Genomic DNA, 55,845 nt, shown 5'->3' with positions numbered 1-55,845 from the left:
AACGGCCGACGAAAGGACACACTGTGCACAACCGCCGGATCCGGATCGCCGCCGTCGGCGACCATCTGCTGGCCGGTGCGGGCGACGCCCGCGCCATCGGCTGGTGGGGCCGCGTGCTCGCCCGCACCCAGGCCCCCGACGTGGAGCTGGAGAACTACGTGCTGGCCGTGCCGCACGAGACCACCGAGGACCTCAACGAGCGCTGGTGGGGCGAGGCCTCACGGCGCTTCTCCGAGGAGACGGAGAACCGCCTCGTCGTGGCCCTGTCCGACGCGGACCTGGACCTGGAGGCCACCTCCACCGCCCGTTCGCGGCTGAACCTGGCCAACGTCCTGGACACCGCCTCGCAGCGGAACATCCCGGTGCTCGTGGTGGGCCCCACGCCCACCCTGGACGAGCAGCGCAACGCCCGGCTCGCTGAGCTCAACGCGGCCTACCTGGATGTGGCCGATCGGCGCAACCACGTGTACGTGGACACGTTCACCCCGCTGGTGAGCCACGAGCAGTGGCGCTCGGACCTCGCCTCCGGCCAGGGCCGGCCGGGCCAGGCGGGCCACGGGCTCATCGCGTGGCTCGTGCTGCACCGGGGCTGGTACCAGTGGCTCGGTCTGCCCGAGCCCACGGCCTGATGTGACAGAATGGACCACCGACCGACTCGTTGAAGGGAGACGTCATGAGCAAGCGTGCACGCAAGCGTCGCGACCGCCGCAGGAACGGCGCCAACCACGGCAAGCGTCCCAACGCCTGATCCGCTGATCGGCGTCGCGGACCGGCCGGGTGCCACCCGGCGACCGCAGACCACGAAGGGCCGTCCCCTCAGGGGACGGCCCTTCGTCATCGTCGGGGCGCCCGATCGGGTGCCCACGGGTCCGCATGTCGCGGTGTCAGCCCCAGGTGACGGTCGTCATCGGGGTCTGGGTGATGCGGGTCATGATGGTGGCCCGCAGCTGCGCGGGCGCCTTCTCCTGGCAGCACCGACGCACCGCCGAGCGGATGAGCTCCTCGAGCTCCTTCTGGTGTCGGCAGTCCGGACAGTCCGCCACGTGGGCGCGCACCTGCTCGATGTCCTCGGGCGTCAGGGCGCCGTCCAGGTACTGGTACAGCCGCTCCAGGGAGGCGTCCTGGGCGTCGCGGCACTCATGGCCGTGCTGGTCCACAGTCATCGCGTGGCCTCCTTCGTGCTCGTCTCGGTCTGCTTCGTTCCGCCGCGCCCGGTCTTCTTCTTCGGCTGGGCCTTGATGCCGCGCGCCGCCGCGTAGTCCGCGAGGCGCTCGCGCAGTTGCTTGCGGCCCCGGTGCAGCCGCGACATGACGGTGCCGATCGGCACGTCGAGGATCTCGGCGATCTCCTTGTATGCGAAGCCCTCCACGTCCGCGAAGTACACGGCGAGCCGGAACTCCTCCGGGATCGCCTGCAGGGCGTCCTTCACCTGGGAGTCGGGGAGCCGGTCGAGGGCCTCCGTCTCGGCTGAGCGCAGGCCACCGGAGGTGTGCTCGGCGGCCCGGGCCATCTGCCAGTCCTCCACCTCAGGGTTGTCCGCCTCGAGGGGCTGGCGCTGCCGCTTGCGGTAGAGGTTGATGTACGTGTTCGTGAGGATCCGGTAAAGCCAGGCCTTGAGATTGGTGCCGGGCCGGTACTGGTGGAACGAAGAGTAGGCCTTCGTGTACGCCTCCTGGACCAGGTCCTCGGCGTCCTGCGGGTTGCGCGTCATACGCAGCGCAGCGGAGTACAACTGGTCCACGAACTCGAGGGCGTCGCGCTCGAACCGGGCACGGCGCTGCTGTTCGGACTCGGCGGCGACGTCGATGTCGGCGCGGTCGTGCTCGGGGGCGTCCTCGGGCCGGGCGAATTCCGGCCGGCTGTTGTCAGTGCTCATCGCGGGCCAGTCTACGGTCCGGGAGGCATGCGTCAGCAGGGCGGCGCTCATGCGGGGCTCCTCTCCGGCTGCGGCCCTCGGCAAGCGGGACCGGTCCGCCGACACGGGTACGGGGTCGTCCAAGTGGAGCGCCAGCAGCGTTCCAGGTATTCCCCCGAGACAGGCCGACCCCGGCCGACAGACGCCGGATAGGCTGGTCCGGTGACCCGCCCCACGCGTGCCGCCACGCACTCCCCCGCCCCCCGTCCCGACGCCGCCGAGACCTGGCCCGCGCCCATGGCGCGCGGCCCGGTGCGCGGAGACGTGCGGCTGCCGGGATCGAAGTCGCTGACGAACCGGCACCTCGTGCTCGCCGCCCTCGCCGACGGCCCGTGCATCCTGCACGGCGTCCTCGAGTCGCGGGACACGGCGCTGATGCGCACGGCGCTCACCGCGCTCGGGGCCCGGTTCGAGCCCCTGTCCGACGGTGGACTGCGCGTGCATCCGATGCCGGTCGGCGAGCCGCTGGCCGGGGATGTCACCGTGGACTGCGGACTGGCGGGGACGGTCATGCGCTTCGTCCCGTTCGTCGCCGCGCTCCGGCCCGGCCGGGTCCGCTTCGACGGCGACACCGGCGCGCGCCTGCGCCCGATGGCCCCGGTCCTGGACGCGCTGCGCCAGCTCGGGGTGGCCGTCGTCGAGGAGGGTGAGCCCGGTCGCCTGCCCTTCACGACGACGACCCGCGCGGACGCGGCCACGGTGGCCCCCGACGGCGACGTGCCGGAGGTCGCGGTCGACGCCGCCGGCTCCTCCCAGTTCCTGTCCGCCGCGCTGCTGGCGGCCGCGGGGATGCCGCGCGGTCTCCGGCTACGGCACACCGGGGAGGCCGTGCCGAGTCCGGAGCACGTCGCGATGACCGTCGGGGTGCTGCGCGCGCTCGAGGTGGACGTCGCCGAGACGGGTCCCGGGGCGTGGACCGTGGCCCCGGGGCGCATCCCGGCACACGAGGCGACCGTCGAGCCGGACCTGTCCAACGCAGGCCCCTTCCTGGCCGCCGCCGTGGCCACGGGCGGCTCCGTGACGGTGCCGGACTGGCCCACCCGCACGACGCAGATCGGCGACCGCTGGCGGCGGATCCTGCCGCAGTTCGGGGCGAGCGTGGCCCTCACGGTCGACCGCACGGACCGCTCCCGCGGCCGGCTCACGGTGACGGGGGCGGTCCACGACGACGGCGCGCCCCGCATCACCGGCGCCGGTGAGATCGCGGACACGGCCGAGCTCGCCCCCACAGCGGCCGCGCTCGCCCTGCTGGCCTCCGGGCCCACCCGCCTGACGGGGATCGGCCATCTGCGGGGCCATGAGACGGACCGGCTCGCCGCGCTCACCGCCGAGGCCGCCCGCCTGGGGATCACCGTGGACGAGGACGAGACGTCGCTCGGCTTCCCGGGGACGGACGCGTCGGGGCCGCTGTCGCCGGCCGCCCTCGAGACCTACCACGACCACCGGATGGCGACCTTCGCCGCCGTCGTCGGCCTGCGCGTGCCGGGGACCGGCATCGTGGACGTGGCGACCACCGCGAAGACGATGCCGGACTTCCCCGCACTGTGGACCGCGCTCGTGGCACCCGGCGATGCGGCCGAGGAGGCCCGCTGATGGCCCGGCGCCTCGATCCCTCCGCGTGGGACGAGTCCGATGTCCGGGTGCGCCCGTCCAAACGCGGCACCCGCCCGCGCACCAAGGAGCGGCCCAAGCACGAGGATGCGCAGGTCGGCATGGTCACCACGGTGGACCGCGGCCGGTACGCCGTGGTGCTGCCGGACCGCCTGGACGAGCGGATCACGGCGATGCGCGCCCGCGAGCTGCGCCGCACGCCGATCGCCACGGGCGACCGGGTGGCCGTCGTCGGGGACCTCTCCGGGGACGAGGGCACGCTCGCGCGCATCATCCGTGTCGAGGAGCGCAGCACGGTCCTGCGCCGGTCGGCGGACGACTCGGACGAGGTCGAGCGGGTGGTGGTGGCCAACGCCGACCTGCTGGTGATCATGGTGGCCGCGGCCAATCCGGAGCCCCGGACCGGCTTCATCGACCGCGCCCTGGTCGCCTGCTACGACGCCGGCATCCACCCGGTGCTGCTCATCACGAAGACCGACCTGCGTGATCCGGCCGCGCTGGTGGCGCACTACGAGGCCCTGGACCTGGAGGTGATGACCTCCGGTGCGGCGACCTTCGAGGCCGAGACCGGGGACACCGCCCTGGACGCCTCGCTCGTGGCCCGGGTGGCCGAGCGGCTGATCGGGCACACGAGCGCGTTCGTGGGGCCCTCCGGCGTCGGCAAGTCCACGCTGCTGAACGCGCTCACCGGCGCGGAACGGGCCACCGGCCACGTCAACGCCGTCACCGGCCGGGGCCGGCACACCTCCTCGTCCGCGCTCGCACTGCCGCTGACGGGCGACGACGGCGCCCCCCTGCCGGACACCTGGGTGGTGGACACCCCCGGCATCCGGTCCTTCGGGCTGGGCTGGGTCGAGCCGGACCGCGTGGTGGAGGCGTTCGACGACCTCGCCGGCGGGCTGGCGGACTGCCCGCGCGGCTGCACCCACACCGCCGACTCCCCCGGCTGCGGCCTGGACGCATGGGTGGCCGCGGGCCACGCCGGCCCCTCGGGAGCGGCACGCCTGGCCTCGCTGCGGCGTCTGCTCGGCAACCGGCTGGCCCCCTCGGGGGCGGAGGACGCGGCGTCGTCCGAGGACTGAGGCGGCCCGCGCGGTATAGCGTGGGCGGCATGGAGCGACCTGAGAACCCTGCGACCCGCGGCCGCGACCTCACGGAGGACCTGCGGCTGGCCCACATGCTGGCGGACAACGTGGACTCGATCACGATGTCCCGGTTCAAGGCCCAGGACCTCGAGGTCAGCACCAAGCCGGATCTCACCCCTGTCACGGATGCGGACCGCGCCGCCGAGGAGTCCATCCGCTCGACCCTGTCCCGTGCCCGGGCGCGCGACGGCATCGTGGGTGAGGAGTTCGGCGGATCTCTGAGCCGCTCCGGCCGGCAGTGGGTGGTCGACCCCATCGACGGCACCAAGAACTTCGTGCGCGGCGTGCCCGTGTGGGCCACCCTCATCGCGCTGCTGATCGACGGCGAGCCCGTCGTCGGCGTCGTCTCCGCCCCCGCCCTGCACCGTCGCTGGTGGGCCGCGGCCGGCCAGGGCGCCTTCGCGGGCACCTCGCTCACGCGTGCTCAGCGGATCACCGTGTCCGGCATGGATCGGGTCGAGGACGCGTCGCTGTCCTTCTCCTCGATCGAGGGCTGGCGCGAACGCGGCTCGATCCGCGCGTTCCTGCAGCTCACCTCGGACGTGTGGCGCGTGCGCGGCTTCGGCGACTTCTGGTCCTACATGCTCGTCGCCGAGGGCGCCGTGGACATCGCGGCCGAGCCCGAGCTCGAGCTGCATGACATGGCCGCCCTGGTGCCGATCGTGCGCGAGGCCGGCGGCCGCTTCACCTCGCTGGACGGCGAGGACGGCCCGTTCGGCGGGCACGCGCTGGCCACGAACGGCCTGCTCCACGACGACGTCCTCGCCCGCCTGCGCACGGGTGACGAGACCGAGGACGGCGCCTGATGGCCGCGCGGGGGGAGCCGACGGCCGACCGGAGGGGCGGGCGCGGGAAAGATCGCCGGCCCGGCACTGCGGGTGCGGTGGCCCTCGGCGGTGCCGCGGGCGTGCTGTGCGGTGCGGGGGTGGTGAACGCGGTGACCGCGCTGGCCGGGGCGCCCAACTTCCGCGGCACGTTCGGCGCCGCGTTCGGGGCGGTCGACGTGCTCGTCCAGGCCCTGCCGCTGTTCGTGGTGAACGTGCTCGGCTCGTTCCTGCTCGGCCTGCTGTGGGCGGCCTCGCGACGCCGCGGGCCGGACTGGCGTCCCCGCCTGGTGGCGGGGCTGGGAACCGGCTTCCTCGGTGCGTTCACCACCATCTCCAGCGCCGTCGCCCTGGTGCTGTGGCCGGTGCGGCTGGGCGCCGCGGCGTCCGGGGCGGGTGGCGTCCTCACCGCGGCGGCATCGGTGCTGCTGGTGCTCGCGCTGATGGCTGCGCTCTCGACGGCGGCAGCCGTGCTCGGCCTGCGCGCCGGGGGCGCCCCGGGGTCGCGTGTGGTCGGGACGGATCGTTCGGAGGAGGACGCATGAGCGGCGCGGGATACGAGGTCTTCGCTCTCTTCCAGGTGGCCCTCCTGGCCTGCCTCGCGGCGGGCGGGGCGCTCGGCGCCCTGGCGCGCGGGCGCCTGACCGACCGGCTCGGCCCCCGGGGTCTGCTCACCGCCAACACGACGGCGGCCCTGCTCCTCGGCGCCACCGTCGGCCTGGCCGTGCCGGAGCTGGTGTACGCGTCCGAGAGCTGGAGAGACGGGCAGGGGCTCATGCTCGTCGCGGCGGTGTCCGCCGTGGTGTCCGGATTCTGCCTCGCCCTGGGGACGTGGTCCACCGTGGCCGCTGAGGCGGCTGACGCCGCGCTCGCCCGTCGATGGGGCGCGGCCGCCCGCCTGTGGACCGCGCATCTGGGTCTGGGGCTGGTGGCCGTCGTCGTCGGCTGGGGCGCCGGACTGGGCCTGCACGCGGTCCTGGCCGGCTGAGGGGCGGGCCGCCGCACACCGGGCGCGGACACGACGAAGGCCCCGGAATCGTGACGATTCCGGGGCCTTCCCGTGGTGGTGAGTGGAGCCGGCGGGAATTGAACCCGCGTCCGATGAGGTGTTGCCGGGTCTTCTCCGGGCGCAGTCTGCTGTGGGTGTTGCTCGGTCCTGGCCGTCCCGCAGACGGGCGGCCAACCCGGACCCAGCCGGATTGATGTCGGCGTCACGACCCCCGGCGAGGGTGACGCCCAGTGGCTATCTAGCTGACGCCACGATCCGAGGCGACAGCGACCTCGGGGTGACGGACTCGATCACTGATCAGGCAGCGAGAGCGAAGTCAGTGCGCTTGGATTCGGCACTTATTGGTTTGCAGAGAGCGTTTGACGAGATGACTCTGCATCCTCGGCCCGCTTCTCCCGACGCGACACACACCGTCGAAACCGATCGGCCCCAGGGGGGCGACTCCTCTATGAGGTTGTCAATCACCACTGCAGGCGGAGGGCGCGGAGCCCGCCGGTCCTGAAACCGGGCCTGCGAGAGATACAACGTAGCATGCCCCCCGAGCATTCCCAAGGGGCCCGCCGCGCTCAGGCCACGCCGGCGTGCCTGTTGCGCATTCGCATGGCCCGCTGGGCCTCGCGGTTGTCCTGCTGCTCGCGCAGCTTGTGCCGCTTGTCGTACTCGCGGTTGCCGCGCGCGACGCCGATCTCCACCTTCACGCGCCCGTTCAGGAAGTACAGGGACAGGGGCACGATGGTCAGGCCCGGGTCCTGGATCTGCCGGGAGATCTTCGTCAGCTCGGCGCGGTGCAGCAGCAGCTTGCGGCGCCGGCGGGCGGCGTGGTTGGTCCACGAGCCGTTGAGGTACTCCGGGATGTACACCTGCTCGAGCCACAGCTCGTCCCGGTAGAAGACCGCGAAGCCATCCACGAGCGAGGCCTTGCCCTCGCGCAGGGACTTCACCTCGGTGCCGGTGAGCACGATGCCGGCCTCGTACGTGTCGAGGATGGTGTAGTCGTGGCGCGCCTTCTTGTTGTTGGCGATCACCTGGCGCTCGCCGGGGGCCGGCTGCTTGGTGGCCTTGCCCTTGCTGTTCTTGCCCATGGCCTCACGTCCTTCCAGCGTCCACGGCGACGGCCGCGCCCCGATCAGGGCGCGGCCGTCCAGTCTATCCCGTGCCGGTCCGATGCCCGCCGAGGCGGTGCGCGGGGGCCGCGGGGCGGCGTCGTCGGCTCAGTCCAGCGGCGCGCCGGTGAGCGCGCGGACCTGCTCCTCGGTGACGCCGGGCGCGGTCTCCACGAGCGCCAGGCGGGGCTGTTCCGGGGTGCCGACGACGTCGATGACGGCCAGGTCCGTGATGATGCGGTCGACGACGGCGCGGCCGGTCAGGGGCAGGGTGCACTGGTCGACGATCTTGGGGGTCCCGTCCTTGGACACGTGGTCCATCATGACGATCACGCGGCCGGCGCCGTGGACGAGGTCCATCGCACCGCCCATGCCCTTGACCATCTTGCCGGGCACCATCCAGTTGGCCAGGTCGCCCGCGGCGGAGACCTCCATGCCGCCCAGGACGGCGACGTCGATCTTGCCGCCGCGGATCATGCCGAAGCTCAGCGCGGAGTCGAAGAAGGACGCCCCCGGGTTCACGGTGACGGTCTCCTTGCCCGCGTTGATCAGGTCCGGGTCCACGGCGTCCTCCGTGGGGTACGGGCCCGTGCCGAGGATGCCGTTCTCGGACTGCAGCACCACGGACCGCCCGGCGGGGATGTGGTTGGGGATCAGCGTGGGCATGCCGATGCCGAGGTTGACGTAGGCGCCGTCCGGCAGCTCCTGCGCGGCGCGGGCCGCCATCTGGTCACGACTCAGGCCCTGGGGACGCTCAGTGGTCTGCTCGCTCATGCCTGCTCCTCCCCCGATGCGCGCACGGTGCGCTTCTCGATCCGCTTCTCGATGTCCGTGCCGACCTCCACGATCCGGTGCACGAAGATGCCGGGCAGGTGCACGTCATCCGGGTCGATCTCGCCGGGCTCGACGAGCTCCTCCACCTGGGCGATGCACACCCGGCCGGCCATGGCCGCGGGCGGGCCGAACTGGCGGGTGGCCTTGCGGAACACGAGGTTGCCGTGGCGGTCGCCCTTCCAGGCATGCACGAGGGAGAAGTCGGTGACGATGGAGCGTTCGAGCACATAGGTCTCGGGCTCGTCCGGGGTCTGGCTGAGGTAGCCCTCGCCGAGCACGAACGTGTCCGTGGGCTTGGCCTGCGAGGACTTCACCACGGTGCCGTCCGCGTCGTAGCGCATGGGCAGGCCTCCTTCGGCCACCTGGGTGCCGACGCCGGAGCGGGTGTAGAACGCCGGGATGCCGGCGCCGCCGGCGCGGAGCTTCTCCGCGAGGGTGCCCTGCGGGACGAGCTCCACCTCGAGCTCGCCCTCGAGGTACTGGCGGGCGAACTCCTTGTTCTCCCCCACGTAGGAGGAGGTCATCTTCCGCAGCCGGCGCGCGCCGAGCAGGAGGCCCAGGCCCCAGCCGTCGACGCCGCAGTTGTTGGAGACGACGGACAGGTCCGTGGCGCCCTGCTCGAGCAGGGCCTCGATGAGCTGCACGGGGTTGCCGGAGAGTCCGAAGCCGCCGACGGCCAGGGACGCGCCGTCCGGCACATCCGCCACCGCCTCGGCGGGCGTGGCCACGGTCTTGTCGAGAGCCATGTCCGGGGTCCTTTCTCTCAGGGGCGGTCCGTCAGCGGAAGAGGATCAGGGCCTCGCCCTGGCCGCCGCCGCCGCAGAGCGAGACGGCCGCGCGGCCGCCGTCGCGCCGGTCGAGCTCGAGGGCGGCGTGCAGGGCCAGCCGGGCGCCGGACGCGCCGATCGGGTGGCCCAGGGCGATGGCGCCGCCGTGGATGTTGGTCTTCTCGTGCGGGTAGTCGAGGTCGCGCAGGGACTGGACGGCCACCGCGCCGAACGCCTCGTTGATCTCGATGAAGTCGAGGTCGGCCACGTCCCAGCCCTGCTTCCGCATGGCGGCGTTGATCGCGTCGGAGGGCTGCGAGTGCAGCTGCGAGCTGTCCGGGCCGGCGGTCTGGCCGGGTGCGCCCACCGTGGCGAGGATCGTCAGGCCCTTCTCCTCGGCGAAGGCACGGGAGGTCACCACGAGGGCGGCGGCGCCGTCGGACAGGGGCGAGGAGTTGCCGGCCGTGATCGTGCCGTCCTTCGCGAACGCCGGGCGCAGAGCGCCCAGCGACTCGGCGGTCGTGTCCGGGCGGACCCCTTCGTCCTGGGAGACGACCAGCGGGTCGCCCTTGCGCTGCGGGACCTCCACCGGGGCGATCTCGCCCTCGAAGACGCCCTCGGACTGGGCCCGGGCGGCCCGCTGGTGCGAGGCCGCGGCGACCTCGTCCTGCTCGGCGCGGGCGATGTTCCGCTCGCCGTTGCCGGACTCGGTCAGCTCGCCCATGGCCTCGTGGCTCAGGGAGTCGGTGAGGCCGTCCCACGCGACGGCGTCGAGCATGGTGGCCGGGCCGTACTTGAAGCCCTTGCGCGCGCCGGGCAGCAGGTGCGGGGCGTTGGTCATGGACTCCTGACCGCCGGCCACCACCACGTCCGCCTCGCCGAGGCGGATGAGACGGGCGGCGTCGATCACGGCGGTGAGGCCGGACAGGCACACCTTGTTGATCGTCATGGCCGGGATGTTCCACGGGATGCCCGCGGCGAGCGCGGACTGGCGGGCCGGGTTCTGGCCCGCGCCGGCCTGCACGACCTGGCCCATGTAGACCATGTCCACGTCCTCAGGGGCCACGCCGGCGCGCTCGAGCGCGTGCGTGATCGCGTGGGCGCCCAAGTCCACGGCGCGCAGGTCGGCCTGCTGCGAGAGCAGCCGGGTGAAGGGCGTGCGGGCACCGCCCACGATCACGGCGTCGGTGGGCTGAGGCTGGGGCAGCTCGGCGGTCATGCGGTCCTCCTGGGACGTTCAACTCGGTTCATCGCGATTCACTCAAATGCAGTCTATGACCCCGGTCACAGGCGCGCCAGGCGACGACGCATCCGTGACGACGCGCCGCAGTGCAGGGACCACGACGGCCCGCACCCGCCGGCTGCGGGCGCGGGCCGTCGTCGGGACGTCCGAGGGCCGGGCCGGAGCCTCAGAGACCCTGGCCGGTCGGCGAGACGAGGATCTTCACGGCCGTCTCGTTGTGGTGGATGAGGGTCTCGAAGCCCTGGTCGACCAGGTCGTCGAGGCCGATCTTGCCGGTGATGAACGGCGCGAGGTCCACGGCGCCGTCCTCGACCATGCGGATGGTGTCCGCGTGGTCGTTCGCGTACGCGATGGTGCCGCGCAGGTCGATCTCCTTCATCACCAGCTTGTGCAGGGCCACGGCGGGCTCGTGGCCCCAGATGGACTCGTTGACGATCACCCCGCCGGGACGCACCGCGTCCAGCAGCATGTCCAGCACCACGTCCACCGAGGTGCACTCGAAGCCCACGTCCGCGCCCTGGCCGTCGTGCAGCTCGCGGATCTTCGCGGGCACGTCCACCTCGCGGGGGTCGAACGCCTCGTCCACCACGCCGGCCTCGAGCACCTTCTGCCGGCGCAGCTCGGAGAGCTCGGAGACGTACACCGTCAGGCCCTTGCCCTTGAGCACGGCCGCGGTGAGCGCGCCGATGGGGCCGGCGCCGCCGATCACGGCCACGCCCGACGTCGGGGAGCCGGCCCGCACCCACGCGTGGTGGGCCACCGAGAGCGGCTCGATGAGCGCGGCCTGGTCGAGAGGCACGGAGTCGGCCACCGGGTGGACCCAGCGGCGCTGCACCGCGATCTGCTCGGCCAGGCCGCCGCCGTTGCCGCCCAGGCCGATGAAGTTCATGTCCGGCGCGAGGTTGTAGTCCGGTCGGTCCTGGTCCTCCTCGCGCACGATGTACGGCTCCACGACGACCTTCTGGCCGACCTCGAGGTCCGTGACGCCCTCGCCCAGGGCGGCGACGGTGCCGGACATCTCGTGGCCGAGCGTGACGGGGGCGGCGTCGCCGGAGATCGGGTGCGGGTGCCCGGCCGGCGGGATGAAGATCGGACCCTCGAGGTACTCGTGCAGGTCCGTGCCGCAGATGCCGCACCACGCGACGTCCACGAGGACCTGCCCTGGACCGGCCGTGGGCGAGTCGATCTCCTCGATGCGGATGTCCTTCTTGCCGTGCCAACGGGCGGCGCGCATGGTCATGCTGGTCGACCTCCTGAGTGGGGATGGAATCGGGTGCCGGGCCGGCGCGCGGGGGCGCCCGCCCCGGTGCTTCGAGCATTCCACCGGGCCGGTCTCCCAGGCCAGGCCCGAGGCCCCTGCGGAGCCTGAACGACGACGCCGGCCCGCGCCTCGCTGCGGAGGTGCGGGCCGGCGTCGTGGTGGCCCGGGCGGCGGGGCCGCGCCGCGGGGCTCAGTCCTCCTGGGCGGCCTTGACCTGCTCGGCGCGCCAGCGGATCCCGGCGTCCACGAAATCGTCGATGTGGCCGTCGAACACGGAGGAGGGGTTGCCCTCCTCGTGGCCCGTGCGCAGGTCCTTGACCATCTGGTACGGGTTCAACACGTAGGAGCGCATCTGGTCGCCCCAGGACGCCTTGACGTCGCCGGCCATCTCCTTCTTCTTCGCGTCCTCCTCGGCCTTGCGCAGCAGCAGCAGGCGGGACTGGAGCACGCGCAGGGCGGCGGCACGGTTCTGGATCTGCGACTTCTCGTTCTGCATGGACACGACGATGCCGGTGGGCAGGTGCGTCATGCGGACGGCGGAGTCCGTGGTGTTCACGGACTGGCCGCCGGGGCCCGAGGAGCGGAACACGTCCACCTTGATCTCGGACTCGGGGATCTCGATGGAGTCGTCCGACTCGATCAGCGGCACCACCTCGACCGCCGCGAAGGACGTCTGGCGGCGGCCCTGGTTGTCGAAGGGGCTGATGCGCACGAGGCGGTGCGTGCCGGCCTCCACGGAGAGGGTGCCGAACGCGAAGGGCGCGTTGACCTCGAAGGTGACGGACTTCAGGCCGGCCTCCTCCGCGTAGGAGGTGTCCATGACCTTGGTGGACCAGCCGCGCTGCTCGGCCCAGCGCAGGTACATGCGCATGAGGGTCTCGGCGAAGTCGGCCGCGTCCACGCCGCCGGCGCCCGCGCGGATGGTCACGACGGCGTCGCGCTGGTCGTACTCGCCGCTGAGCAGCGTGACGACCTCGAGTTCCTCCAGGGCCTTGCGGATGGAGGTCAGCTCCTGGTTCGCGTCGTCGAGGAGGGAGGGCTCGTCCTCCTCCGCGGCGAGCTCGACCATGGTCTCCAGGTCCTCGATGCGGCTCTCCAGGGAGGTGATGCGCTTGAGGTCCGTCTGACGGTGGGAGAGCTTGGAGGTGACCTTCTGGGCCTCCTCCGGGTCGTCCCAGAGGTCCGGTGCGGAGGCCTGCTGCTCCAGTTCGGCGATGTCCGCCTTGATGCGGTCGAGGTCCGAGACCTGCTCGATGGAGGCCAGGGTGTGGCGCAGGGAGTCGATCTCCGCGGAGAAGTCAGTGTCAGCCATGATTCGGCCAGCCTACCGCGTGGGGTGGACGCCGGTCGTGTGCCAGCGGCGGATCGCCGCCGCGACGGCCTCGGGCTCCGTGACGTGCGGCCAGTGGCCCGGGCCGACGTCGACGACGGTGGTGTGCTCGGTGACCGCGTCCAGGTCCCGCTGGTGGACGTCCCGGGTGCTGCGCACGTACAGGGTCGGGATCGTGATGCCCGCCCAGAGGGCAGGGGTGTCCGCGGCGAGGACGGCGGCCCAGAGCTCACGCATCGGATGGTCCGGCGTGGCGTCCAGGTCGGCCAGGATCCGCTCGTGCCACGGCTCCGGAACGAGGAGGTCGCGCGCGAGCGAGGCGCGGAGCACGCTCCGCCAGTCGGGGCGGGCGGCGAGGCGGGCCTTGTCCGCCCGGGCGGCCAGGGCGGTGTCCGTCACCGGGACGTTCGAGTCGATGACCACGAGGGCGCGGGGTCGCACCAACTCGTCGGCGACGGCGCGCAGCGCGATGACCCCGCCCGTGCTGTGGCCGATCAGCAGCCCCGGCACGGGGCCGGCCTGCGCCGCCCAGGTGCGGGCGGCGTCGAGGACGGGGTCCGCGCCGGTCGCCGGCCGTGCGGCGCGGTGGCGGTCCGGATCGCTGGCGCCCGTGCCCGGGTGGCCGGGCAGGGCGGGTGAGACCGCGAGGTCGGCCGCGGCGTCGAGCGCGTCGGCCAGGGGCTCGAAGTGGGCGGGTCGGCCACCGATGCCGTGGAGGAAGCGGATCACCGGGCCAGGCTAGTGCGACTGCTGCCCGTCGCCTCGAGGGGGACCGACAGGGGCAGTGTCCCCGCGAACGGGCCGGTCATGGCGAACAGATCGGCCCGGGCGTCGAGGGTGACGACGACGGTGCTGCCGTCCTCGGCCACGCGGGCGTTCATCCCGCCGAGCCCGGGCACGGCCTCCTGGGCACCGACGGCCGCGAGGTGTGCGCTGGCGGAGGCGGCGACGTCGTCGGAGAGCACGACGCCCGGGTCCTCCCCCAGCCGGAAGCCGAGCTCCTCTGCCCCGGCGATGGCGGCCGAGTCCGCGAGCGACTGCAGGCGACGGTGCTGCAACTGCACGGTGGTGACCGCGAGCATGACCAGCATGAGGGCCACGAGCACGGCGCACAGGCCGACGGTGAGGACGGTGGTCTGCCCGTCGTCGTGACCCAGGCGAGCGGTGAGGCGGCGGCTCATCAGAACCTCGGCACCGTCTGCCGGGCGTCGGAACCCACCGTCACGGGGGTCAGCGACCACGCTGCCGGCGTGAGAGGGACGGGCACCCCCACGTCCACCCGCACGGCGACGACCTCGCCCGGTTCGAGCGTGCCACAGCCGCCCTGGTCGCAGCCGACGGTCAGGTCGTACTGGCCGGCGCCCACGCCGTAGTCGGCGAGTGTGAGCTCGACGGTGGCGTGGGCGGCGCCTGCGCTGGGGTGATCGGCCTCGGCGACCACGGCCTTGACGGCCTGGTCCGCGGCGGCGACCGAGGCGAACGCTGCGGCCTGGACCTGGGAGACGTAGATCATCAGGTACACCACGGGGATCAGCAGGACGAGGGTGAGGCCCAGGAATTCGACCGTGGCCGCTCCCCGCTCGTCGCGGACGTCATTGACGGAAAGCATGACCGCTCACCTCCACGGGGATCGGGCCCGGCAGGAACCCCAGGCCGGGCAGCGAGCTCGAGACCGTGACGCGCAGGACCGGGACCCCGTCCTGGCTGGTGAGCTCCGCGGCGACGTCGGCCCCGGACTGGCCGGGCACGCCGGCCGAGAGCAGCTCCCGAGCCCGCTGGACGCCGTCCTCGGGGCTCCGGTCCGCGAGCGCCCCGTACCGGGCGCCGGCGGAGGCGGCGTCGATCATCACGTTGCGCGTGTGGATCACGACGCCGGCCTGGAGCAGCGCCGCGAAGAGCAGGACGACCAGGGTCATCACCATGGTGGACTCGGCCACCGCGGCGCCCCGGTCGTCCCGCCAGCGGACGCCCATGTGGACGCCACGGGGCACCGGCACGGCGTGGACAGCACCCCGGGGCATGCTCAGCCGCCCTGGGACACCTGGGAGATGGCCTGGTTGAACAGTCCCTGGAGCGCCGGCAGGGCGAGGGCCAGCAGGCCGGCCACGAGCACGGCGGACATGAGGGTGATCATCACCCAGCCGGGGACGTCGCCGCGCTCGTCGCGGACGTCGTCGTGGATGAGTGCGCGCAGGGCGGCCAGGACGGTGATGGCGTGGTGGTGGAGCATGGTCCCCTCCTCGGGTGGCCGGCCGCCCGTGCGGCCGGAGTGGATGGTGATCGTGGGTGGATGGATGGACTATTCAGTTGTGGGTCTTCAGAACCCCAGGCGCATCAGGGAGATGCCGGGGAAGACGGCGAAGATCACCGTGAGCGGGAGGATGCCGAACACGAGGGGGACCATCATCTGGATCTCCTTCCGGCCGGCGGCCTCCATGAGCTCGCGGCGACCCATCTCACGCACGTCCTGGGCCTGCGCGCGCAGGACGTCGGCGAGGGGCGTGCCGCGGTCGAGCGCGATGAGCACGCCCCCGATGAACCGTTCGACGGGGGCCAGCTGCACGCGCCGTCCCATGGCCTTGAGCGCCGCGGACAGCGACGCCCCGGCACGCATGTCGGCGAGCGTGGTGCGGAACTCGCCGGCCAGCTCCCCGCGCGCCGTCCCCGCGATGCGTTCGAGCGCTCCGGCGGCGCTCTCCCCCGCGCCCACCGAGAGCGCGAACAGCTCGGCCACGGACGGGAACTCGGAGAGGATGGCCTCGCGCCGCCGTCGCACCCGCAGGGAGAGCAGCTGCTCCCGGAGCAGGAACCCGGCCATGCCGCCGGCGATCACGAGGGCGACCCCCGTGATCACCGGCACGCGGCCCGTGACGGTGAGGCTGAGCGCGAGGACGGCCGCCACGGCGGCCCCCGCGGCCGCGCTCAGGACCTGCTGGGCACGGAAGTCCGTCGACGTGACCGCGAGCCCCGCGGCGGCCAGTTTGCGGTCGAGCGCCGCCCCGCCCGGGGAGATGCGCTGGACCCAGCCGACTCCGGCCTGCACCACGGGATCGAGGATGCGTCCCCACGTTCCCCAGGGCGAGGCGCCCGCACGTTCCTCCTCGAGGAGGCGGGAGGCCGGGATGTGGTGGCGCAGCTGCGGTTCGACCCGTTGCTCGAGGCTGGGGCGCCAGCCCACCGGCTGGGTGACCAGGATGAGGAGCAGTCCCGCCCCGAGGGTGAGGCCCAGGAGCGCAGCCCAGATCAGCGCGGACGTCATGCGAACACCCGCTTCTCCCGGGGCAGCGCGCCGATGCGGAGCATGACGCGGTAGCAGACGACGGAGGCCACCATGCCGGCGAGGAGCACGGCCCCGCCGGCGGCGGACCGATAGGCCGCGACCGCGGCGGGCTGGGTCCCCAGCAGCAGGAGCACGAGCCACGGGGCGCACACCGCCAACCGGGCCGCGTTCACGGTCCACGACTGCCGGGCCTCGAGCTCGGCGCGGATGCGGGCGTCCTGCCGGAGGAACTCGGAGAGGGTCTGCAGCAGACGGCCGATGTCGGCGCCCCCGACCTCGCGGGTCAGGCGCAGCGAGACCACCAGGCGGTCCGCGACGGGGTCGGCCATCCGGGCCTTGAGCCGGTCCAGTGCGTCCACGAAGCGGGCTCCGGCCCGGTAGTCCCGGGCGAACTGCTGGAACGGCTCGCGCAGCCCCTCCGGCCCGGTCTCCCCGAGCTGGATGAGCGCCTCCGGGAGAGTCAGGCCCGCGCGGATGGCCGACCGGGCGTGGTCGATCGCGTCCGGCCACAGCTCGCGCAGTGCCGTGGAGCGCCGGCGGGCCTGCCAGGACAGCAGCAGCCAGGGCACGGCCGCGCCGAAGACGGCGAAGCACGCGGCGATGGTCCACGTACTGGTCAGCGACAGGACGAGCAGCCCGACCACGAGACCGCCGACGGCCATGGCGGACACGACGCCGGCCGGGCTGAGACGCTGGATGCCGGACTGGGCGATCAGCACACGCAGGCGGGCGTCGGTGCGGGCGGCCCCGGGTTTCTCCGTGGGAGGGGACCAGAGGGACCACCACAGCAGGAACAGGCCGCAGCCGAGCGCGAGCCCCAGCAGCGCGGCCATCAGCGCAGCCCCACCAGCTCGTGGACGTCCACGCCGCGACGGGCGAGCGCCTCGAACTCCAGGTTCGCACCCTCGTTGAGGCGCAGGTCGCCCTCGGCGTCGCGCTGGAAGAGCGCCGACGTCTCGATGACCCCGCCCTCCACCCGTGAGCCGACGGTGAGGATCTCCCGCACCCGCCGGCGGCCCTGACGGTCGCGCTCGCAGTGCACGACGACGTCGATGCACGTGGCGACCGTCGGGACGACGAAGTCCCGGGAGATGTTCTCCCCGGCCAGCAGCGGCAGCGTGCAGAGCTTCGTGAGCGCGTCCGCGGCCGAGTTCGCGTGGATCGTGCACATGCCGGCCAGGCCGGAGTTCAGCGCCACGAGCATGTCCAGTGCCTCGGCCTCGCGCACCTCGCCGACGATCAGGCGGTCCGGGCGCATCCGCAGCGCCTCCTTGACGAGGCGGCGCAGCGGGATCTCGCCGTGGCCCTCCAGGTTCGGCTGGCGGCACTGCAGCCCGACGACGTCGCGCACCGGGATCTGCAGCTCGAAGATCTCCTCCACGGTGATCACCCGCTCCCGCGGGCCGATGGCCGAAGCCAGGCAGTTGAGCAGGGTGGTCTTGCCCGCCTGGGTGGCCCCGCTGACGAGGATGTTCATGCCCGCGTCCACGGCCGCGTCCAGGAAGCGGGCCGCCGTCGGAGTGAGGGAACCGCCCCGGACGAGGTCGTCCAGCCGGCGCGCCCGGGCGATGAACTTCCGGATGTTCACGGCCCAGTGCCGCCGCGTGATGTCGGGGATGGCCACGTGCAGGCGCGAACCGTCTGGCAGGGCCGCGTCGACGAACGGCATCGACAGGTCCAGCCGCCGGCCCGAGGACTTCAACATGACCTCGACGAGGTCCTGGACCTCCTCCTCGGTCAGGACGATGCCCGTCAGCTCGGAGCGGCCGGACCGCGCGCAGTAGACGGCGTCCGGCGCGTTCAGCCAGATCTCCTCCACGGAGGGATCGTCCATGAGCCGCTGGAGCGGCCCGAGGCCCGCGATGCGGTCGAACAGGTCCTGCCGCGCCGCCACGGGATCCTCCAGGTCCGGCAGCGAGCTGACCATCGCGCGGGACTCGTAGTCCGCGGCCGCGTCCTGGATGAGCGTCAGGACCCGGGCGTGCTCACGCTGCGGGTCGATGCCCTGCCGCCGGACGATCTCCCGGATCTCGTCCTCGAGAATGCGCACCGCATCCATGTGTCCCTCCTGTGCCCGATTCGGCGCCATCCCCAGCGCCGCACATGTCTCGATCAGGAAGATACCCCGTTCCGTCGATGCGTGTGGTCCAGGACACCATGACTGTGGACAACGTGGCGGCGGTCCCGTTCGACGGGGAGTTGTCCACAGGCCGCCCGAACCGCCATCAGGCCGTGGCAGGGTCGTCCCCAGGCGGCCGGACGGGCCGGTCGCCGGTCTCGGGAGGGAGGGGCGGGGATGGCCTGGAGCGTGCGGATCCTGGGCGGGGCCGCTCCCGAGACATGGCGGGTGGAGCACTTCCCCGCCGACGCGGACGAGCAGGACCGGGCGGTGCGGGAACGTTTTCCCGCCCGGTCGCTGCACCGGTGCGCTGCCGGGCCGCGCAGCGTGACGTACGCGGAACGGGTCGGGAGTGCACCGGCCCGGGGGCCGGAGCTCGCGGTGGTCACCGAGCACGGACCCGACGCCGGCCGCCTCGTCCCTCTGGGGGAGGGCGGGTTGAGCACGGGACGCGGTGGGGCGCGGCTGCTGCTGGACGACCCCTCTGCCCCGTCGCGGCCGATGCGTCTGCGGCTCGCGCCCACCGGGCTGCACGTCCACGACGGTCCTCGGGACACCGGACGCCTGTGGGACGGCCGCAGCCCGCTCCCTGTGGGCCGGACCGCCCTAGGCCTGGTCCGCGGGCCCGGGGCCGCCCTGCCGCGGCCGGTCACGCCGGAGCCGCCCGCCGTCGACCTCGGATCCCCACCGGCCCGGCAGTCCGTCGTGATCCCGCTGGTGGCGGCCCTGGGCCCGCTGGTGCTCGGGGTCGCCCTGGTCCTGATGATGGGGAACCCGATGTTCCTGCTGTTCGGCGTCCTGTCCGTGGCGGTGGCGCTGGTCATGCTGGCGATGCAGCGCCGTACCCGGCTGCGGCATGCGCGGCTGCTCGCCGCCCGCGCGGACGCGGTCGTCCGCCGGCGGGCTCGGGCGGCACTGAGCCCCGGTGGGGTGGCCCGCGCCGTCCGCTCCGGCGCGACGGACCGCTTCGGGCTGACGTCGGGGGCCGACGAGGCCGTGGCGGTGTCGTGGGGTTCCGGCGTCGGGGCGCTGTCCCTGTCGCGGGACGACCCGGACGAGGCATGGGTGGAGGCCGTCACGTCGAGGCGCACCGTGATGACGACGTCACCGCCGGAGTCGCGCGTCGTCGTGGTCGGGCCGCCGCGCGATGTGGCCGGGGCCTGCCGGTGGGCGGTGTTCCAGCTCCTGCGGCACGCGGTGGCGGCCGACGGCGCGTTCGTCGTGGAGGCCGGTGGTGTCCGCCGCATCTGGTGGTCGGGCGGGTCCGGCCCGCAGCTGCTGGTGACGGCCCCTGAGGACGCGGCACTGGATCCGGCGTGGCGAGCGTGGCGGGCCGCCATCGGCGACGACGCGGGCACGACGCCCACGGCCCGGACGGATCTGCCCTGGACGCGGTACGACTTCACCGGGCCGCCGCCTGCGCCGGGGGACGCCGTCGTCGACCTGCGCGGGCGCACCGTCGTGGTCCCCGCCGAACAGCAGCGTTTCGAGGACGTGGCCGCCGACGGCCTCGCCGACGGCACCCTGGTCGCCTGGCTGACCGAGCTGGCCGACGACGTCGTGGACCTCGGCCTGCTGCCCACCGACGACGGGGACGGCACGCTCACACCACCGGGGCAGGTGGGCACCCGTGATGCCGTCGACGGGCTCACCGTGACCCTCGCCCGGGGCGGCGACGAGACGGGCGTCGTCGAGATGGACCTGGCCGCCGACGGCCCGCACCTGCTCATCGCGGGCACCACGGGATCCGGGAAGTCGGATCTCCTGCTGTCCCTCCTGCTGGAGGCCGCGGCGCACCACCCGCCGGCCGAGGTCGCGTTCCTGCTGCTGGACTTCAAGGGCGGCGCGTCGTTCGGTCCGCTGGGCGCGCTCCCCCACACGATGAGCCTGGAGACCAACCACGTGGGAACGGCCTCGTTGCGGGCGCTGAGCGCCATCCGGGCGGAGCTGCATCGCCGCGAGGCCCTCTTCGCAGAGGCCGGGGTCAGCGACTATCCCGGTTTCCGTCGCCGCCATCCGGACGCGGCGCTGCCTCGGCTCGTCGTGGCGATCGACGAACTGCGCGTGCTCGTGGACGACCACCCGGACGCGGCCGCCGTCCTGCAGCGTCTGGCCGCCACGGGCCGTTCCCTGGGCTTCCACCTCATCCTGGCCACGCAGCGGGCCACGGGTGCGGTGGGCTCGGACCTGCGCTCGAACCTGGGCAGCACGATCGCCCTGCGCACCGCGACGGAGCAGGAGTCGTGGGATCTCGTGGGCACGGCCGCCGCGGCCCGGCTCGACCCGCGTCGCCCCGGCTCCGCGATCCTCTCGACGGCGGGGCGCCCGACGGTCCCGTTCCGCGCGTCCCAGTGGACGGTCGACGGCGGCACGCCCGTGTGGCGACGGCTGGGCGAGGCCGCGGCCGCCCCGGCCGTCGCCCCCTGGGAGGCCGTCGTCTCGGTCCTGGTGGAGAAGTACGCGGCGGGTGACTGGCCGACACCCCCGCCCGTGGTCACCCCCGCCCTGCCGGAGCGCTGGGTGCCGGACCGCGCTCGCCGGGCGGAGGCCACGGCCCTGGCCCTGCTCGACGACGCGGCCCACGGCCGGCACCGTCCCTGGCGGTGGCCGACCGGCGCGGAGGGACGCACCGCATGGATCGTCGAGGCCGCGGGCGGTCGCGCGGAGACGCTGGCCGCCGTCGTCGAAGTGGCGCTGCGCAGCGGCCGGCCGGTGGCCGTGCTGGACGGCACCGGGGAGGCCGCGGCGGCCGCGCGGTCCGGGACGCCGGTGCTGACCCCGGACGTCGAGGGGGCCGGGGAGGCCGCCCTGGCCCGCCTGCGCGAGCTCGCGGCCGCCGGCGGCACGGCGGTGATCACGGGCTGGAACGCGTGGTCCGGCCTGCGCGTCGGGGACACCTACCGCACGGTCGAGGAGGACGTGCACGACTGGCTCGGCCGTCCGACCGCCGCCGGCCTGCGGTTGGCGGTGTTCGGCGGCCGAGAGCTGGCGACGGGCCGGCTGCTGCTGCACCTGCCCCACCGCTTCTTCGTGCCGGCCGGGACGAACGCCGAGCACCGGCTCATCTGGCCACGGCTGACCGAGGTCGAGCCCCTGCCGGGGCGGGCCGTGCACATCAGTCCCGCCGTCCCCGAACCCGGCATGCCCTGCCAGCTCGCGTCTCCCGCCCCGGCGTGACCGCACTGACGGCGATTCCCGTGTGACCGCAGCGGAACGGTGGACTCAGCTCCGACGTCCACCCGGCGAGACGTTCTCCCGTCCTCCGTCGAACGTGGATGCCGTGGTCGAGGTCGCCAGGAGCAGTCGGACAGGGCGCCCCTTCGTCGCCGTCCGTCCAAAGGGGACGCCGCATCGTCCGGCGAAGACGTCCCGAAGGTCGCAAGACGGATGAAGCGAGGAGGCTGCTGTCCGGTCCTGCCTCGAGTAGCCCCGTGACCGTTCGCACGAGTGCCTCGGCACTCATGCAGAAGATTCCTCGCCGCTCGCTCGCGCAGTCTCCGGTGGGCAGGAGCCTCCTTTCCGCATCCGCACCGACAGCATGCGTCCCCGAGTCTCGCCCCCACCCAGCAGAGCACGCCCGGGGAGGAGCGCTGCAACGAGAACCCAGGGCACCGGTCGGAGAAACACTGCGCTTGCCCTCCACGCAATGAGCGGCAACTCACCCGTGGCGACAGACGCGAGCCACCTCACTTCTTCGCCCCGATCACCCACCCGCACTCTGGGGCAGCCGCTCACCGCGGTCTACGCTCTGACCCATGGCGCAGATCGTCCTCTTCCACCACGCCCTCGGTCTCACAGACGGCGTGCGCGCGCTCGCCGAACAGATCGCCAGCGGCGGTCACACCGTCCACACCCCTGACCTCTACGACGGCCGCACGTTCGCCACCGTGGACGAGGGTGTCGCCCACGCCCAGCACCTCGGCTTCGAGGAGATCGGCCGACGCGGCATGCGGGCGTGTGCCGAGCACCAGGAGGCCTCCGTCGTCGCGGGCATCAGCATGGGCGTGATGCCCGCCTGGCGTGCCGCCCAGGTGGTCCCCGGCTTCCGCGCGTGCATCGCCATGGCCGGCGTCCTGGCCCTCGACGCCTACGCCCCGCTCTGGCAGCCCCACACCGCCCTGCAGATCCACCTCGGCACCCGCGACCCCTGGGCCCTCGAGGGCGACCTCGCGACCGCCCGCTCCTACGCGGCCACCGCCGAGCACCCGGACCGCCCCGCCGACCTCTTCGAGTACGACACGGACCGGCACCTGTTCATGAACTCCTCCACCGCGGACTTCGACGCGGACCTCACCGCCGTGCTGGTCCGCCGCATCCACGAGCTCCTGGCCTGACGCGCGGAGCGGGTCCGGCTCAGGCGGGACGCCGCCCGCGCATCACCGTCGCCAGGGCGGCCAGCAGCACGAGCACGAAGCCCGCGGCCGCCGCGAACACGTAGCCCGCGGACGGGGCGACGCCGTCGATGAACACGCCGGCCAGCGGGGCGCCCATGGCGGCGCCGGCGGTCATGGCCGAGCCGTAGAAGCCCATCGCCTCGCCGCGCCGCTCCTCCACCACGAGATGCGAAAGCCGGGACGAGGCCGAGGCCAGGGTCGGCGCCGTCAGCAGACCCGAGGGGATCGAGGCCAGCGCGAGCGCCCACACCCCGTCCACGAGCGCGAGCGGCACCGTCGCCACGGCGAACAGCGCCATCAGCAGGTACGGGTGCACCTGGCGGCCCCACGCCCCGTAGAAGAGCCCGCCCACGGCGGAGGCGCCGCACCAGAACGCATACACCAGACCCACCGACGCCGCGGCGCCCTGCGACTCCAGCTCGGCCACCATCGAGACCTCGGTGCCGACCATGACGATCCCGGCCGCCATCGACACCACGAGCACCCCGAGCACCTCCGACCCGACCCAGGAGAAGTGGGTCCGCCGCCACTGCCGCAGCCGCTCGGCCCGGGCCCGGCGCGGCGCCGTCGTCGGCCCGGAGCCGTCCGCGGCGATGACGGGCAGCGCCCCGGTGACCAGGGGGATGGCCTCCGTGATGGCCGGAAGCGCGCCGGTCGCCAGGCTGGGGGCGGCCATCTCCACGTGCATGGGCGCGGCGGTCACCGCCTGGGCGATCGCCTCCTGACGGTCCTGCTCCTCGGTGTACGGGTCCTCGGTCGCCGGTCCGACGACGGCCAGCTGACTCGACCGTGTCGGCGGGTTGAACCACATCAGCAGGATGCCGCCCAGCGCGCTGGAGAGGCCGACGATGGTCAGGCCGAGGGCACTCGACCACGTGGCCGCGACGACGGCGCCCAGCGCCGGGCCCATCATGAAGATCGTCTCCGTGACGATGGAGTCCAGGGCAAACGCCGTCTGCCGGTCCTTGCCGTGGGTGAGCACGCCGAGTCCCTGCCGGACGACGGAGAAGATCGGCAGCGAGAACACGCCGCCCAGGAACACGGCCAGGAGCATCGGCCAGAACGGCAGCCACGGGACGATCGGCCAGATCACCGCCTCCGCGATCACGGAGGGCAGCAGTGCACGGCGCAGCCCCTTCGCGTCCACCACGCGGCCCCGCCACGGCGAGCCCACCGCGATGCCCAGCGTCATCGCCGCCCCAGCCAGGCCGGCCTGGCCGTAGCCCAGGCCCAGCGTGAGCGCCACGTGCAGGGTGAGGATCACCCCGGCCGCAGTGTGCGGGAAGCGGGCGATGAACCCCACCGCCAGCAGATGGCGGATCCGAGGGTCCTGCAACAGCCGTCCGTACGCTCCGAAGTCCACCGTCGAATCCTACGGGAGGGGTCAAGGCACGCCCCGGAGGCGCCGTCGAGACGGCCGCGCGCTCGGCGGACTCAGCCGTTGCTGCGCCGGTCCTTGGCCCGGATCAGGTCGAGGGCGATGGCCGTGCCGAGCACGGCGCAGCGCACCACGGGCGGCATGCCGGGGTCCAGGCGCATCTCGTACCGCGAGCGCCCGGCCAGGGCGTTCATGACACCTCCGAATTGCGCGGTCACGCGGGCGATCGGCCGCTGCCCCACGGTCATGGCGTAGTCGTGGTCCCACAGGTCGCCGGTCACCGCGAAGCACGTGCCGTCCACAACCTCGACGCTCACGGACGTCCGCAGGAACGCGAACTGGCGGACGAGGTGGGCGAAGGGCAGCCCGTCGGCGTCCAGGATCGCGAAGCGGTCGCGGCCGAACGTGGCCGGGTCGGCGAGGCGGAAGAGCACGCGGCCGTCGTCACCGTCGACCACGTCGAAGCTGCGGTTCCCCATCAGCATTCGGCCCAGGCCCCCGCCCGTAGTGACCACCGAGACGACGGTGCGCCCGTCCGGGTCCGTCACCTGGATGTCGTTGGACAGGAAGCTCGTCACCTGCTGCAGGATGAGGACGTCCGTGTGGGCGAGGCGACCGGCGTCGAAGGCGGGGCTCATGGGACCAGTCTGCCGTGTCGGGCCCTGCGGAATATTCAGGACGGGGCGGCTCGTTGTGCGGTATAGTTCATTTTTGAAGAACACGGCGACGGCGCGGCCGGCACCGTGAGACCCGCCCCCGGGCACACTGAGGAGCACACCATGCAGTTCGGCGTCTTCACGATCGGCGACATCACCGCCGATCCGACGAACGGGACCGCCCCCACCGAGCATCAGCGGATCAAGGACACCGTCAAGATCGCCCGCCACGCCGAGCAGGCGGGCTTCGAGGTGTTCGCGACCGGCCAGCACCACAACCCGCCCTTCGTGGCCCCGGGCAACCCGCCCACGCTGCTGGCCTACCTGGCCGCGCAGACCGAGACCCTCCAGCTCTCCACGGCGACGACCCTGATCACCACCATGGACCCGGTGCGTCTGGCCGAGGACTACGCGTACCTGCAGCACCTCGCCGACGGTCGCGTGGACCTGACGATGGGCCGCGGCAACACCGGCCCCGTGTACCCGTGGTTCGGCAAGGACATCCGCCAGGGCATCCAGCTCGCCGTGGAGAACTACAACCTCCTCTACCGCCTGTGGCATGAGGAGACCGTGGACTGGAGCGGCACGCACCGCACCCCGCTGCAGGACTTCACCCTCACCCCGCAGCCCCTGGACGGCGTCGCCCCCTTCGTGTGGCACGGCTCCATCCGCTCCCCCGAGATCGCCGAGCAGGCCGCCTACTACGGCGACGGCTACTTCCACAACAACATCTTCTGGAACAAGGAGCACGTCATCCAGATGGTGCGCCTGTACCGCCAGCGCTACGAGTACTACGGCCACGGCAAGGCCCATCAGGCGTACGTGGCCCTGGGCGGCCAGGCCTACATGGCGAAGAAGTCGCAGGACGCCGTGGCGGAGTTCCGCCCCTACTTCGACAACGCGCCGGTCTACGGCCACGGCCCGTCCCTCGAGGACTTCTCGAGGATGACGCCCCTGACGGTCGGCTCGCCGCAGCAGGTCATCGAGCGCACGCTCACGTTCCGCGACTGGGTGGGCGACTACCAGCGTCAGATGTTCCTCATCGACCACGCCGGCCTGCCCACGGACACCGTCCTGCGGCAGATCGACCTCTTCGGCGAGGAGGTCCTGCCCGTGCTGCGCAAGGAGTTCGACGCTCTGAAGCCGGACGACGTCCCGGCGGCCCCGACCCACGAGTTCCTCGTGGCGCGCGCCCGCCGCGGCGAGGCTCCCGTGCCCGGCGGCAAGGAGGGATCGCCGGCCCAGCTCGACCGCGCTGCGGCCGCCGAGCAGCGCGCCGCCGCCGATGCCGCGAAGGGCGGTGCCGCGAAGTGACCACCCCCGGCGCCTTCGATGCCTCCGACCCGTTCACGCCGCAGGCCCGGCACCTCGCCGTGGTCTCCGGCGGGTCCGGGGACCCGTCCCAGACCCGCATGCTCGCCGAACGCATGGCGGAGTCCGCCTCGGCGGCGCTCTCCGAGCACGGCGTGGTCCCGCAGATCCACCTGATCACGCTGCGGGAGCTCGCCGTGGACATCGCGCAGGCCCTGGTGACCTTCGCATTCTCCCCGGCCCTGCGCGCCGCCCTGGACGAGGTCGCCCAGGCCGACGCCGTCATCGCGGTCTCGCCCACGTACAAGGCCTCCTACTCGGGCCTGTTCAAGTCCTTCTGGGACCTCGCGGAGCCCACGTCCGTCGTCGGGGTGCCCGTGCTCCTCGGCGCCACCGGCGGCACCGCCCGCCACTCGCTCATGATCGACACCGCCATGCGGCCGCTGTTCGCCTACCTCAAGGCCCGCATCGTGCCGACCGCGGTCTTCGCGGCCTCGGACGACTGGGGCGAGGCGGCCGGCGTGCAGGCCTCGATGCGGACCGACCCGCTGCAGTCCCGCATCCGGGCCGCCGGACGCGACCTGGCCGAGATCACCCTGAGCCGCCCCCCGCGGGCACGCGCCGCCGCGCCCGCGGACCTCGACCTGGAGGTGACCCCCTTTGAGCAGCTCCTCAACCCCGGCCCCTGAGCCCGCCGCGCAGGACGCGGCGCCGGCGGAGCCCGACGGCGGCTGGTTCGGCTCCGCATCGGAGGCGCACCGCCCGGTGGACCCGCCCAAGCGCGCCTGGCGCGCCTACTTCGAGGCCACCCAGATGCTCACGGAGGTGGTGGAGCGCCGCCTGAAGCAGGACTGCGGCATGTCGCTGGCCGACTACAACCTGCTGCTGCTCCTCTACGAGTCCCCCGAGGGCCGGCTCCGGCTGGGAGAGCTGGCGTCCCGGATGGTCTTCTCCCCGTCGCGCATCACCTACCAGGTGAAGACGCTCGTGGCCCGCGGCCTGATCGACCGCCGCCCGGTGGCCTGTGACCGGCGGGGCTTCGAGGCCGTCCTCACCGACGAGGGCCGGTCCGCCTTCCGGCGCGCCGCGATCGAGCACGCCCGGCAGGTGGACGAGCTCTTCCTCGGCGACCTGGCGCCGGGCGAGGCGGAGTCCCTCACCCGGATCTTCTCCCGCCTGGGGCGGCGGCTCGAGGGGCTGTGCTGACCGCGTCCCCACCTGGCCGGGGCCGCCCCGGGACGTGACGAGGCCCGGTGATCCGTGCGGGATCACCGGGCCTCGTCGTGTCGTTCGGGGCGGAATCGATCAGCCGACCAGCTGACCGCCCAGGGTCACGGTGGCGTCCGTGGCGGCGCCGGCGGCGTCGACCACGGTGACCACCACGGAGCCGCCCGCGGGCACCTCGGCCGGCACGGGCAGCCAGGCGCGGTACTCGCCGGTGAGGTCCAGGCCGTCCTGGCCGAGGACCGTGCCGTCGGCGTCGTAGGCCGTGACGGTGACGGAGGCGAAGCCGCCCTGATCCGTCTGCGCGACCACCTGGGTGCCGTAGGCGACACCCTCGGCGGGCGCGGCCACGACGTCGGTCACGCCCGGCGCAGCGGCCTCGGCGACCGGGGCCTCAGCAGCGGGGGCCGCCTCGGCGGCCTCCTCCTCCGCGGCGGCCTCGGCGCGGGCCTTGAGCTCGGCCGCGATGGCCTCCTCCTCAGCCGGCGTGAACTCGGTCAGCTCGGACTCGTCCACGGCGGGCTCGCCGCCGGTGGGCAGGTCCTCGTCGGCCACGGGGCCCGCGACGTCGGCGATCGCCGGGGCGGTCTCGGCGGCCGGAGCGGTCTCCGCGGCCGCGGCGGTCTCGGCGGCGGGCGCCGCGGAGGCGTCCAGCGCGTCGAGGGACTCGACCGGGACCATGATCGAGGACATCGCCTGGGCGTCGCAGCCCACCACGTTGCCCTCGGCGTCGAAGGTCACCGGGGCGATGCCCGAGATGACCCCGACCACCCGCTGCTGGGCGTCATAGACGGCCCCGCCCGAGTCGCCGGCGTAGGTCGAGGCGGTGTCGAGGGCAACCTGATCCGCGTACGCGTCGTCGCAGACCGTGGCGGCCTCGAAGGTCTGCGTGTGGGACACGGTGTTCGGCGCGCCCAGCGGCACGGACGAGCCGTGGGTGTAGACGGTCTCGCCCACACCGATGGACGAGGCCGGCCGCGTGGACCAGTCGCCCACGACGTCGACGTCGTCGGCCAGGGCCACGCGGACCGCGTCCACGCCCGAATCGCCGGGCAGTGCCGAGACGGTGCCGATCGCGGTGCCGTCGACGTCGCGGACGGTCGAGCCGATCTGCCATTGGCCCGCACCACAGTGGGCCGCGGTGTAGGCGGTGGCGTCGTCGACGATGGTCAGACTGCACGCCCCGGCCGGCGCGGTGATCGCCGAGCCCTGGGTGAGCGTGGTCTGCGCGAGGGCGGGGCCGGCACCGGCCACCACCACCGCGCCCAGCGCCGCGGTGGCGACGCCGGTCAAGGTTCTGGTTCTCATGGGTACTCCTCGGAGGATGGGAGGCATGGGGCCGGCGCGCGGCGCACGGCCTCCAGGATGGGGTGGGGCCACCACGGGCCCTCCCCTCCCCCTCAACGGTACCGGACAGGCCGGGCGACCGATCAGGGTCGGCGGACCGTGATCTCCACGGAGTCGGCCCGCTCGGCCAGCAGCGGCAGGTCTGCCAGGAGGGTCTTGAGCGTGGCCGTCATCAGGCGCACCCCGGCCGCGTCGGCGTCCCGGGTGGGCATCGCGACGATCTGCAGCTCGGGCCCGGCCCCGCCTCCGTTCATCACCGCGCCGGAGCCCGTGTGCGTGGCCACCCCCGACCCGGGTGCGAGGCCCAGGTTGAGCAGGTTCGGGACCAGGTCGGCGACCTCGGCGATCTCGTCCGCGATCTCCTGGTCCCGATAGGCGGGGGTCCACTCCCTCTGCTGGGCGAGCGACCACACGGCCGGGCGTCGCACCACGTACGTGTGCTCGGCGCCGGCGTCGATGACGACGAGCTCACAGCCCTCGTCCACGGCGGACAGGCAGGCACGCGGCAGCCACACGGCCACGGGTCGGGCGACCGGGTTCCATGCCGTCAGCGCGGGCACGTTCGTGAACACCGGCAGCGCCTGCCGGCCGTCCGGCGCGCGCATGGTCACGAGGGCCACGTCCGCGGCCTTGTCCCCGTGCGCCGCGACGTCGTGCTCGTGACCGGTGTGGTCGGCGTGGTCGTGGACGTCGTCCTCGTCCACGGCAAGGGTGGGCACGACGGCGGCGAACACGCGGATGCGCGCGAGCACCTCCGTCACCTCCCGCTCACCGGCGGAGCCGTCCGTCAGGGCCGACATGACGGCGGTCCACTCGGCCGGGCTGGTGCCGTCGTCCTCGTCGAACACGTGCAACGGGTTCGCGGAGCCGTCCACGCCGGGGCCGGAGAGGTCACGGCCCTGCCACGGGACGCCCGCGGTGTCCGCGGTGTTCTCGCCCGCGGTCTTCTCCCGCATGCGGTCGAGTGCGGCCCGGATGTGCCCCGGCAGCTCCCGGGCCGCCGGATGCGGCACCGCGACCGTCTCGTCGATCGGACCGAGCCCGTCGTCGCGGGCCAGGCCGCCGTCGTCGTGCGAGCCCGTCACGGGGCGACCGGGCCGGGCTGCTCGGAGCGCGCCTGCTCCACCGTGGCGCCGCCGGCGACGGCCAGCGCCTGCTCCAGGCTGAAGCGGCCGGCGTACAGCGCCTTGCCCATGATCGCGCCCTCGACGCCCTGGCCGGTCATGGCCGCGAGCGCGGCAACGTCCTCGAGGGAGGAGATGCCGCCCGAGGCGACGACCGGCTTCGCGGTCTTCGCGCAGACCTGGGCGAGCAGCTCCGTGTTCGGCCCCTTGAGCGTGCCGTCCTTCGTGACGTCGGTGACCACGTAGCGGGCGCAGCCGGCATCCTCGAGGCGGGCGAGCACCTCCCAGAGGTCGCCGCCCTCCTTGGTCCAGCCGCGGGCGGCGAGCGTGGTGCCGCGCACGTCGAGGCCCACGGCCACCCGGTCGGCGAAGCGCTCGATGACGCGCGCGGTCCAGTCCGGGTCCTCGAGGGCGGCGGTGCCCAGGTTCACGCGCGCCGCACCCATCTCGAGGGCGTTCTCGAGCGAGGCGTCGTCGCGGATGCCGCCGGACAGCTCGATCTTCACGCCGATCTCCTCCACCACACGGCGCATGACCTCGCGGTTGTCACCGCGACCGAAGGCCGCGTCCAGGTCCACGAGGTGGATCCACTCCGCGCCGGCGCGCTGCCAGTCCAGGGCGGCGGTGACCGGGTCGCCGTACGAGGTGGCGCTGCCGGCCTCGCCCTGGACGAGGCGGACGGCCTGGCCGTCCTGGACGTCGACGGCGGGCAGCAGCTCGAGGGCGGGGGCGTTCGGGGTCATGGGGTTCCTCTCGGGTGGGGCGGCCGGCGCGGTCAGGCGCCGACGGTCAGGAAGGAGGCGGCGATGGCCATGCCGGCCAGCACGAGGACGATCACGATGGCCCACAGCGGCGCCTTCTGCGTGCGCATGGACCAGGCGGCGCCGAGCAGCAGCCCGCCGAGGGCGAGGTAGAGGACGGACCAGTAGGGCATCAGAGGGTCTCCAGCCAGTTGCGCAGCAGCTGCAGCCCGGCGTCCCCGGACTTCTCGGGGTGGAACTGCGTGGCCGACAGGGGGCCGTTCTCCACGGCGGCGATGAAGTCCGCGCCGTGGTGCGCCCAGGTGACCTGGGGCGGACGCATGGCGGAGATCGTCTGGTCGAACTCCCATTCGAGCACGCCGTAGGAGTGGACGAAGTAGAACCGCTCGTCCTCGATGCCCGCGAAGAGGGCGCTGCCCTCGGGCGGCCGGACGGTGTTCCAGCCCATGTGGGGCAGGACCTCGGCGGGCAGCTCGGCGACGACACCCGGCCACTCCCCCATGCCTGCGGTGCGCTCGCCGTGCTCGACGCCGGCGTCGAAGAGGATCTGGTGGCCCACGCAGATGCCGAGGACGGGTCGGCCCCCGGCCACGCGGCGGCCGATCCAGCGGGTGCCGCCGACCTCGGTCAGTGCCCGCATCACGGACGCGTACGCCCCGACGCCGGGCACGAGCAGCCCGTCGGCCTCCTGCACGGCCTGCGGATCGCGCGTGAGCTCGACCTCCGCGCCGGCCCGCTCCACGGCACGCAGCGCCGAGTGCACGTTGCCCGAGCCGTAGTCCAGGACGGCGACGCGCGGCCGCACGCCGGGGACGGTGGTGGGGCGGGCCATCAGAGGGCGCCCTTGGTGGAGGGCACGCCGGTCATGCGGGGGTCGTCCTCGACGGCGGCGCGCAGGGCGCGGGCGAAGGCCTTGAACTGCGCCTCGACGATGTGGTGCGGATCCCGGCCTCGCACGACGTCCATGTGGAGGCAGATCGCCGCGTGGTACGTGATCGACTCGAACACATGGCGGGTCATGGAACCGGTGAAGTGCCCGCCGATGAGGTGGTACTGCTGGCCCTCGGGCTCGCCCTCGTGCACGAGGTACGGCCGGCCGGAGACGTCGACGACGGCGCGCGCCAGCGCCTCGTCCAGCGGCACGGACGCCTCGCCGAAGCGGCGGATGCCGGACTTGTCCCCGAGCGCGGTCTTGAGCACCTCGCCCAGGGTGATGGCGACGTCCTCGACCGTGTGGTGCACGTCGATGTGCGTGTCCCCGGTGGCACGGACCGTCAGGTCGATCTGGGAGTGCCGGGACAGCGCGGTGAGCATGTGGTCGTAGAACGGCACGGTGGTGGAGATTTCAGCGCGGCCGGTGCCGTCCAGATCCATCTCGACGTACACGTCCGACTCGCTCGTGGTGCGCGTCATGCGCGCACGGCGTCCGGAGATCAACTCGGCTGCCACGGGTCCTCCTCGGGCTGGGTCCGCACCGGTCCGGGACGGGTGCGGGGGGATGCGGGTGCGCGCGGCCGGTGCCGGCGGGCCGGGGCGCCGCGCGCGCTGTCCCTATCCTAGGGAGCCGGGCGGACGCCGAGACTCCGGTGACGCCTCAGGACCGGTCCCCGGTCTCGCCGAGGACCTCCGCGAGAGCGGTGAGGAACGCCGTCGTCTCCGCCTCGGTGCCGGCGGTGACGCGCAGGTGGTGCGGGATGCCGACGTCCCGCACGAGGACGCCGCGGTCGAGCAGGCGGCGCCACACGTCGGACGCGTCCTCGAGGTGACCGAAGAAGACGAAGTTCGAGTCGGACACCGAGGGCCTCAGTCCCAGGCCGCGCAGGGTGGAGACGATGCGGTCGCGCTGGGCCTTGATGTCCTCCACGGTGCGCAGCAGCGCGTCCACGTGATCGAGGGCGGCCTCCGCCGTGGCCTGCGTGACCGCGGAGAGGTGGTACGGCAGGCGCACCAGGCGCAGGGCGTCGGCGACGGCGGGGTCCGCGGCCAGGTAGCCCAGGCGCGCGCCGGCCAGGGCGAACGCCTTGGACATGGTGCGCGTGACGATCAGCCGCTCACGGCCGGGCAGGAGGGTGAGGGCGGAGCGGGTGCCGGCGAGGGCGAACTCCGCGTAGGCCTCGTCCACGACGACCATGGCGCCGGGCCCGCCGGCGGCCTCGTTCTGCGCCTGCGCGGCGTACACGGCCTCGATGGTCGCCAGGTCCAGGGCGGTGCCCGTCGGGTTGTTGGGCGAGGCCAGGAAGACGACGTGCGGACGGTGCTCCCGCACCATGGCCGCCGCGTGCTCGGCGCTGAGGGTGTGGTCTTCGGCACGGCCGCCGTCCACGAACACGGTGTCCGTGCCGCCGGCCAGCAGCGGGTACATGGAGTACGAGGGCAGGAAGCTCAGCAGTGTCCGCCCGGGGCCGCCGAAGGCCTGGAGGATCTGCTGCAGGATCTCGTTGGAGCCGTTGCCGGCCCACACGTGGTCCGCCGTGAGGCCGTGGCCGAGGTAGCCGGCGAGCGCACGTCGCAGCCCCGTGAACTCGCGGTCCGGGTAGCGGTTCAGCCCCCCGGCGACGGCCGCGACCCGCTCGGCGATGGCGGTGGCGACCTCCTCCGGCACCGGATGCGTGTTCTCGTTGGTGTTGAGCATGTACGGCACGTCCAGCTGGGGGGCGCCGTAGGGGCTCAGGCCGCGGAGGTTCTCACGCAGGGGCAGAGAGCTGAGGTCGGTCATGGCCGCCAGTCTAGGAAGCGTGGAGGGCGAGGCCCGCCGTGCGTCACCGCGTGGCCGGGACGAACAGCTCCTCGCCCGGCGCGGGGGCCCGGCCCTCGAACCCGTTGAGCTCGTCGATCGTGGCGATCACCTCGTAGACGTCCGCCTCCGGAGCCACCGTGGTGGCGATGGTCCACAGGCTGTCCCCGGGCATGACCGTGACGGACTGGGTGGCGGGCCCCGCGGTGTCCGCGGACACCGCGGCGGGCGACAGCAGCACACCCAGGAAGAAGGCGGCCGCCAGCGTGGCGGCCACGGCCGCGGCGATCACGGGGATCCCCCGCAGCACGAGGCGGCCGCGGCGGGTCAGACGGATGGTGGCCGGACGCGGCCGCGCCGTCGCGGGCGAGCCGGCGAACTGGGCGGTGGTGAGCGTCATGGTGTCCTCCTCCGGGGCGGATGCCCTCCAGGTGATCGAACATGTGTTCGAATCCGTTCGAATGCCTTTCTAGCACAGGTGTTCGAGACATGCCACGACGAGATCGAACATATCTTTGAAGGAGAGGTGGCTCTCCTCTAGGCTCGAGGCCATGCACGGACGCCCCGGAACGCCCCGGGACCGCCAAGACACAGGCAACCAGCGGGGGCGGACACGGTAAGCGTCCGGACGGCAGCCGGACGCCGGAACACGAGTCCGGCCACCATCACCCCGGGAGAACGGACGGCAGCCATGAGCACCACCGACGATCAGCCGGCGGCGCGCGCGCCGCTCACCGACCGCCAGCGGCGGATCGTGCAGACCATCCGGGACGCGATCGCCGACCACGGCTACCCGCCCTCCATGCGCGAGATCGGCGACGCCGCGGGCCTGGCCTCGCTCTCCTCCGTCACGCACCAGCTGGGCCGTCTCGAGCGGCACGGCTACATCCGGCGCGACCCCGGACGCCCGCGTGCCCTCGAGGTGCTGCTCGACGTGGACGGCACCCCGCTGGGCGAGGCCGCCTCCCCCACCGCTGCGCCGTCGTCGCGGGTCTCCGCGATCCCCGCGTGGCACACCGGCACAGACGAGGCGGACAGCGTGCCGGTCCCCTGGGTCGGCCGCATCGCGGCGGGCGGCCCGGTCCTGGCTGAGCAGCAGGTCGAGGACGTCATGGCGATCCCGCGACGCCTCACGGGCGAGGGCGAGCTGTTCATGCTGCGCGTCACGGGCGACTCGATGGTGGACGCCGCGATCTGCGACGGCGACTGGGTGGTGGTGCGCCGGCAGGACACGGCGGAGAATGGCGACATCGTCGCGGCCCTCCTCGACGACGAGGCCACCGTGAAGACCTTCCGCCGCCGCGACGGGCACACCTGGCTCCTCCCCCAGAACACGGCCTACGAGCCCATCCTCGGCGATCACGCCACCGTGATGGGGCGGGTCGTCACGGTCCTGCGTTCGCTCTGACCCGCTCCCTCCGGCCGGGCCGACGGCCCGAGGCCGAGCGAGGTCAATCGCCCGAGGCGAGCCGTGCCAGCACCCCGCGGACGACGTCGCGGTCCGTGGTGCGCCAGAAGTCCGGCAGGGCGCTGGTGATGTAGCCGCCGTACCGCTCGGTGGCCAGGCGGGGGTCCAGCACGGCCACCACGCCGCGGTCCGTCACGGAGCGCACGAGGCGCCCGGCGCCCTGGGCCATGCGCACGGCCGCATGCGTGGCGGAGATCCGCATGAACCCGTTGCCGCCGTGCCGGGCGACGTCCCGGGTGCGGGCCTGGGAGAGCGGGTCGTCCGGCCGCGGGAACGGGATGCGGTCGATCACCACGAGCCGCAGCGAGTTCCCCGGCACGTCCACGCCCTGCCACAGGCTCATGGTCCCGAACAGGGACGTGTCCGGCTCCTCGGAGAACTGGCGCACGAGGGCGGAGAGGGTCGCGTCCCCCTGGCACAGGATCGTGGTCTTCGGCCCGAGCCGACGGCGCATCTCGGCGGCGGCGTCCTCGGCCGCCCGGCGCGAGGAGAACAGGCCGAGAGCCCCGCCCCGCGACGCCCTCAGGAGCGCCTCGAGCTCATCCAGGGACTCGGGCGAGGCCGTCCGGCCGGGCCGGGGCAGGTGCCGGGCCACGTAGAGCACCCCCTGACGCGGGTAGTCGAAGGGGCTGCCGACGTCGAGGGCCTCGAACTTCGGGGCGTCCGGGCCGGCCAGGCCCACGTCGCCGGCCACCGAGTCGAACCGGCGCTCCCCCGAGCCCACGGTGAGCGTGGCGGAGGTGAGCACCGTCGTCGCCTTGCCGAACAGGCCCTCCCGCAGCTTGCCGGCCACCGAGAGCGGGGCCACGTAGAGCTGGGGCGGGTCGGTCTCGTCCCCCGGCTGCCAGCCCACGCCGGGCTCGAAGTGGCCGGGGCGGGTGGCCCACAGCACCTCGGGGAAGTCGGCCTCGGGCCGGGCGGCGAGCATGCGCTCCACCACCTCGAGGACCTCGAGGATCCGCGAGCGCGCCATCTGCCGTCCGCCGTCGGCGTCGGCCTCCTTGTCCTTGTCCTGGCCGAGGTCGGACAGGCACTGGCGCGCGGCCGTGAGGACGCCGGTGAGGGCCTGCTCCTGGACCTCGTCCGGGCCCGCGGCGATCAGACCGGACGGAGTGTCCGTGAACGCGCGGTCCAGGGCCGCCCCGGCCTCGATCAGGTCCTCCACGGCCACGGTGGTGTGGCGGCGCAGCGAGGTGGCCGCGCCGTGCACGATCGACCCGGACAGCTGCCCGGTGACCGCACCGGTCACCCGGTCCTGCAGCTCGTGGGCCTCGTCCACGACGACGGCCGAGTACGCCGGCAGCACCGCGAGGCCCTCGAAGGCGCTGATGGCGAGCATCGCGTGGTTGGTGACCACGACGTCCGCGTCCGCCGCGTCCGCGCGGGCACGCTCGGAGAAGCACTCCTCGGCCTGGGGGCAGCGGGACGCGCCGAGGCAGTCGACCGCGGTGACGGAGACCTGCCGCCACGCGCGGTCGGTGACGGGGACCTCGAGGTCGTCGCGGTCCCCGGTCTCGGTCTGGTCCGCCCACGCCCGCAGGTACATGACCTCCTTGCCCAACAGGGAGGAGGGCCCGGCGGCGCCGTCCGTGGCGGAGCCGATCACCCCGCCGTCGTCGGCGACCGTGAAGAGGGCCTCCTCGCCCTCATCCCCGGGGTAGCCGCCGTCCACCTTGTGGCGACAGAGGTAGTTGGAGCGGCCCTTGACCAGGGCGACGACGGGCTCGCGAGGCAGCTCGTCCTTGAGCGCCTCGACCAGCCGGGGGGCGTCCCGCTTCATGATCTGGGCCTGCAGGGCGAGCGTGGCCGTGGCGACGACGACGGGGTCCTCCTGCGTCATCGCGTGCTGGATCGCGGGGATCAGGTAGGCCAGGGACTTGCCGGTGCCGGTGCCGGCCTGCATGAGCAGGTGGCGGCGCGACTCGAGGGCGCGCGCCACCTGCAGCACCATCTCCCGCTGGCCCGCGCGGTGCTGGCCGCCGGTGGCCTGCACCGCGGCGTCCAGCAGGCGCAGTGCCTCGCGCTCGTGCTCCGTGCGGGGCTGCGCGCCGCCTGCCCCGGCCTCCTGCTCCTCCTCGCTCACGACGCGTCCGCCTCCACGACGAACTCGGCGAAGTCCGGCGCGATGTCCTCACGGACCAGCACGGACAGGCGGGTGCCGCCCTCCTCGTAACCCTCGGCCAGGATCTCCGCGTCCGCCGAGTGGAGGCGGGAGACCAGCTCACCCCGGGTGAACGGGATCAGCAGTTCGAGCCGCACGTCCGGCCGCGGGATGGTGGCCGCGATGGCGCGCTCGAGCTCGTCGATGCCCTCGCCGGTGCGCGCGGAGACCACCACGGCGTGGGGCTCCTTGGACCGGATCCGGGCGACGACGGCCGGGTCCGCGGCGTCCGCCTTGTTCAGCACGATGATCTCGGGGATCCGGTGCGCGTCCACCTCCGCGAACACGGAGCGCACCGCGGCGATCTGGCCCTCCGGGTCCGGGTGCGAGCCGTCCACGACGTGCAGGATGACGTCCGCGTCCGCGACCTCCTCGAGAGTGGAGCGGAACGCCTCGACCAGCTGCGTGGGCAGGTTCCGCACGAAGCCGACCGTGTCCGAGAGGGTGTAGCCGATGCCGTCCGGCGTCATGGCCTTGCGCACGGTGGGGTCCAGCGTGGCGAACAGGGCGTTCTCCACGAGCACCCCGGCGTGGGTGAGGCGGTTGAGCAGGGACGACTTGCCGGCGTTGGTGTAGCCGGCGATCGCCACGGACGGCACCCGGTTGCGACGACGGTTGGCGCGCTTGGCCTCGCGTGCCGGCTTCATCCCGGCGATGTCCCGGCGCAGCTTCGCCATGCGGGTGCGGATGCGGCGGCGGTCCAGCTCGATCTTGGTCTCGCCGGGGCCGCGAGAGCCGATGCCCTCGCCGGCGGCGGCACGGCCGCCGGCCTGCCGGGACATGGACTCGCCCCAGCCGCGCAGGCGCGGCAGCAGGTACTCGAGCTGCGCGAGCTCGACCTGGGCGCGGCCCTCACGCGAGCTCGCGTGCTGGGCGAAGATGTCCAGGATCAGCGCGGTCCGGTCGATGACCTTCACCCGCACCACGTCCTCCAGCGCGCGGCGCTGGGACGGGGCGAGCTCGGAGTCCACCACCACGGTGTCCGCGCCGGAGAGCGCCACGATCTCGGCGAGCTCCTGCGCCTTGCCCTTGCCGAGGAACGTGGCCGGGTCCGGGGTGGCGCGACGCTGGATGACGCCGTCGAGCACCTCCGAGCCCGCGGTCTCGGCGAGCGCGGCGAGCTCCCCCAGGGAGTTCTCCGCGTCCTCCGCGGAGCCCTCGGTCCAGACCCCCGCCAGCACCACGCGCTCCAGGCGCAGCTGGCGGTACTCGACCTCGGTCATGTCCTCGAGCTCGGTGGACAGGCCCTGCACGCGCTTGAGGGAGTGGCGCGCGGCGAGCTCGTCCTGGTCGCCGTCGGCGTCCGTGTGCCCGTCCTCGCCCTCGTCCAGGGCGAGTGCGCGGCCCGCGAGCGCGGCGGAGCGATCCGGGGTGCCGGCGTCGAGGGCGCCCTCGTGGTCCGCGGCCACGCTGTCCGCGGAGCCGCGCCCGGTCGCCTCGCGGTCGGAGGCGCGGCGAGCGTCATCGGCGGCCAGGATGCGGTCGATCACGGCCTGGATCTCGTCCTCGGAGCCGTGGGCGCCCTGGGGGCCGGGGGTGTGCTGGTTCTTCTCAGTCATGGTCTCCTCTGGGCCGCCGCGGTCGGGCGGCCCGATGTCAGTTCAGGGTAGTGGGTGGGGCGGACGCGATACCGGCGTCCGGAGATCAGGAGTCAGGCGACAGGAACGTCACGGACGGCCGCAGGGGCGGCCACGCAAGCCGTGCAGGCGCGGCCACGCAAGCCGTGCAGGGGCGGACGATGTAGTCCATGGGGGGTGTCCTGTTCGCGTCGGCGGGATCCGGGCGCACGGGGGTGCGGACCGGAGCGGGATGCGGAGCGATCGATGGCGGCCGGAGCGGTGGCTCGACGGGCGGCGGCGATCAGGCGAACAGCAGGAACATGCCGACCATTCTAGCGGCCGCCCGCCGCCGGCGACACCCCTCCCCCGTGGGCGAACACGCGCCGGCCGTGCCTACGCTGGGCCGCATGACCCCGCACCCGGACCGGCACGTCACCGTCCTCGTGGTCGGCGCCGGCCAGGCCGGGCTCTCCGCCGCCCACCACCTGCGCCGCCGCGGCTTCCAGCCCGTCGGCCCCGGTGAGGCCCCGAGACCGGCCCCCGAGGGGTCGCCGGGCACGTTCGCCGTCCTCGACGCCGAGGACCGCCCCGGCGGGGCGTGGCTGCACCGCTGGGACACCCTCACGATGGGCTCGGTCAACCACATCCACGAGCTGCCCGGCCACCTGGTGCCGCCGGCGGACCCGGCCGCGGGGGCCAACGCGGTGCTGCCCGCCTACTTCGCCGAGTACGAGGAGCGCTTCGACCTGCGCGTGCACCGCCCCGTGCGCGTGTCGCGGGTGGAGCGGATCGGCGAGCCCGGGGCCGCCGAGGGGTTCCGGGTGCACACCGACGCGGGCACGTGGACGTGCGGGTTCCTGGTCAACGCCACCGGGACGTGGACCTCACCGCACTGGCCGGCGGTGCCGGGCCGGCGGGAGTTCCGCGGCCGGCAGCTGCACACCCACGACTACCGCGACCCGGAGGAGTTCGCCCGGCGGCGCGTGGTGGTCGTGGGCATGGGCGTCTCCGCGACCCAGCACCTGGCCGAGGTCTCGCGCGTGGCGGACACGCTCTGGGTGACCCGCCGCGAGCCGCAGTGGATCGACGACCCGGACCCGGGCCACCTCGCCGAGTCGGTGGAGGGCGTCGACGAGCGCACCCGCCTCGGCCTGGCCCCGCGCTCGGTGGTGAGCGCGACCGGCATGTTCCGCTCCGACTGGGTGCGCGAGGCGCAGGCCCGCGGGGTGCTCGAGCGCCACCCCATGTTCGAGCGGATCGAGCCGGACGGGGTGCGCATGCCCGACGGCTCCCTCGAGCGCGCCGACGTCATCCTGTGGGCCACCGGCTTCCGCCCCGCCGTCCGCCACCTCGCCCCGCTGCGCCTCCGCACGCCCGACGGCGGCATCCGGGCGGCGCACGGCCGCGCCCTCGACGAGCCGCGCCTGTTCCTCATCGGCTACGGGCCGTCCCAGTCCACCGTGGGCGCCAACCGCGCCGGCCGGGACGCCGTGCGGGCGATCCTGGCGGACCTGCGGGCCGCCGGCGCCGCCTGACTACGATGGTCGCCGTGACCTCGCCTGCGCACTACTTCTCCCCCGACCCCGGCACCCCCGAGCGGCGCCGCAGCGTCGACGTCGAGCTCGCCGGGCGGCGCGTCACCCTGCAGACCGCCAACGGCGTGTTCTCCCCGGACGGCATCGACAAGGGCACCGCGGCCCTGCTCTCGGCCGTCCCCGCGCCCCCGGCGCGCGGCGCGTTCCTCGACGTCGGCGCCGGCTGGGGCCCGCTCGCCCTCACGCTGGCCCTGGCCTCCCCCGAGGCCGAGGTGACCGGCGTCGAGGTGAACGAGCGCTCCCTGGCCCTGGCGCGCGACAACGCGGCCGCCGTCGGGGCGTCGAACGCGCGCTTTCTCACCCCCGAGCAGGTCCCGGACGACGCCCGGTTCGACCTGGTCTGGTCCAACCCGCCGATCCGCATCGGCAAGGCCGCCCTGCACGATCTGCTGGCGCAGTGGCTGCCGCGCCTGGCCCCCGGCGGCGAGGCCTGGCTCGTGGTGCAGAAGAACCTCGGGGCGGACTCGCTGCTGCCGTGGATCGCGGGGATGCTCCAGGAGCAGGCGCCCGGGGAGTTCACGGCGACGCGGGCGGCCACGGTCAAGGGCTTCCGGATCCTGCGGATCTCGCGGGCGGCCGGATCGTCCTCCTGAACGGACCGTCCTGAAAAGTGTCGAAGGCATGAGCAGCCTGAACACCGTGAAGGACACCGCGACCGCCGCCGGCACCGCCGAGCTCGAGACCGACATCCTGGTGATCGGCTGGGGCAAGGGCGGCAAGACCCTCGCCAGGACCCTCGGCTCCCAGGGCCGCAAGGTCACCCTCGTGGAGCGCGACGCCGGCATGGTCGGCGGCACATGCGTCAACGTGGCGTGCGTGCCCACCAAGGCCCTCGTCCACCGCGCCGACGCCGTCCGCCCCGGGGACGACCCGCACGCCGCCGTCGCCTCCGCCTGGGACTTCCGCGACGCCCTCACCTCGAAGCTCCGCGACGCGAACCGCGCCATGCTAGAGGACCTGGACGCCGTCACCCTCGTCCAGGGCGAGGCCCGCTCCACCGGCGAGCGCACCGTCGAGGTCCGCCCCGCCGAGGCCGCGGACGGCGACGACGACGGCGAGCGCCTGACCATCCGCGCCCGGCACGTGGTCGTCAACACCGGCACCACCCCCCTGCGCCCGGAGATGCCCGGCGTGGACCTGCCCGGCGTGCACGACTCCGAGACCCTGCAGCTGCAGATGGACCGCAGCCGCGCGCCGCGCCGTCGTCGTCGGCTCCGGCCCCGTGGGCCTGGAGCTGGCCTCCATGCTGGCCGGCTTCGGCGCCGAGGTGACCGTCCTGGTGCGGGGCGAGCAGATCCTGCCCGACGAGTCCGACGCGGTCCGCGACTCCCTGGTCGAGGCCCTGCAGGACCGCGGCGTGCGCCTGGCCACCGGGGCCTCCGCCACGGGCTTCGCCGAGGCCGACGGCGGCCTGCGCGTGGACCTCGAGGAGGGCGAGCCGATCGCCGCGGACATCGTGGTGCTGGCCACGGGCCGCGCGTCGACCGCCGAGGCCCGGCACCCGGCGGCCGCCGGCATCGAGCTGGACGAGAAGGGCTTCATCGCCGTGGACGAGCACCTGCGCACCTCGGCGCCGACCGCGTGGCCGTGCCCAACACCGTCTTCACGACGCCGCCGCTCGGCTCGGACGGCATGACCGCAGAGCAGGCCCGCGAGTCCGGCCACGAGGTGAAGGTCGCCTCCAAGCCCGTGGCGACGATCGCCGCCATGCCGCGCCCGAAGATCGAGGAGGACGCCCACGGCGTCATCGAGGTGGTCGTGGACGCCGCCACCGACCTCGTGCTCGGCGCCCGCCTGCACTGCGTGGAGGCGCAGGAGCTCGTGAACCTCGTGGCCCTGGCCATGCGCGCGGACGTCACGGCGTCGGCGCTGCGCGACGGGATCTGGACGCACCCCTCCGCCACCGAGGCGCTCAACGAGGTGCTCGGCGAGCTGAGCTGACGCTCCTGGCCCCGTGACGACGGCGGCCCGGGCGGATCCGCCTGGGCCAGCCGTCGCCTGGCACGCCCAAGGCTGGTGATAAAATCCGCCGGATGGACGTGGTCGTATACGGCTCCTGCGTAAGCCGGGATGTATTCAGGGTTGATGCAACTCATCAGGTAGCCGCATACGTGGCCCGGTCATCGTGGATTTCCGCGACGACTCGATCGATCCCCCACCCCGACATTCCACTGGATCTCAATTCGGCTTTCCAGCGAAGGATCGTCGAGCAGGACTTCGAGTCCGCCATTCCGTCGATCATCCGGTCCACGGCGGGAAGCGTCCTCATCGACATGACCTACGAGAGGCACGGCGTCCTCGAGGTCGACGGCGGGTACATCACGCCTTCGAACGAATTTTTTCGCTCCTCATGGGCCTCCGCGATCCAGGGGCGGCACATCCGGTTCGGCACTCCCGAGCACTTCACCCTCTGGTCGCGGGCAGCAGTTCGCCTTGCGGGGATGCTGGAAGGGCGCCGCGTGTGGGTCATCAGGGCGCCCTTCGCCGCACGGACCGAGAGCGGAGCCGAGGTCAAGCCGGACAAGGGTCTCACTCCAGAGGAATGGCGCGGGCGGTTCTCCATCTATTACGAGGTTCTGCGAGATCTGGGATTTCCGATCCTCGACGTTCCACAGAATCTGTGCCTGTCGGCGGACGACCATGAATGGGGCCCGGCCCCCATGCACTATTCGGACGACTTCTACAGGTGGGTCTCCGGTCAGATTCCTCGGATGCCCCGGTTACAGGCGAGCGCTTCGCCGCGACTCTCCTGACATCGCGGCAGTCGCACGGCGGCGCTGACGTGCCCCTCAGACGGTGAGCTCGCCGTCGAAGACGAGCTCGGCCGGGCCGGCGAGCACCACGTGCTCGGTGCCGTCCGGGTGGGCGACGAAGTCCACGCCGAGGACGCCGCCGGGCACCTCCACGAGCCACGAGTCGGAGCCGCCCTCGCCGGACCACGCGCGCATGGCCACCGCCACGGCGCACGCGCCCGTGCCGCAGGACTGGGTCTCCCCCACCCCGCGCTCGTGCACGCGCATGCGCGCCCGGCCCACGCCCTCGCGGACGAGGGGCTCGTGGGCCGCCACGAACTCCACGTTGGTGCCGTGCGACGGCGCCGGGTCCACCTCCGGGGCGCGGGTGAGGTCCAGCCCCTCGAGGTCCTCGAAGGAGGCCAGCGGCACCACCGTGTGCGGGTTGCCCATGGAGACGCTCAGCGCCGGGCGGGGGTCGGCCAGGCCGGCGGCGAGGACCATCGCGTCCGAGGCCGCCTCCTCGGCCAGCTCCGGATCGAGGTAGGACCACGGGCCCATGTCGATCGCGTAGCCGTGGGCGAGGCGGCTGACCGTCTTCACGCCGGCCCGCGTGCCGATGGTGATGGACTCGCCGGGGGCGAGGTCCACGAGCCCCTTCTCCGCGAGGAAGTGCACGAACACGCGCACCCCGTTGCCGCACATCTCCGCGATCGACCCGTCCCCGTTGCGGTAGTCCATGAACCACTCGGCCTCGGGGTGCGCGGCGAGCAGGGCCCGGCCCTCCTCGACGTGGCGGGAGGGCACGGCGCGGATCACGCCGTCCCCGCCGATCCCCCGGTGTCGGTCCGCGAGCACCGCCACCTGGGCGGCCTCGAGGTGGACGTTGCCGTCCGGGTCGGCCAGGAGCACGAAGTCGTTGCCGGTGCCGTGGCCCTTCGTGAAGGGCACGCGGGGGGCGGCGTCGGACGTCGGGGCCGCGGCGGCGGCGGTCTTCTCGGTCATGGGGCCAGTCTAGGAGCCGGCCACCACGGCCAGCGCCTGCGCGACGACGTCCGGGGCGAGTGCGTCCACCCAGTGCACGCGCGGGTCGGCGCGGAACCACGTCTCCTGCCGGCGGGCGAAGCGCCGGGTGGCGACGACGGTCTGCTCGGCGGCCTGCTCCGGCGTGAGCGTGCCGTCCAGGACGGCGAGCATCTGCGCGTAGCCGATGGCCCGGGCGGACGTGGGCCCCTGGCGCAGCCCGTCCGGGCCGGGCACGTCCAGCGCGCGGACCTCGTCCAGCAGCCCGGCGGCGAGCATGCGCTCCACCCGGGCCTCGATCCGCTCGTGCAGCACGGCCCGCTCCAGGCTCAGGCCGATCTGCACCACCGGCGCCACGGAGGGATCGTGCTCGCGCCGCGGCATGAACGCGGAGAAGGGCCGGCCCGTGATCCGGTGGACCTCGAGGGCGCGGACGAGACGCCGCGCGTCGGCCACCTTGGCGGCGGACTCGGGGTCGACGGCGGCCAGCTCGGCCCGCAGGGCCGCCTCCCCGCGCTCGGCCAGCTCGGCCTCCACCGCGGCCCGCACCTCCGGGTCCGTGGGCGGGAACTCGAGCACGTCCAGCGCCGCCCGCACGTACAGGCCGGAGCCGCCCACGAGGATCGGGGTCCGCCCCCGGGAGCGGACGTCCGCGAACACGCCGCGGGCCGCGGACTGGAAGGCGGCCACCGAGGCCTCCTGCCCGACGTCGAGCACGTCCAGCAGGTGGTGCGGCACGCCCTCGCGCTCGGCCTCGGTCACCTTGGCGGTGCCGATGTCCATGCCCCGGTAGAACTGCAGTGCGTCCCCGTTGACGACCTCCCCGTCCAGGGCGTGCGCCAGCGCGACGGCGAGGGCGGACTTGCCCGTCGCCGTCGCCCCGACCACGGCGACGACGGGCGGGCGGGCGGCGCGCATCAGGACCGGGGGCGCAGCGTGGGCATGCCGAGGCTCGTGGCCCCGGCGCCGCCGGAGGCGCCCGGCGTCGGCACCCCGCAGGACTCGGCCTGGGCGCGGTCCCAGGCGTCGCCGGCGCGCGAGCGGCGCAGCGAGTAGTCCTCGGGCGCGGGGTCCGCGACCGCGAAGAACGGGTGCGCCTCGGTGACGGTGACGCTGACGAAGTCCCCGGGGCGCGGGGTCGGCGCGCCGGCCGGGACCGAGAAGTGCACGAGGCGGTTGTCTCGCGCACGCCCGGAGAGGCGGCCGCGCTCGGCGGCCTTGGTGCCGGAGTCGGCGGTGACGAGCAGCTCCTGGCGGGTGCCCACGAGCGTGGCCATCTCCTCCGCGGAGATGCGGTCCTGGAGGGCGACGAGGCGCTCGTAGCGCTCCTGCACCACGGCCTTCGGCACCTGGTCCGCCATCTCGCCGGCCGGGGTGCCGGGGCGGATGGAGTACTGGAACGTGAACGCGGAGGAGAACCGCGAGGCCTCGACCACCCGCATCGTGTCCTGGAAGTCCTCCTCGGTCTCCCCCGGGAAGCCGACGATGATGTCCGTGGTGATGGCCGCGTGCGGGATCCGCTCGCGCACCTTCTCGAGGATGCCGAGGAACCGCTTGGACCGGTACGAGCGGCGCATGGCCTTGAGCACCGTGTCCGAGCCGGATTGCAGGGGCATGTGCAGCTGCGGCATGACGTTGGGGGTCTCGGCCATCGCGTCGATCACGTCGTCCGTGAAGGCGGCCGGGTGCGGGCTGGTGAAGCGCACGCGCTCCAGGCCCTCGATCTGCCCGCATGCGCGCAGCAGCTTGGCGAACGCGCCGCGGTCCCCGAACTCCACGCCGTACGTGTTCACGTTCTGGCCCAGGAGGGTGACCTCCACGGCGCCGGCGTCCACGAGCGCCTGCACCTCGGCGAGCACGTCCCCCGGGCGGCGGTCCTTCTCCTTGCCGCGCAGGCTGGGGACGATGCAGAAGGTGCACGTGTTGTTGCAGCCCACGGAGATGGACACCCAGCCCGAGTGGGTGGAGTCCCGCTTGGTGGGCAGCGTGGAGGGGAACACTTCGAGGGACTCGAGGATCTCGATCTCGGCCTCCGCGTTGTGGCGGGAGCGCTCGAGCAGCACCGGCAGGGAGCCGATGTTGTGGGTGCCGAAGACGACGTCCACCCAGGGCGCCTTGGCCTGGATGGTGGCCTGGTCCTTCTGTGCGAGGCACCCGCCGACGGCGATCTGCATGCCGGGGTGCGCGTCCTTCACGGAGCGCAGGTTGCCGAGGTTGCCGTAGAGGCGGTTGTCCGCGTTCTCGCGGACGGCGCACGTGTTGAACACCACGAGGTCCGCCTGGGCGTCCTGCGGGGCGGGGGCGTAGCCGGTGGACTCGAGGAGGCCGGAGATGCGCTCCGAGTCGTGCACGTTCATCTGGCAGCCGAACGTGCGGACCTCGTACGTCAGCCCCTCGTGGGGGCGCGCGGAGGTCTGCCGGGGGGCGGGGGCTTCGAGGGCTTCGAGGGTGGGGTCCGTCAACGTCACCGCACCATTCTAGGAACCTCGGGCGGGGCGCGGGGCCCGCTCACTCCTCGAGCTCGCCCAGCACCTCCTTCACGACGGCGAACGCGAGGCCGCCGCCGTACCCCTTGCGCCCCAGCATGCCGACGAGGCGCCGGGTCACCTTGTCCCGCTCCGCGCGCGCGTCCGGGCCGTTCCCGGCCGGGACACGGCGGCCGCGCAGGCGGCGGCGGACGAGCTCGAGGGCGGCGGCGCGCTCGTCCTCCCCGTCGATGGCCTCGAGCGCCTCGGCCGCGACGTCCCGGTCCACGCCCTTCTGCCGCAGCTCGTGGCCGATGGCCCGCCGGGCCAGCCCCTTGGACCGGTGGCGGCTGCGGACCCAGACCTCGGCGAAGGCGGCGTCGTCCACGAGCCGGACCTCCTCGAACCGGTCCAGGACCCGGGCGATCAGCTCGGGCTCGGCCTCGCGGTCGGCGAGCTTGGCCTCGAGCTGACCGCGGGAGCGCGGCCCCAGGGCGAGCTGCCGCAGGACGACCTCGCGGGCGGCCTCCTCCCGCTCCCTCGGGTCGGCCGGCAGGGGCGCGGGCCCCGGGCGACGGCGCGGCCGGGCGTCCTCGCGGGTGTTCGCCTCCTCGGGGGCGGAAGCGGCATCCGTGGCGACAGGGCGGGCGGTCCGGCGACGGGCGCGCCGCGCCTCGGACGAGGCACCTCGGGCGCCGCGACCACCGCTCTCGTGCCTCGCGTCCGCCGACCAGGGCAGCACGCGCGCCGCAGCGCCGGGGGCGGGACTGGGCAGGTCGCTCGCGCGGCCCAGGAGGACACCCAGGCCCGGCGGCCCTGCCTCATCCGGCGCTGCTGCGGGGCCGGACGGCGCTGCCGTGGAGCCGTTCTCCGCCGTGGCGAGGGGCGGATCGTCCGTCGGCGCCCCCGGCGGCTCCTCTACACCCCTGGCCGCGGCCGGGGGGTCGGCCTCGGGCACGCCCGCCAGCTCGAGCCACATCCGGGCGGCGTCGGTGTCGCGCGCGTCGTCGAACGCGGACGAGCCGGAGGCGGCGCCGCTCCGACCGGTCCTCTCGGACCGGCGGGCGGCGCCGCCTCCGGCGTCCCTGCGGGCTCGGGTCATCCGGCCGCGGTGTCACCCGGGACCGCGGTCAGGGCCGGGGCCTCGTCCGCCTCGGCCTCCGGATCCACGCCGATGCCGAGCTTCGTGAGGATCCGCTCCTCGATCTCCTGGGCGAGGTCCGGGTTGTCCTTGAGGAACCGGCGGGCGTTCTCCTTGCCCTGGCCCAGCTGGTCTCCGTCATAGGTGAACCAGGCGCCGGACTTCTTCACGATGCCCTCCTCGACGCCCATGTCGATCAGGCCGCCCTCGCGGGAGATGCCGACGCCGTAGAGGATGTCGAACTCGGCCTGCTTGAAGGGCGGGGCCATCTTGTTCTTCACGATCTTCACGCGAGTGCGGTTGCCGACGGGGTTGCCGGCCTCCTTGAGCGTCTCGATGCGGCGCACGTCGATGCGCACCGACGCGTAGAACTTCAGCGCCTTGCCGCCGGTGGTGGTCTCCGGGGAGCCGAAGAACACGCCGATCTTCTCGCGCAGCTGATTGATGAAGATGGCCGTGGTCTTGGTCTGGTGCAGCCGACCGGTGATCTTGCGTAGCGCCTGGGACATCAGGCGGGCCTGCAGGCCCACATGGGAGTCGCCCATCTCGCCCTCGATCTCGGCGCGCGGGGTCAGTGCGGCCACGGAGTCGATCACGACGATGTCCAGGGTGCCGGAGGAGACCAGCATGTCCATGATCTCCAGGGCCTGCTCGCCGGTGTCCGGCTGGCTGACGAGGAGCGCGTCCGTGTCCACGCCGAGCTTGCGCGCGTACACCGGGTCGAGCGCGTGCTCGGCGTCGATGAACGCGGCGATGCCGCCGTTGCGCTGGGCGTTGGCCACCGCGTGCAGGGCCAGCGTGGTCTTGCCCGAGGACTCCGGACCGTAGATCTCCACGACGCGGCCGCGGGGCAGGCCGCCGATGCCCAGCGCCACGTCCATGGCCACCGAGCCCGTGGGGATGACCTCCACCGGCGTCTGCGTCTGATCGCCCAGCCGCATGACGGAGCCCTTGCCGAACTGCTTGTCGATCTGCGCGAGGGCGGCTTCGAGGGCCTTCTCGCGATCCGGAGTCTTGCTCATCCTTCACCCCTAGCTCTGGTGGCGGTGCGGCGGGCGTCCAGGCGCCCGCCTCGGTCATGTGCGTGAATCTACGGGGAGCGGCGGACACGTTAAGCGCCCGGGGTCCGCCTGTGCACGAGATCACCCCGTCGCACTGCTGTGCAGGACTCTACCGCACGGATCGAACATGTGTTCGATTTCCGGCGCGTCGTGCATTCGGGCTCCGCTCACTCAAGTGCCGCCTTCAACGCTGCTTGCGTCCGTACGAACGTCGACCCGCCGGGGTGACCTCTACTTCTCGTTTCTTCGCTCGGGCGTCGAAACGAACGGCGCCGACGAGACGACCGGAGGCATCCCGCAGGTCGAGACGCCACAGCTCCCCCTCGCCCAATCCCTCCACGATCAGAGGCGAGACGACGTTCTCTACAGAAGCCACCGTACGGGCCCCCTCCTCTCGCGCGAAGTCGGCCGTACACGCCGACGATGGACCCACGATGGACAGGTCCCAAGACACGCGAACCCTTCCAGCGCCTGCGGGCTCCACCGCGACCCCTTCTGCGATCCCGCCGGACGCGGCCTCGGACAACCCCTGGGCATGCGGCGCGCCGAGGGCTTCCTCCACACGCGCGACCGTCTTGGCGACCCCCTCACCCCGACGCATGGCATCAACGGCGAGGCAGGTTACTTCAACAGGCAATACTGCGTGTCCCTTACCCCACGAAAGGATCCGGGCGACGTGGCTGTCGTCCACGGCGATGAGGTCACGGTCTCGCTCGCGTGCCCCAGAACGGGCGAGCAGCGGGAGCAGATGCCTATGCACATGATGGTCCGAGGCATTCTGCAGGATCAGGACGCGGGCTCCCGAGGCCATTGTTTCCACCCGGTGCTGCACACCGGCAGCTGCGAGCTTCGCCTCCGCCCCGACCCGATCGTCAACGTGGTCAGGCGTTCCCTCGGGGATGATCGTCGCCAGGTAGCGAGTAACGGCCGCGGGTTCATACTCCAAGATGTCCGTCTGGGGGTTCCATACCAGCGCGGAGGCTCGGTCCCCGAGTTCTTCTGCAAGTCGCAGGGCCGCAAATCCTCCTCCCGACCCCCCGACGAGGAGAAGATCCCGGTCCAGCTCAGCCGAGATCGAGCGCAGTGCTTGCACTGTCGCAGGTACTGCGTCAGATCCAGGCGCCCCCGTATACCAAGCGAGCAGGATCTCGTGGGAAAGCTGCATTCCTGGGTCACTGACTGCCACCCACGGGATGCCCAGCTTCTGGCTCACCCGCCGACCTGCGAAGAAGGGCGGGGCAGACCCATTCCGCTTGCTCATGGCACCGCTCAGGAAAACCACCACGGACTCTTGTGCCTGAATAGACCCAAGATCGCCACGCACGATCAAATCCAGGTGGTTTCCGTCTGGGAGGCCCATCCGATGCAACCCTGCCTGTACCGGCGCCTCGGCGAACGCGGCGGAGGATTCCCACGACACCACGTCCACTCCGTAGCCTCCGTAGGAACTCGGCACGACGCCCTGGCGTTCGGTTGTGAAAGCTGTCGACGCCCGGTCTGCGTGACGCGGGGCCGGACGTTGGACCGCCGCCGAGCGATCATCCGGAGCGTGGCGAGCCAGGTTCATGGCCTCCCAAACCTTGTCGGCCAGGTGGGCCGCGCCAGTGGCAGCGAGCTTAAGTGGAGCCACCTTGCCACCCTCAGCGGGCGCCACGTTCAAGTCGGCTGAGACCTCCACGATGGCTTCGGCCGGCACGTCATAGCGCATTCGCTCGTACAGTCCGGCCAGGCGGGAATTCGTCCCCTCCAGCGCGGGCGCGGACGATGCGGGATTGCCCAGTTCGTCGGACGTCAGCATCTGCGCCGCGTGCAGCACCACGCGGTCCCACATTCCGGCTTCTTGCAGACCCTGGACAAACGAGGACCAGCCGGCGCTCCACAGCTCCGAATGTCCCTTCTGTCCGCAGGAGAGGACCTCACCTCCCAGCGAACCCAGTCCCGCTTCTGCCGCCTCGGGAGAGCGGGTGATGACACGCCCATCGTGGAGGCGCACAACGCCAAGACGCTCCTCAAGAGCGTCGATCACGATGGCCCCGGGGTCGAGGGCCACAATGTCCTCGACGAGCCGCCGCTCGACATCCCGGCGCACGAGGGCGCGGCGGAAGTCTGTGCTGATCGCACCGAGGTCCAACACATCTGCTGCTGCGGGAGTCGCCAGCGCTGCCAGAGACGTTCGGGCGAAATAGTGGCCAGCGGGCACCTGGAATCGCGCATCCGCCAGAAGTGCCGCGCGGGTCAGCCCGCTGCCCACCACAGCTACACGTCGCGTCTCGCTCATGCTCGGGCGCTCCTCTCACGCGAGAAGGCCGTGGCCATCTCCTGTTTCACCACATGCTCCGCTCCGGACTGTGCGCGAACCCGTCGCGCCGCGGCGCGGGACATCCGCAGGTAGCGCTCGGGGTCCCGGTGCAGCGTCCGCAGCGCGTCGGCCAGCTCTCTGTGGTCCTCCGCCGGGGCGAGGAACGCGCATTCCTCGTCCACGAACTCTGGCACCGCGGCCACCGCCGAAGTCACCGGGACCAGCCCGGAGGACATGGCCTCGTCACGGCTCACCCCCTGGGTGTCGCTGCGGGTCGGGACCAGGAGCACGCCGTGGGCGGCATGCTCCCGGGCGATCTGCTCGTGGGTGAGGAAGCCACGACGGATCGTGACGTTGGACAGCCCACGAAGGGGCGCGAGGGTCTCCTCGAACAGCGGTCCATCGCCCAGGAACGTGAACTCCATCTCGTCGAACCACGGCTCGTCCTTGAGCTCGAGGACGGCCGCCACGGAGAGGTCGTTCGCGTAGACGCGCGAGTGGTAGGGCCGGATGGACAGGGCCCGGAGACGGTGCTCCGAGGTCTTCTCCCGGTAGGGGAAGACGTCCGCGTCGATGGGGTTGTGGATGATGCTCCAGCGGTGGTCGGGCAGCCGCACGCCGACGTCCTCGAACACCGTCTCCGCGAACCACTGGGAGACGAAGACGAAGTGCATGTCCTCGGGAGAGGACTCGAAGATCTCCCGCCACATCGTCAGACGGGTCTCCGACAGGTCCTTGGCGGCCTCCAGCTCCTCCTCGGAGGTGTAGTTGAACCGCCGGCGCCACCAGGGCTGGATCTCGAACCCGTGGATCCACACGGTGGTGGGGGGCAGCGACGGAGCCGTCTTCAGCACGTCCCAGGTCTCCGGCAGGAGGCAGTGCACGGTGAGCGAGCGCGCCTCCCCCGTGGCGAGCGTGGCGGACAGGTCAGCCGGCCGCAGCACGGCCACGTCCACGTCCTCGAACTCCCGGAACTCCGGCTGATGAGCGGTCCCCAGGGTGACGGTCTCGAGCCGGCGCCCCGCCTCGAGGTAGCGACGTAGGCGGCTGTGCACGAACCCGTTGCGGTACAGGTTCCCGTAGGACGGGTAGATGTTCGTCACCAGCACGTCCGGGCTGCGCACCAACAGCGGGACGGGCGGCGCCACGAAGGGGCCGTTCACCACACGGTGGATCACCGCACTGCCGGACCCGCTCACCCGCAGTCCCCAGCGCATCGCCACGGCGTCGTCGGGAATGGTCACCTCCACGAACTGGCGCGCCGGGATCATCGCGTGGCCGATGCGTCCTCCCGCGGAGTCGAGCCAGTACGCGACCAGCATGACGTCGAGCCCGACCCCGACGTCCAGGTAGAGGGGCTCCGTGCGGCCGAGGAGCTCCGCGTCCAGCGGCCTGACGTGCGGGTTGATCCAGTACTGGTGACGGCCCGCCTCCATCCGCGAGGTCAGCCGCGCCTCGCCGTCCTCCCACGTCATGGTCATGGCGTCGAAGGTCGTCATGCCCTCGAACAGCATGTCGAGGTCGAGGACGGGCAGGTCGTCGGAGGACTCCTCGAACACCAGCGCGTCGGCGTGGCGACGGATCTCGTCCAGTCCGAGCCCCTGGTCGAGGGGCAGCGCCGACACCGGCTCCAGGAGGGCGGCCGGGGCATGCGCCCCGCCCGCGCAGTACTCGAGCGCGGAGACGGCCAGGCCGGCAGGCGCCGTCGCCTCGGTGAGGACGCCGGACACCGCGGCCTCCGCCGCCGGGTCGAGGCGCACCAGCGACCGGTGCAGGGGCAGTCCGTCGCACGGGGTCCACGCGGTGCGCGGCTCGCGGCGCACCGGGGCGCCGCCGCCCTCCGGCACCGCGTAGTGCTCCCGGTGCCCGACGGCGTCCACGTCCGCCCACCGCAGGGTCAGCACGAGGTCCTCGAGGTAGTGCGGCCCGTACCAGTCCTGGGGCTCCAGGGTGCCGAGGGCGGTGCATCCGCGCGACCGCGCCAGCGCCGCAAGGCCGTCGGCGGACTGGACGGCGACCACGCGGTCGTCGTCAGCCGCGGCCTCGACGGCCGCCGCGTCCGCATCGTCCTCCACCAGGACGGCGAGCACCCAGTCGGTCCAGGACTGCCGCGTCCAGGACGCCAGGAGGCCGCGGACGGCCTCCTCATCGCGGTCCGGTGCATGCGGCACGATCAGCAGCGGGCGCTCGACCTCGGCCCGAGGCAGGGTGACCCCGGCGTGCTGGGCCACGAAGGAGAGCCGCTCGGCGTAGGTGTGCTCCCGCAGGACCTTGCGCAGCGCCATGGCGCGCATCCGCTCGTTGCCGTTGGAGTGGGCCTCGATCTGCTCGAGCCGACGTCGCATCTGCGTCCCCGAGTCCGTCGCCACCACGAGGTCGCCGAACATGAGCCGCAGCCCGCGGGAGAAGTTGCTGACCACCAGCGTGTTGGAGGCCAGGAGCTCGAACACCCGGCGGGCGAACATGGACTGGGACTGCTTCACGGAGTTCAGGTTGAGGTTGACCGTGTAGCCCTTGTAGGGGATGTCCAGCAGGTCCGGGGTCAGCGCGCCGCCCACGATGAACCGCTTGTACTCCTCCGGGAAGGCGTAGTCGGCGTTCCCCCGGCCCAGGTTGCGGTCGTAGATGTCGAACCGCCGGCCATCCGCGGAGAGCTCCGAGCTGAGCTCCCGCAGATCCGCCAGCCGCTCGGGGTAGCGGGCGTAGTAGGCGCCGGCGAAGGCGCACCCCTGCACCCGCTCGAAGGCCTCCACGGGATTGGAGTGGGCCGGCTGGGCCGCGAACGGCAGGAAGTGCACGTTGCTGTGCCCGAGCTCGCGCTTGTAGCGCGGGACGCAGTCCAGGTCCGTGGTGAACACCGCGTCGAAGTGGCCCGCCGTAGTGAGGAACGTGTTGAAGTGCACCGGATCCTCCTTGTTCCAGAAGGCGGTGGGCACACCCCTCTCACGGCACCACCGGAGGACGCCCTCCAGCTCGGGGCCGAACCGATGGACGGTGTTCCACCAGGTCTGGCGGTGCCCGCGCCACGCGGACTCCACGAGCAGCAGGTCCGGCTGCGCCGCCGTCAGCTCGGCGCGCCAGTACTCCATGGTCAGCGGCACCAGGTCCGCCTCGCCCTCGAAGGAGGTGAAGGAGAACTCGTCCAGGATGCAGGCCACGACGAGCTTCCCGGCCCGGCCGGTGCGTCTGCGGACCGGCACCGGATCCGTCTCACGGCGCCGCGACGCGACGTCCTCGGGAACCACAGGTGCGGGGATCCGGGGGCTCATGCCTGCCCACCCTTCTTGTCGGCGCGGATGATCGAGATGAGTCGGGGCACGGCGCGGCGCACGCCGGTCAGGCTCTGGGCCTCCCGCAGCGCCTTGCCCGCCTGGAAGGTGCGCGAGGACCGCACCTGACGCAGCGTGGCCCGCGTCTGCTGGACCGCCTGCAGGGCCGACTCCTTCTCCACCGCGAGGCGTTCCAGGGCGTCCTCCATCTCCTGCAGGCGTTCCTGCGCCGCCTCCCGCTCGGACTGGGCGTCCCGCTGGTTCCAGATGCGGTCCTCGGCCTCCGCCACGAACCCCCGGAGCACGCGGAAGTCCTCCCGGTTCCGGGCGACGAGCGCCTCCAGCTCCTCGACTCGACGGCGCGCCGCGTCCCGGTCCGCCTCCGCCTCCGCCAGGTCGGCTCGCATCTCCGCGCCCTCGCCGGGCTCACCGTCACCGACCCGCAGCCGCTCCCGTAGGGCCAGCGCGGTCGAGCGCTCGGCGTACATGCGGCGCATGACCGCGTCCATCCCGGCCTCCTGCCGCTCGTCTGCGGATCGAGGGACGAAGAGGACGGTCGGCGAGGAGTTCTCCACGTCGGCCACGCGGTAGCCCAGGGGGCGGAGCCGCTCGACCGCCGCCTCGTAGGCGGGCTCGTCGAGGCACTCGATCCACAGCCGGGGCTGGCTGCGCCGGAGCGTGCGGCGGGCGCCGTCGAGCACGTGCGCCTCGAATCCCTCGACGTCCACCTTGAGCATCGCGACGAGGCGCGAGCCGACGATCTCGTCCACGGTGCGCACCGGCACCCGGTCGCCCTCGGCCTCCGGAGACCGGTCGATCGACCGCGTCCCGAGGTTGGCCGGGTCCCCCTCGCGCAGGACGGCCTCGCCCTCGCCGGCGCCTGCCGCGCAGGCGTGCACCTCCACGGCGTCCTCGACGCCGTTGAGCGCGGCGGAGCGGCGGACGGCGTCTGCGAGCCGTGCATCTGGCTCCACGGCGATCACCCGAGCCCCCACCGTGCAGGCGAGGAACAGGGTGTGGTTGCCCACGTTGGCCCCCACGTCGACGACCACGTCACCCGGCGAGAGCGCCTCGGCCATCTTCTCCAGCATCGCGGACTCGTACACCGTCCCCTCCAGCACCATGCCCTGGATGTAGTCCTCACCCGCATCGGGAACGATCACACTGTACTCTGAGCCGCGCGCCAGCAGGCGTGCGACCGGTTCATCCGAACCGGGCGTGGGCATAGGGCCTCCTCGAGGGGTGGGACGAGACATGGGTCCTCGCGCTGTCGAGAGGACGCGCGACGTGGGTCCTTCACGCGCGGCGCGCGCCGAAATCCACTGTAGCCGCCGCCACCGCCGGGCAGGCGCCGCGGCCTCCCCGGCGCGCCCCGGCGCCCTCACCGCTTCGGCGGCACGTCCCGGCCGAGACGCCGCTCCTGCGGGATCTCATGCAGGTCGCAGACCGCCAGCCACACCCGCCGCGGGTCCACGCCGGCGGCGATCGCCGCCGTCGCGGTGGTGTCCAGGCCGGGCAGGTGCAGGGAGTCTGCCACGAGGCCGGCCCGGGCGGGGCCGAACTCCTCGTCCATCAGCCGGCGGAACTCGCTCTCGCGCACGGCAGGTCCTCTCTGTGGTCGGTCGCGGGGTCAGGGACGGAGACGCAGACGGCGCGGGCGCCCCGAGACGGGGCGCCCGCGCCGTGGGGGGGGCGGGGTCAG

At 73.1% G+C, this 55,845-nt stretch carries 55 protein-coding genes, 1 other RNA gene and 1 pseudogene; 19 read left to right on the top strand and 38 right to left on the bottom strand.

What is annotated here, in order from left to right:
* The first annotated feature begins 23 nt into the window (after positions 1-23).
* Both J1M39_RS00475 and J1M39_RS12565 read left to right on the top strand, forming a co-directional pair.
* Positions 24-629 (top strand): GDSL-type esterase/lipase family protein, encoded by a 606-nt coding sequence (locus tag J1M39_RS00475; protein WP_036337755.1) that lies wholly within the window; start codon positions 24-26, stop codon positions 627-629.
* Positions 630-673: 44 nt separating this feature from the next.
* The gene (locus J1M39_RS12565) at positions 674-748 is read left to right on the top strand and encodes a 50S ribosomal protein bL37 (RefSeq protein WP_095346645.1); all 75 of its coding nucleotides are present in this window, start codon (positions 674-676) and stop codon (positions 746-748) included.
* Positions 749-884: 136 nt separating this feature from the next.
* Here the strand turns inward: J1M39_RS12565 and rsrA are convergent, their stop codons facing one another.
* Together rsrA and J1M39_RS00465 are read right to left on the bottom strand one after the other, a co-directional pair.
* The gene (rsrA, locus tag J1M39_RS00470) at positions 885-1,163 is read right to left on the bottom strand and encodes a mycothiol system anti-sigma-R factor (protein ID WP_036313960.1); all 279 of its coding nucleotides are present in this window, start codon (positions 1,161-1,163) and stop codon (positions 885-887) included.
* Positions 1,160-1,876, bottom strand: coding sequence for a sigma-70 family RNA polymerase sigma factor (locus tag J1M39_RS00465; protein WP_036314006.1), 717 nt, complete (start codon positions 1,874-1,876; stop codon positions 1,160-1,162). Before J1M39_RS00465 ends, rsrA begins: the two co-directional genes overlap by 4 nt.
* A 201-nt stretch (positions 1,877-2,077) precedes the next feature.
* Here J1M39_RS00465 and aroA point away from each other — a divergent pair, with 201 nt between their 5' ends.
* From aroA to J1M39_RS00440, 5 genes are read left to right on the top strand one after another with little or no spacing between them, the layout of a single operon-like run.
* Complete coding sequence (aroA, locus tag J1M39_RS00460; protein ID WP_206496354.1) at positions 2,078-3,508, top strand: 3-phosphoshikimate 1-carboxyvinyltransferase; 1,431 nt, start codon at positions 2,078-2,080, stop codon at positions 3,506-3,508.
* Positions 3,508-4,608: a ribosome small subunit-dependent GTPase A gene (gene rsgA / locus J1M39_RS00455; protein WP_063190317.1), complete on the top strand. Its 1,101-nt coding sequence runs from the start codon at positions 3,508-3,510 to the stop codon at positions 4,606-4,608. Before aroA ends, rsgA begins: the two co-directional genes overlap by 1 nt.
* A gap of 29 nt (positions 4,609-4,637) precedes the next feature.
* On the top strand, positions 4,638-5,477 hold the full coding sequence (gene hisN / locus J1M39_RS00450) for a histidinol-phosphatase (protein ID WP_152743248.1): 840 nt from the start codon (positions 4,638-4,640) through the stop codon (positions 5,475-5,477).
* The gene (locus J1M39_RS00445; protein ID WP_241253746.1) at positions 5,477-6,040 is read left to right on the top strand and encodes a FluC/FEX family fluoride channel; all 564 of its coding nucleotides are present in this window, start codon (positions 5,477-5,479) and stop codon (positions 6,038-6,040) included. The genes hisN and J1M39_RS00445 overlap by 1 nt, the downstream gene beginning before the upstream one ends.
* Positions 6,037-6,483 carry a CrcB family protein gene (locus J1M39_RS00440; RefSeq protein WP_152743247.1) on the top strand — a complete coding sequence of 149 codons (447 nt, stop codon included), beginning with the start codon at positions 6,037-6,039 and terminating at the stop codon, positions 6,481-6,483. Before J1M39_RS00445 ends, J1M39_RS00440 begins: the two co-directional genes overlap by 4 nt.
* A gap of 80 nt (positions 6,484-6,563) precedes the next feature.
* Here J1M39_RS00440 and ssrA read toward each other — a convergent pair.
* The 15 genes from ssrA to J1M39_RS00365 all read right to left on the bottom strand — a co-directional run bounded on the left by ssrA (position 6,564) and on the right by J1M39_RS00365 (position 18,381).
* Positions 6,564-6,935, bottom strand: a transfer-messenger RNA (tmRNA) gene (gene ssrA / locus J1M39_RS00435).
* Positions 6,936-7,070: 135 nt separating this feature from the next.
* Positions 7,071-7,586 (bottom strand): SsrA-binding protein SmpB, encoded by a 516-nt coding sequence (gene smpB, locus J1M39_RS00430; RefSeq protein ID WP_115261448.1) that lies wholly within the window; start codon positions 7,584-7,586, stop codon positions 7,071-7,073.
* Positions 7,587-7,715: 129 nt separating this feature from the next.
* Complete coding sequence (locus tag J1M39_RS00425) at positions 7,716-8,381, bottom strand: CoA transferase subunit B (protein ID WP_036313972.1); 666 nt, start codon at positions 8,379-8,381, stop codon at positions 7,716-7,718.
* Complete coding sequence (locus J1M39_RS00420) at positions 8,378-9,187, bottom strand: CoA transferase subunit A (protein ID WP_206496353.1); 810 nt, start codon at positions 9,185-9,187, stop codon at positions 8,378-8,380. The genes J1M39_RS00425 and J1M39_RS00420 overlap by 4 nt, the downstream gene beginning before the upstream one ends.
* Positions 9,188-9,218: 31 nt before the next feature.
* Positions 9,219-10,427 carry an acetyl-CoA C-acetyltransferase gene (locus J1M39_RS00415; protein ID WP_206496352.1) on the bottom strand — a complete coding sequence of 403 codons (1,209 nt, stop codon included), beginning with the start codon at positions 10,425-10,427 and terminating at the stop codon, positions 9,219-9,221.
* A gap of 190 nt (positions 10,428-10,617) precedes the next feature.
* Positions 10,618-11,685: a 2,3-butanediol dehydrogenase gene (locus tag J1M39_RS00410; protein WP_199244617.1), complete on the bottom strand. Its 1,068-nt coding sequence runs from the start codon at positions 11,683-11,685 to the stop codon at positions 10,618-10,620.
* A 217-nt stretch (positions 11,686-11,902) separates the two neighbouring features.
* Positions 11,903-13,024, bottom strand: a complete 1,122-nt coding sequence (prfB, locus tag J1M39_RS00405) for a peptide chain release factor 2 (RefSeq protein ID WP_012750800.1) — start codon at positions 13,022-13,024, stop codon at positions 11,903-11,905.
* A 12-nt stretch (positions 13,025-13,036) separates the two neighbouring features.
* Positions 13,037-13,771 carry an alpha/beta fold hydrolase gene (locus J1M39_RS00400; protein ID WP_206496351.1) on the bottom strand — a complete coding sequence of 245 codons (735 nt, stop codon included), beginning with the start codon at positions 13,769-13,771 and terminating at the stop codon, positions 13,037-13,039.
* Positions 13,768-14,223, bottom strand: coding sequence for a pilus assembly protein TadG-related protein (locus J1M39_RS00395; RefSeq protein ID WP_206496350.1), 456 nt, complete (start codon positions 14,221-14,223; stop codon positions 13,768-13,770). Before J1M39_RS00395 ends, J1M39_RS00400 begins: the two co-directional genes overlap by 4 nt.
* Positions 14,223-14,651 (bottom strand): hypothetical protein, encoded by a 429-nt coding sequence (locus J1M39_RS00390; protein ID WP_158183646.1) that lies wholly within the window; start codon positions 14,649-14,651, stop codon positions 14,223-14,225. Before J1M39_RS00390 ends, J1M39_RS00395 begins: the two co-directional genes overlap by 1 nt.
* Positions 14,635-15,063 (bottom strand): TadE/TadG family type IV pilus assembly protein, encoded by a 429-nt coding sequence (locus tag J1M39_RS00385; protein ID WP_010079077.1) that lies wholly within the window; start codon positions 15,061-15,063, stop codon positions 14,635-14,637. Before J1M39_RS00385 ends, J1M39_RS00390 begins: the two co-directional genes overlap by 17 nt.
* A 2-nt stretch (positions 15,064-15,065) precedes the next feature.
* Positions 15,066-15,272 (bottom strand): hypothetical protein, encoded by a 207-nt coding sequence (locus J1M39_RS00380; RefSeq protein ID WP_010079078.1) that lies wholly within the window; start codon positions 15,270-15,272, stop codon positions 15,066-15,068.
* 87 nt (positions 15,273-15,359) lie between these two features.
* The gene (locus J1M39_RS00375) at positions 15,360-16,301 is read right to left on the bottom strand and encodes a type II secretion system F family protein (RefSeq protein ID WP_010079079.1); all 942 of its coding nucleotides are present in this window, start codon (positions 16,299-16,301) and stop codon (positions 15,360-15,362) included.
* Positions 16,298-17,155, bottom strand: a complete 858-nt coding sequence (locus J1M39_RS00370; RefSeq protein ID WP_036313985.1) for a type II secretion system F family protein — start codon at positions 17,153-17,155, stop codon at positions 16,298-16,300. Before J1M39_RS00370 ends, J1M39_RS00375 begins: the two co-directional genes overlap by 4 nt.
* Positions 17,155-18,381, bottom strand: a complete 1,227-nt coding sequence (locus J1M39_RS00365) for a CpaF family protein (protein WP_010079081.1) — start codon at positions 18,379-18,381, stop codon at positions 17,155-17,157. Before J1M39_RS00365 ends, J1M39_RS00370 begins: the two co-directional genes overlap by 1 nt.
* 237 nt (positions 18,382-18,618) lie before the next feature.
* Between J1M39_RS00365 and J1M39_RS00360 the strand changes: the two genes are divergently transcribed.
* Together J1M39_RS00360 and J1M39_RS00355 are read left to right on the top strand one after the other, a co-directional pair.
* Positions 18,619-21,618, top strand: a complete 3,000-nt coding sequence (locus J1M39_RS00360) for an FtsK/SpoIIIE domain-containing protein (protein ID WP_206496349.1) — start codon at positions 18,619-18,621, stop codon at positions 21,616-21,618.
* A 578-nt stretch (positions 21,619-22,196) separates the two neighbouring features.
* A complete protein-coding gene (locus J1M39_RS00355) occupies positions 22,197-22,775 on the top strand; it encodes a dienelactone hydrolase family protein (RefSeq protein WP_070708710.1) in 579 nt (192 codons plus the stop codon).
* A gap of 19 nt (positions 22,776-22,794) precedes the next feature.
* Here J1M39_RS00355 and J1M39_RS00350 read toward each other — a convergent pair whose 3' ends face one another.
* Positions 22,795-24,198, bottom strand: coding sequence for an MFS transporter (locus J1M39_RS00350; RefSeq protein ID WP_170720476.1), 1,404 nt, complete (start codon positions 24,196-24,198; stop codon positions 22,795-22,797).
* A 71-nt stretch (positions 24,199-24,269) separates the two neighbouring features.
* The gene (locus J1M39_RS00345; protein WP_102708356.1) at positions 24,270-24,851 is read right to left on the bottom strand and encodes an LURP-one-related/scramblase family protein; all 582 of its coding nucleotides are present in this window, start codon (positions 24,849-24,851) and stop codon (positions 24,270-24,272) included.
* A 141-nt stretch (positions 24,852-24,992) separates the two neighbouring features.
* Between J1M39_RS00345 and J1M39_RS00340 the strand changes: the two genes are divergently transcribed.
* The 3 genes from J1M39_RS00340 to J1M39_RS00330 are packed head-to-tail and all read left to right on the top strand — an operon-like array spanning position 24,993 to position 27,386.
* A complete protein-coding gene (locus J1M39_RS00340; protein ID WP_102708357.1) occupies positions 24,993-26,183 on the top strand; it encodes an LLM class flavin-dependent oxidoreductase in 1,191 nt (396 codons plus the stop codon).
* Positions 26,180-26,869 (top strand): FMN reductase, encoded by a 690-nt coding sequence (locus J1M39_RS00335; protein WP_113913924.1) that lies wholly within the window; start codon positions 26,180-26,182, stop codon positions 26,867-26,869. The genes J1M39_RS00340 and J1M39_RS00335 overlap by 4 nt, the downstream gene beginning before the upstream one ends.
* Complete coding sequence (locus tag J1M39_RS00330) at positions 26,841-27,386, top strand: MarR family winged helix-turn-helix transcriptional regulator (protein WP_020628146.1); 546 nt, start codon at positions 26,841-26,843, stop codon at positions 27,384-27,386. Before J1M39_RS00335 ends, J1M39_RS00330 begins: the two co-directional genes overlap by 29 nt.
* Positions 27,387-27,485: 99 nt before the next feature.
* Here J1M39_RS00330 and J1M39_RS00325 read toward each other — a convergent pair whose 3' ends face one another.
* The 8 genes from J1M39_RS00325 to J1M39_RS00290 form a co-directional block, all read right to left on the bottom strand.
* Positions 27,486-28,712, bottom strand: a complete 1,227-nt coding sequence (locus J1M39_RS00325) for a trypsin-like serine protease (RefSeq protein ID WP_223247523.1) — start codon at positions 28,710-28,712, stop codon at positions 27,486-27,488.
* Between the two features lie 122 nt (positions 28,713-28,834).
* Complete coding sequence (locus tag J1M39_RS00320; protein ID WP_020628148.1) at positions 28,835-29,836, bottom strand: SseB family protein; 1,002 nt, start codon at positions 29,834-29,836, stop codon at positions 28,835-28,837.
* Positions 29,833-30,618 (bottom strand): bifunctional 1-(5-phosphoribosyl)-5-((5-phosphoribosylamino)methylideneamino)imidazole-4-carboxamide isomerase/phosphoribosylanthranilate isomerase PriA, encoded by a 786-nt coding sequence (gene priA / locus J1M39_RS00315; protein WP_036313998.1) that lies wholly within the window; start codon positions 30,616-30,618, stop codon positions 29,833-29,835. Before priA ends, J1M39_RS00320 begins: the two co-directional genes overlap by 4 nt.
* A gap of 32 nt (positions 30,619-30,650) precedes the next feature.
* Positions 30,651-30,809: a hypothetical protein gene (locus J1M39_RS00310; protein WP_004167696.1), complete on the bottom strand. Its 159-nt coding sequence runs from the start codon at positions 30,807-30,809 to the stop codon at positions 30,651-30,653.
* Positions 30,809-31,468, bottom strand: a complete 660-nt coding sequence (gene hisH / locus J1M39_RS00305; RefSeq protein WP_004167703.1) for an imidazole glycerol phosphate synthase subunit HisH — start codon at positions 31,466-31,468, stop codon at positions 30,809-30,811. The genes J1M39_RS00310 and hisH overlap by 1 nt, the downstream gene beginning before the upstream one ends.
* Complete coding sequence (gene hisB, locus J1M39_RS00300) at positions 31,468-32,049, bottom strand: imidazoleglycerol-phosphate dehydratase HisB (protein WP_152743305.1); 582 nt, start codon at positions 32,047-32,049, stop codon at positions 31,468-31,470. Before hisB ends, hisH begins: the two co-directional genes overlap by 1 nt.
* Positions 32,050-32,230: 181 nt before the next feature.
* Positions 32,231-33,352, bottom strand: a complete 1,122-nt coding sequence (locus tag J1M39_RS00295) for a histidinol-phosphate transaminase (RefSeq protein ID WP_020628150.1) — start codon at positions 33,350-33,352, stop codon at positions 32,231-32,233.
* A gap of 43 nt (positions 33,353-33,395) precedes the next feature.
* The gene (locus J1M39_RS00290) at positions 33,396-33,770 is read right to left on the bottom strand and encodes a peptidoglycan-binding protein LysM (RefSeq protein WP_206496348.1); all 375 of its coding nucleotides are present in this window, start codon (positions 33,768-33,770) and stop codon (positions 33,396-33,398) included.
* Between the two features lie 291 nt (positions 33,771-34,061).
* On the opposite strand from J1M39_RS00290, the gene lexA reads away from it, so the two are divergent.
* Complete coding sequence (lexA, locus tag J1M39_RS00285) at positions 34,062-34,778, top strand: transcriptional repressor LexA (protein ID WP_158184566.1); 717 nt, start codon at positions 34,062-34,064, stop codon at positions 34,776-34,778.
* A gap of 43 nt (positions 34,779-34,821) precedes the next feature.
* Here lexA and J1M39_RS00280 read toward each other — a convergent pair whose 3' ends face one another.
* A complete protein-coding gene (locus tag J1M39_RS00280) occupies positions 34,822-36,921 on the bottom strand; it encodes an ATP-dependent DNA helicase (protein ID WP_342356350.1) in 2,100 nt (699 codons plus the stop codon).
* Positions 36,918-38,558 (bottom strand): GTPase HflX, encoded by a 1,641-nt coding sequence (hflX, locus tag J1M39_RS00275; protein ID WP_206496347.1) that lies wholly within the window; start codon positions 38,556-38,558, stop codon positions 36,918-36,920. The genes J1M39_RS00280 and hflX overlap by 4 nt, the downstream gene beginning before the upstream one ends.
* A 407-nt stretch (positions 38,559-38,965) precedes the next feature.
* On the opposite strand from hflX, the gene J1M39_RS00270 reads away from it, so the two are divergent.
* The 6 genes and pseudogenes from J1M39_RS00270 (at position 38,966) to J1M39_RS00255 (ending at position 42,906) form a co-directional block, all read left to right on the top strand.
* The gene (locus J1M39_RS00270; RefSeq protein WP_185194681.1) at positions 38,966-40,093 is read left to right on the top strand and encodes an NAD(P)-binding domain-containing protein; all 1,128 of its coding nucleotides are present in this window, start codon (positions 38,966-38,968) and stop codon (positions 40,091-40,093) included.
* A 5-nt stretch (positions 40,094-40,098) separates the two neighbouring features.
* A complete protein-coding gene (locus J1M39_RS00265) occupies positions 40,099-40,746 on the top strand; it encodes a class I SAM-dependent methyltransferase (protein ID WP_004167714.1) in 648 nt (215 codons plus the stop codon).
* Positions 40,747-40,774: 28 nt separating this feature from the next.
* A pseudogene (locus tag J1M39_RS12400) lies at positions 40,775-41,248 on the top strand (FAD-dependent oxidoreductase); the annotation flags it as partial.
* A gap of 127 nt (positions 41,249-41,375) precedes the next feature.
* On the top strand, positions 41,376-41,789 hold the full coding sequence (locus tag J1M39_RS12395) for an FAD-dependent oxidoreductase (RefSeq protein ID WP_260446670.1): 414 nt from the start codon (positions 41,376-41,378) through the stop codon (positions 41,787-41,789).
* Entirely contained in the window at positions 41,786-42,094 is a 309-nt protein-coding gene (locus tag J1M39_RS12160) for a hypothetical protein (RefSeq protein ID WP_241253745.1), read from the top strand. Before J1M39_RS12395 ends, J1M39_RS12160 begins: the two co-directional genes overlap by 4 nt.
* A gap of 92 nt (positions 42,095-42,186) precedes the next feature.
* Positions 42,187-42,906 carry a DUF6270 domain-containing protein gene (locus tag J1M39_RS00255; protein WP_036335003.1) on the top strand — a complete coding sequence of 240 codons (720 nt, stop codon included), beginning with the start codon at positions 42,187-42,189 and terminating at the stop codon, positions 42,904-42,906.
* A 36-nt stretch (positions 42,907-42,942) separates the two neighbouring features.
* On the opposite strand, the gene dapF is transcribed toward J1M39_RS00255, so the two are convergent.
* From dapF to J1M39_RS00210, 9 genes are all read right to left on the bottom strand, one after another.
* Complete coding sequence (gene dapF, locus J1M39_RS00250; protein WP_004167719.1) at positions 42,943-43,890, bottom strand: diaminopimelate epimerase; 948 nt, start codon at positions 43,888-43,890, stop codon at positions 42,943-42,945.
* 9 nt (positions 43,891-43,899) lie between these two features.
* The gene (gene miaA, locus J1M39_RS00245; protein ID WP_004167720.1) at positions 43,900-44,826 is read right to left on the bottom strand and encodes a tRNA (adenosine(37)-N6)-dimethylallyltransferase MiaA; all 927 of its coding nucleotides are present in this window, start codon (positions 44,824-44,826) and stop codon (positions 43,900-43,902) included.
* Complete coding sequence (gene miaB, locus J1M39_RS00240; RefSeq protein WP_206496346.1) at positions 44,826-46,376, bottom strand: tRNA (N6-isopentenyl adenosine(37)-C2)-methylthiotransferase MiaB; 1,551 nt, start codon at positions 46,374-46,376, stop codon at positions 44,826-44,828. Before miaB ends, miaA begins: the two co-directional genes overlap by 1 nt.
* A gap of 40 nt (positions 46,377-46,416) precedes the next feature.
* Positions 46,417-47,475, bottom strand: coding sequence for a RecX family transcriptional regulator (locus tag J1M39_RS00235; RefSeq protein ID WP_166437362.1), 1,059 nt, complete (start codon positions 47,473-47,475; stop codon positions 46,417-46,419).
* A complete protein-coding gene (recA, locus tag J1M39_RS00230; protein WP_002856498.1) occupies positions 47,472-48,536 on the bottom strand; it encodes a recombinase RecA in 1,065 nt (354 codons plus the stop codon). Before recA ends, J1M39_RS00235 begins: the two co-directional genes overlap by 4 nt.
* A 223-nt stretch (positions 48,537-48,759) precedes the next feature.
* The gene (locus J1M39_RS00225; protein ID WP_002856500.1) at positions 48,760-50,853 is read right to left on the bottom strand and encodes a DUF6270 domain-containing protein; all 2,094 of its coding nucleotides are present in this window, start codon (positions 50,851-50,853) and stop codon (positions 48,760-48,762) included.
* Positions 50,850-54,143, bottom strand: coding sequence for a glycosyltransferase family protein (locus tag J1M39_RS00220; protein ID WP_002856502.1), 3,294 nt, complete (start codon positions 54,141-54,143; stop codon positions 50,850-50,852). The genes J1M39_RS00225 and J1M39_RS00220 overlap by 4 nt, the downstream gene beginning before the upstream one ends.
* Complete coding sequence (locus tag J1M39_RS00215) at positions 54,140-55,306, bottom strand: FkbM family methyltransferase (protein ID WP_166437361.1); 1,167 nt, start codon at positions 55,304-55,306, stop codon at positions 54,140-54,142. The genes J1M39_RS00220 and J1M39_RS00215 overlap by 4 nt, the downstream gene beginning before the upstream one ends.
* A gap of 218 nt (positions 55,307-55,524) precedes the next feature.
* Positions 55,525-55,743, bottom strand: coding sequence for a DUF3046 domain-containing protein (locus tag J1M39_RS00210; RefSeq protein WP_069941344.1), 219 nt, complete (start codon positions 55,741-55,743; stop codon positions 55,525-55,527).
* Positions 55,744-55,845 lie beyond the last annotated feature (102 nt).

The organism is Micrococcus sp. KRD077 (assembly GCF_017168505.1).
GTDB classification, from domain to species: Bacteria; Actinomycetota; Actinomycetes; order Actinomycetales; family Micrococcaceae; genus Micrococcus; species Micrococcus luteus.
Note: the sequence above shows the minus strand (reverse complement) of the source record. Positions and strands in the feature narration are given on the sequence as shown.

Coding starts and splice junctions, on each gene's coding strand:
- rsrA (WP_036313960.1), bottom strand. CDS start 1,163: ATGACTGTGGACCAGCACGGCCATGAGTGCCGCGACGCCCAGGACGCC.
- J1M39_RS00465 (WP_036314006.1), bottom strand. CDS start 1,876: ATGAGCACTGACAACAGCCGGCCGGAATTCGCCCGGCCCGAGGACGCC.
- rsgA (WP_063190317.1), top strand. CDS start 3,508: ATGGCCCGGCGCCTCGATCCCTCCGCGTGGGACGAGTCCGATGTCCGG.
- hisN (WP_152743248.1), top strand. CDS start 4,638: ATGGAGCGACCTGAGAACCCTGCGACCCGCGGCCGCGACCTCACGGAG.
- J1M39_RS00445 (WP_241253746.1), top strand. CDS start 5,477: ATGGCCGCGCGGGGGGAGCCGACGGCCGACCGGAGGGGCGGGCGCGGG.
- J1M39_RS00440 (WP_152743247.1), top strand. CDS start 6,037: ATGAGCGGCGCGGGATACGAGGTCTTCGCTCTCTTCCAGGTGGCCCTC.
- smpB (WP_115261448.1), bottom strand. CDS start 7,586: ATGGGCAAGAACAGCAAGGGCAAGGCCACCAAGCAGCCGGCCCCCGGC.
- J1M39_RS00425 (WP_036313972.1), bottom strand. CDS start 8,381: ATGAGCGAGCAGACCACTGAGCGTCCCCAGGGCCTGAGTCGTGACCAG.
- J1M39_RS00420 (WP_206496353.1), bottom strand. CDS start 9,187: ATGGCTCTCGACAAGACCGTGGCCACGCCCGCCGAGGCGGTGGCGGAT.
- J1M39_RS00415 (WP_206496352.1), bottom strand. CDS start 10,427: ATGACCGCCGAGCTGCCCCAGCCTCAGCCCACCGACGCCGTGATCGTG.
- J1M39_RS00410 (WP_199244617.1), bottom strand. CDS start 11,685: ATGCGCGCCGCCCGTTGGCACGGCAAGAAGGACATCCGCATCGAGGAG.
- prfB (WP_012750800.1), bottom strand. CDS start 13,024: ATGGCTGACACTGACTTCTCCGCGGAGATCGACTCCCTGCGCCACACC.
- J1M39_RS00395 (WP_206496350.1), bottom strand. CDS start 14,223: ATGAGCCGCCGCCTCACCGCTCGCCTGGGTCACGACGACGGGCAGACC.
- J1M39_RS00390 (WP_158183646.1), bottom strand. CDS start 14,651: ATGCTTTCCGTCAATGACGTCCGCGACGAGCGGGGAGCGGCCACGGTC.
- J1M39_RS00385 (WP_010079077.1), bottom strand. CDS start 15,063: ATGCCCCGGGGTGCTGTCCACGCCGTGCCGGTGCCCCGTGGCGTCCAC.
- J1M39_RS00380 (WP_010079078.1), bottom strand. CDS start 15,272: ATGCTCCACCACCACGCCATCACCGTCCTGGCCGCCCTGCGCGCACTC.
- J1M39_RS00375 (WP_010079079.1), bottom strand. CDS start 16,301: ATGACGTCCGCGCTGATCTGGGCTGCGCTCCTGGGCCTCACCCTCGGG.
- J1M39_RS00370 (WP_036313985.1), bottom strand. CDS start 17,155: ATGGCCGCGCTGCTGGGGCTCGCGCTCGGCTGCGGCCTGTTCCTGCTG.
- J1M39_RS00365 (WP_010079081.1), bottom strand. CDS start 18,381: ATGGATGCGGTGCGCATTCTCGAGGACGAGATCCGGGAGATCGTCCGG.
- J1M39_RS00360 (WP_206496349.1), top strand. CDS start 18,619: ATGGCCTGGAGCGTGCGGATCCTGGGCGGGGCCGCTCCCGAGACATGG.
- J1M39_RS00355 (WP_070708710.1), top strand. CDS start 22,197: ATGGCGCAGATCGTCCTCTTCCACCACGCCCTCGGTCTCACAGACGGC.
- J1M39_RS00345 (WP_102708356.1), bottom strand. CDS start 24,851: ATGAGCCCCGCCTTCGACGCCGGTCGCCTCGCCCACACGGACGTCCTC.
- J1M39_RS00340 (WP_102708357.1), top strand. CDS start 24,993: ATGCAGTTCGGCGTCTTCACGATCGGCGACATCACCGCCGATCCGACG.
- J1M39_RS00325 (WP_223247523.1), bottom strand. CDS start 28,712: ATGAGAACCAGAACCTTGACCGGCGTCGCCACCGCGGCGCTGGGCGCG.
- priA (WP_036313998.1), bottom strand. CDS start 30,618: ATGACCCCGAACGCCCCCGCCCTCGAGCTGCTGCCCGCCGTCGACGTC.
- J1M39_RS00310 (WP_004167696.1), bottom strand. CDS start 30,809: ATGCCCTACTGGTCCGTCCTCTACCTCGCCCTCGGCGGGCTGCTGCTC.
- hisH (WP_004167703.1), bottom strand. CDS start 31,468: ATGGCCCGCCCCACCACCGTCCCCGGCGTGCGGCCGCGCGTCGCCGTC.
- hisB (WP_152743305.1), bottom strand. CDS start 32,049: ATGACGCGCACCACGAGCGAGTCGGACGTGTACGTCGAGATGGATCTG.
- J1M39_RS00295 (WP_020628150.1), bottom strand. CDS start 33,352: ATGACCGACCTCAGCTCTCTGCCCCTGCGTGAGAACCTCCGCGGCCTG.
- J1M39_RS00290 (WP_206496348.1), bottom strand. CDS start 33,770: ATGACGCTCACCACCGCCCAGTTCGCCGGCTCGCCCGCGACGGCGCGG.
- lexA (WP_158184566.1), top strand. CDS start 34,062: ATGAGCACCACCGACGATCAGCCGGCGGCGCGCGCGCCGCTCACCGAC.
- hflX (WP_206496347.1), bottom strand. CDS start 38,558: ATGACTGAGAAGAACCAGCACACCCCCGGCCCCCAGGGCGCCCACGGC.
- J1M39_RS00270 (WP_185194681.1), top strand. CDS start 38,966: ATGACCCCGCACCCGGACCGGCACGTCACCGTCCTCGTGGTCGGCGCC.
- J1M39_RS00265 (WP_004167714.1), top strand. CDS start 40,099: ATGGTCGCCGTGACCTCGCCTGCGCACTACTTCTCCCCCGACCCCGGC.
- J1M39_RS12160 (WP_241253745.1), top strand. CDS start 41,786: ATGACCGCAGAGCAGGCCCGCGAGTCCGGCCACGAGGTGAAGGTCGCC.
- J1M39_RS00255 (WP_036335003.1), top strand. CDS start 42,187: ATGGACGTGGTCGTATACGGCTCCTGCGTAAGCCGGGATGTATTCAGG.
- dapF (WP_004167719.1), bottom strand. CDS start 43,890: ATGACCGAGAAGACCGCCGCCGCCGCGGCCCCGACGTCCGACGCCGCC.
- miaA (WP_004167720.1), bottom strand. CDS start 44,826: ATGCGCGCCGCCCGCCCGCCCGTCGTCGCCGTGGTCGGGGCGACGGCG.
- J1M39_RS00235 (WP_166437362.1), bottom strand. CDS start 47,475: ATGACCCGAGCCCGCAGGGACGCCGGAGGCGGCGCCGCCCGCCGGTCC.
- recA (WP_002856498.1), bottom strand. CDS start 48,536: ATGAGCAAGACTCCGGATCGCGAGAAGGCCCTCGAAGCCGCCCTCGCG.
- J1M39_RS00225 (WP_002856500.1), bottom strand. CDS start 50,853: ATGAGCGAGACGCGACGTGTAGCTGTGGTGGGCAGCGGGCTGACCCGC.
- J1M39_RS00220 (WP_002856502.1), bottom strand. CDS start 54,143: ATGAGCCCCCGGATCCCCGCACCTGTGGTTCCCGAGGACGTCGCGTCG.